The 57,157-nt window shown below is 71.1% G+C and carries 47 protein-coding genes (2 of these 47 running past the window's edge); 29 read left to right on the top strand and 18 right to left on the bottom strand.

Annotated elements, in window-relative coordinates; genetic code table 11:
• The 3 genes in view from ACFC1K_RS11845 to ACFC1K_RS11835 are tightly spaced (each overlapping or abutting the next) and all read left to right on the top strand, a layout consistent with a single transcriptional unit that may run on beyond the window.
• Positions 1–293, top strand: the 3' portion of a protein-coding gene (locus ACFC1K_RS11845; RefSeq protein WP_375871768.1) for a hypothetical protein. 115 nt of this gene lie to the left of the window's left edge; 293 of the gene's 408 nt are visible here — the last part of the coding sequence; its start codon lies off the left edge, out of view; its stop codon occupies positions 291–293.
• The gene (locus ACFC1K_RS11840; protein ID WP_375871767.1) at positions 294–1,721 is read left to right on the top strand and encodes a sensor histidine kinase; all 1,428 of its coding nucleotides are present in this window, start codon (positions 294–296) and stop codon (positions 1,719–1,721) included.
• Entirely contained in the window at positions 1,718–2,326 is a 609-nt protein-coding gene (locus ACFC1K_RS11835) for a response regulator (protein ID WP_375871766.1), read from the top strand. The genes ACFC1K_RS11840 and ACFC1K_RS11835 overlap by 4 nt, the downstream gene beginning before the upstream one ends.
• Positions 2,327–2,357: 31 nt before the next feature.
• On the opposite strand, the gene ACFC1K_RS11830 is transcribed toward ACFC1K_RS11835, so the two are convergent.
• On the bottom strand, positions 2,358–3,767 hold the full coding sequence (locus tag ACFC1K_RS11830) for an aldehyde dehydrogenase family protein (protein ID WP_375871765.1): 1,410 nt from the start codon (positions 3,765–3,767) through the stop codon (positions 2,358–2,360).
• Positions 3,768–3,856: 89 nt separating this feature from the next.
• Positions 3,857–4,774, bottom strand: coding sequence for a helix-turn-helix domain-containing protein (locus ACFC1K_RS11825; protein WP_375871764.1), 918 nt, complete (start codon positions 4,772–4,774; stop codon positions 3,857–3,859).
• Positions 4,775–4,936: 162 nt separating this feature from the next.
• On the opposite strand from ACFC1K_RS11825, the gene ACFC1K_RS11820 reads away from it, so the two are divergent.
• Entirely contained in the window at positions 4,937–6,460 is a 1,524-nt protein-coding gene (locus tag ACFC1K_RS11820) for an APC family permease (RefSeq protein WP_375871763.1), read from the top strand.
• A gap of 96 nt (positions 6,461–6,556) precedes the next feature.
• On the opposite strand, the gene ACFC1K_RS11815 is transcribed toward ACFC1K_RS11820, so the two are convergent.
• From ACFC1K_RS11815 to ACFC1K_RS11800, 4 genes are read right to left on the bottom strand one after another with little or no spacing between them, the layout of a single operon-like run.
• Positions 6,557–7,927, bottom strand: coding sequence for a DUF222 domain-containing protein (locus ACFC1K_RS11815; RefSeq protein WP_375871762.1), 1,371 nt, complete (start codon positions 7,925–7,927; stop codon positions 6,557–6,559).
• 17 nt (positions 7,928–7,944) lie between these two features.
• Positions 7,945–8,514: a dihydrofolate reductase family protein gene (locus ACFC1K_RS11810; protein ID WP_375871761.1), complete on the bottom strand. Its 570-nt coding sequence runs from the start codon at positions 8,512–8,514 to the stop codon at positions 7,945–7,947.
• Positions 8,511–9,086 carry a dihydrofolate reductase family protein gene (locus tag ACFC1K_RS11805; RefSeq protein ID WP_375871760.1) on the bottom strand — a complete coding sequence of 192 codons (576 nt, stop codon included), beginning with the start codon at positions 9,084–9,086 and terminating at the stop codon, positions 8,511–8,513. Before ACFC1K_RS11805 ends, ACFC1K_RS11810 begins: the two co-directional genes overlap by 4 nt.
• A gap of 54 nt (positions 9,087–9,140) precedes the next feature.
• Positions 9,141–11,213, bottom strand: coding sequence for a primary-amine oxidase (locus ACFC1K_RS11800; RefSeq protein ID WP_375871759.1), 2,073 nt, complete (start codon positions 11,211–11,213; stop codon positions 9,141–9,143).
• Between the two features lie 156 nt (positions 11,214–11,369).
• Between ACFC1K_RS11800 and ACFC1K_RS11795 the strand changes: the two genes are divergently transcribed.
• A complete protein-coding gene (locus tag ACFC1K_RS11795; protein WP_375871758.1) occupies positions 11,370–12,251 on the top strand; it encodes a nitroreductase family protein in 882 nt (293 codons plus the stop codon).
• Positions 12,252–12,266: 15 nt separating this feature from the next.
• Here ACFC1K_RS11795 and ACFC1K_RS11790 read toward each other — a convergent pair whose 3' ends face one another.
• The 3 genes from ACFC1K_RS11790 to ACFC1K_RS11780 are packed head-to-tail and all read right to left on the bottom strand — an operon-like array spanning position 12,267 to position 15,560.
• Positions 12,267–12,797: an NADPH-dependent FMN reductase gene (locus ACFC1K_RS11790; protein WP_375871757.1), complete on the bottom strand. Its 531-nt coding sequence runs from the start codon at positions 12,795–12,797 to the stop codon at positions 12,267–12,269.
• 25 nt (positions 12,798–12,822) lie between these two features.
• Positions 12,823–14,175, bottom strand: coding sequence for an LLM class flavin-dependent oxidoreductase (locus ACFC1K_RS11785; RefSeq protein ID WP_375871756.1), 1,353 nt, complete (start codon positions 14,173–14,175; stop codon positions 12,823–12,825).
• Complete coding sequence (locus ACFC1K_RS11780) at positions 14,172–15,560, bottom strand: O-acetylhomoserine aminocarboxypropyltransferase/cysteine synthase family protein (protein ID WP_375871755.1); 1,389 nt, start codon at positions 15,558–15,560, stop codon at positions 14,172–14,174. The genes ACFC1K_RS11785 and ACFC1K_RS11780 overlap by 4 nt, the downstream gene beginning before the upstream one ends.
• A 164-nt stretch (positions 15,561–15,724) precedes the next feature.
• On the opposite strand from ACFC1K_RS11780, the gene ACFC1K_RS11775 reads away from it, so the two are divergent.
• Complete coding sequence (locus ACFC1K_RS11775; RefSeq protein WP_375871754.1) at positions 15,725–17,320, top strand: hypothetical protein; 1,596 nt, start codon at positions 15,725–15,727, stop codon at positions 17,318–17,320.
• Positions 17,321–17,327: 7 nt separating this feature from the next.
• Here ACFC1K_RS11775 and corA read toward each other — a convergent pair whose 3' ends face one another.
• Both corA and ACFC1K_RS11765 read right to left on the bottom strand, forming a co-directional pair.
• Positions 17,328–18,326, bottom strand: coding sequence for a magnesium/cobalt transporter CorA (gene corA / locus ACFC1K_RS11770; protein WP_375871753.1), 999 nt, complete (start codon positions 18,324–18,326; stop codon positions 17,328–17,330).
• Positions 18,327–18,426: 100 nt separating this feature from the next.
• Positions 18,427–21,036 carry a transglycosylase domain-containing protein gene (locus ACFC1K_RS11765; protein ID WP_375871752.1) on the bottom strand — a complete coding sequence of 870 codons (2,610 nt, stop codon included), beginning with the start codon at positions 21,034–21,036 and terminating at the stop codon, positions 18,427–18,429.
• A 99-nt stretch (positions 21,037–21,135) separates the two neighbouring features.
• Between ACFC1K_RS11765 and ACFC1K_RS11760 the strand changes: the two genes are divergently transcribed.
• The 3 genes from ACFC1K_RS11760 to ACFC1K_RS11750 all read left to right on the top strand — a co-directional run bounded on the left by ACFC1K_RS11760 (position 21,136) and on the right by ACFC1K_RS11750 (position 23,604).
• Positions 21,136–22,104 (top strand): squalene cyclase, encoded by a 969-nt coding sequence (locus tag ACFC1K_RS11760; protein ID WP_375871751.1) that lies wholly within the window; start codon positions 21,136–21,138, stop codon positions 22,102–22,104.
• A gap of 61 nt (positions 22,105–22,165) precedes the next feature.
• On the top strand, positions 22,166–23,089 hold the full coding sequence (locus tag ACFC1K_RS11755) for a S1C family serine protease (protein ID WP_375871750.1): 924 nt from the start codon (positions 22,166–22,168) through the stop codon (positions 23,087–23,089).
• Positions 23,090–23,136: 47 nt separating this feature from the next.
• Positions 23,137–23,604, top strand: a complete 468-nt coding sequence (locus ACFC1K_RS11750) for a hypothetical protein (RefSeq protein ID WP_375871749.1) — start codon at positions 23,137–23,139, stop codon at positions 23,602–23,604.
• 54 nt (positions 23,605–23,658) lie between these two features.
• On the opposite strand, the gene ACFC1K_RS11745 is transcribed toward ACFC1K_RS11750, so the two are convergent.
• On the bottom strand, positions 23,659–24,522 hold the full coding sequence (locus ACFC1K_RS11745; RefSeq protein ID WP_375871748.1) for a serine hydrolase domain-containing protein: 864 nt from the start codon (positions 24,520–24,522) through the stop codon (positions 23,659–23,661).
• Between the two features lie 64 nt (positions 24,523–24,586).
• Positions 24,587–25,585 (bottom strand): Lrp/AsnC family transcriptional regulator, encoded by a 999-nt coding sequence (locus ACFC1K_RS11740; RefSeq protein WP_375871747.1) that lies wholly within the window; start codon positions 25,583–25,585, stop codon positions 24,587–24,589.
• A 143-nt stretch (positions 25,586–25,728) separates the two neighbouring features.
• On the opposite strand from ACFC1K_RS11740, the gene ACFC1K_RS11735 reads away from it, so the two are divergent.
• From ACFC1K_RS11735 to ACFC1K_RS11725, 3 genes are read left to right on the top strand one after another with little or no spacing between them, the layout of a single operon-like run.
• Entirely contained in the window at positions 25,729–26,958 is a 1,230-nt protein-coding gene (locus ACFC1K_RS11735) for an amidohydrolase (protein WP_375871746.1), read from the top strand.
• Between the two features lie 50 nt (positions 26,959–27,008).
• Entirely contained in the window at positions 27,009–28,406 is a 1,398-nt protein-coding gene (locus ACFC1K_RS11730; protein WP_375871745.1) for a DUF3100 domain-containing protein, read from the top strand.
• Positions 28,406–29,791: an L-serine ammonia-lyase gene (locus ACFC1K_RS11725; RefSeq protein WP_375871744.1), complete on the top strand. Its 1,386-nt coding sequence runs from the start codon at positions 28,406–28,408 to the stop codon at positions 29,789–29,791. The genes ACFC1K_RS11730 and ACFC1K_RS11725 overlap by 1 nt, the downstream gene beginning before the upstream one ends.
• A 10-nt stretch (positions 29,792–29,801) precedes the next feature.
• On the opposite strand, the gene ACFC1K_RS11720 is transcribed toward ACFC1K_RS11725, so the two are convergent.
• From ACFC1K_RS11720 to helR, 3 genes are all read right to left on the bottom strand, one after another.
• Positions 29,802–31,247, bottom strand: coding sequence for a hypothetical protein (locus ACFC1K_RS11720; protein WP_375871743.1), 1,446 nt, complete (start codon positions 31,245–31,247; stop codon positions 29,802–29,804).
• A gap of 60 nt (positions 31,248–31,307) precedes the next feature.
• Entirely contained in the window at positions 31,308–32,279 is a 972-nt protein-coding gene (locus tag ACFC1K_RS11715; protein ID WP_375871742.1) for a hypothetical protein, read from the bottom strand.
• Between the two features lie 63 nt (positions 32,280–32,342).
• Positions 32,343–34,520 (bottom strand): RNA polymerase recycling motor ATPase HelR, encoded by a 2,178-nt coding sequence (helR, locus tag ACFC1K_RS11710; RefSeq protein WP_375871741.1) that lies wholly within the window; start codon positions 34,518–34,520, stop codon positions 32,343–32,345.
• Between the two features lie 337 nt (positions 34,521–34,857).
• Here helR and ACFC1K_RS11705 point away from each other — a divergent pair, with 337 nt between their 5' ends.
• The 4 genes from ACFC1K_RS11705 to panB all read left to right on the top strand — a co-directional run bounded on the left by ACFC1K_RS11705 (position 34,858) and on the right by panB (position 39,977).
• Positions 34,858–37,212, top strand: a complete 2,355-nt coding sequence (locus ACFC1K_RS11705; protein ID WP_375871740.1) for an arylsulfatase — start codon at positions 34,858–34,860, stop codon at positions 37,210–37,212.
• 320 nt (positions 37,213–37,532) lie between these two features.
• The gene (locus tag ACFC1K_RS11700) at positions 37,533–38,270 is read left to right on the top strand and encodes a DUF2520 domain-containing protein (RefSeq protein WP_375871739.1); all 738 of its coding nucleotides are present in this window, start codon (positions 37,533–37,535) and stop codon (positions 38,268–38,270) included.
• Positions 38,267–39,115 (top strand): pantoate--beta-alanine ligase, encoded by an 849-nt coding sequence (panC, locus tag ACFC1K_RS11695; RefSeq protein WP_375871738.1) that lies wholly within the window; start codon positions 38,267–38,269, stop codon positions 39,113–39,115. The genes ACFC1K_RS11700 and panC overlap by 4 nt, the downstream gene beginning before the upstream one ends.
• A gap of 1 nt (position 39,116) precedes the next feature.
• Positions 39,117–39,977 carry a 3-methyl-2-oxobutanoate hydroxymethyltransferase gene (gene panB / locus ACFC1K_RS11690; RefSeq protein WP_375871737.1) on the top strand — a complete coding sequence of 287 codons (861 nt, stop codon included), beginning with the start codon at positions 39,117–39,119 and terminating at the stop codon, positions 39,975–39,977.
• Between the two features lie 34 nt (positions 39,978–40,011).
• Here panB and ACFC1K_RS11685 read toward each other — a convergent pair whose 3' ends face one another.
• Positions 40,012–41,019, bottom strand: coding sequence for a LacI family DNA-binding transcriptional regulator (locus tag ACFC1K_RS11685; RefSeq protein ID WP_375871736.1), 1,008 nt, complete (start codon positions 41,017–41,019; stop codon positions 40,012–40,014).
• Positions 41,020–41,155: 136 nt separating this feature from the next.
• On the opposite strand from ACFC1K_RS11685, the gene ACFC1K_RS11680 reads away from it, so the two are divergent.
• From ACFC1K_RS11680 to ACFC1K_RS11650, 7 genes are all read left to right on the top strand, one after another.
• Positions 41,156–42,469: an ABC transporter substrate-binding protein gene (locus ACFC1K_RS11680; RefSeq protein WP_375871735.1), complete on the top strand. Its 1,314-nt coding sequence runs from the start codon at positions 41,156–41,158 to the stop codon at positions 42,467–42,469.
• Positions 42,470–42,561: 92 nt separating this feature from the next.
• Entirely contained in the window at positions 42,562–43,677 is a 1,116-nt protein-coding gene (locus ACFC1K_RS11675) for a Gfo/Idh/MocA family oxidoreductase (RefSeq protein WP_310288034.1), read from the top strand.
• Entirely contained in the window at positions 43,674–44,588 is a 915-nt protein-coding gene (locus ACFC1K_RS11670; RefSeq protein WP_375871734.1) for a PmoA family protein, read from the top strand. The genes ACFC1K_RS11675 and ACFC1K_RS11670 overlap by 4 nt, the downstream gene beginning before the upstream one ends.
• Positions 44,589–44,611: 23 nt before the next feature.
• Positions 44,612–45,352: a cupin domain-containing protein gene (locus ACFC1K_RS11665; protein ID WP_375871733.1), complete on the top strand. Its 741-nt coding sequence runs from the start codon at positions 44,612–44,614 to the stop codon at positions 45,350–45,352.
• Between the two features lie 97 nt (positions 45,353–45,449).
• Positions 45,450–46,991, top strand: a complete 1,542-nt coding sequence (locus ACFC1K_RS11660) for a M20/M25/M40 family metallo-hydrolase (protein ID WP_375871732.1) — start codon at positions 45,450–45,452, stop codon at positions 46,989–46,991.
• A gap of 124 nt (positions 46,992–47,115) precedes the next feature.
• Positions 47,116–48,393, top strand: a complete 1,278-nt coding sequence (locus tag ACFC1K_RS11655) for an ATP-binding protein (RefSeq protein WP_375871731.1) — start codon at positions 47,116–47,118, stop codon at positions 48,391–48,393.
• A gap of 220 nt (positions 48,394–48,613) precedes the next feature.
• On the top strand, positions 48,614–49,480 hold the full coding sequence (locus tag ACFC1K_RS11650) for a cation-transporting ATPase (RefSeq protein WP_375871730.1): 867 nt from the start codon (positions 48,614–48,616) through the stop codon (positions 49,478–49,480).
• A 100-nt stretch (positions 49,481–49,580) separates the two neighbouring features.
• On the opposite strand, the gene ACFC1K_RS11645 is transcribed toward ACFC1K_RS11650, so the two are convergent.
• Positions 49,581–50,711: a Gfo/Idh/MocA family protein gene (locus ACFC1K_RS11645; protein ID WP_375871729.1), complete on the bottom strand. Its 1,131-nt coding sequence runs from the start codon at positions 50,709–50,711 to the stop codon at positions 49,581–49,583.
• A 59-nt stretch (positions 50,712–50,770) separates the two neighbouring features.
• Here ACFC1K_RS11645 and ACFC1K_RS11640 point away from each other — a divergent pair, with 59 nt between their 5' ends.
• From ACFC1K_RS11640 to ACFC1K_RS11615, 6 genes are all read left to right on the top strand, one after another.
• Complete coding sequence (locus ACFC1K_RS11640) at positions 50,771–51,397, top strand: TetR/AcrR family transcriptional regulator (RefSeq protein ID WP_375871728.1); 627 nt, start codon at positions 50,771–50,773, stop codon at positions 51,395–51,397.
• A gap of 13 nt (positions 51,398–51,410) precedes the next feature.
• Positions 51,411–52,460 (top strand): FUSC family protein, encoded by a 1,050-nt coding sequence (locus tag ACFC1K_RS11635; RefSeq protein ID WP_375871727.1) that lies wholly within the window; start codon positions 51,411–51,413, stop codon positions 52,458–52,460.
• 81 nt (positions 52,461–52,541) lie between these two features.
• Positions 52,542–54,665, top strand: a complete 2,124-nt coding sequence (locus ACFC1K_RS11630; RefSeq protein ID WP_375871726.1) for an MMPL family transporter — start codon at positions 52,542–52,544, stop codon at positions 54,663–54,665.
• Positions 54,634–55,896: a sensor histidine kinase gene (locus ACFC1K_RS11625; protein WP_310288060.1), complete on the top strand. Its 1,263-nt coding sequence runs from the start codon at positions 54,634–54,636 to the stop codon at positions 55,894–55,896. Before ACFC1K_RS11630 ends, ACFC1K_RS11625 begins: the two co-directional genes overlap by 32 nt.
• Positions 55,893–56,516 carry a response regulator gene (locus tag ACFC1K_RS11620; protein WP_375871725.1) on the top strand — a complete coding sequence of 208 codons (624 nt, stop codon included), beginning with the start codon at positions 55,893–55,895 and terminating at the stop codon, positions 56,514–56,516. Before ACFC1K_RS11625 ends, ACFC1K_RS11620 begins: the two co-directional genes overlap by 4 nt.
• Positions 56,513–57,157 carry the start of a DHA2 family efflux MFS transporter permease subunit gene (locus tag ACFC1K_RS11615; RefSeq protein WP_375871724.1) on the top strand. 984 nt of this gene lie beyond the right edge of the window, so the window shows 645 of its 1,629 coding nt (coding positions 1–645); the start codon lies at positions 56,513–56,515; its stop codon lies beyond the right edge, outside the window. The genes ACFC1K_RS11620 and ACFC1K_RS11615 overlap by 4 nt, the downstream gene beginning before the upstream one ends.

Below are 57,157 nucleotides of genomic sequence, written 5' to 3'. Positions count from 1 at the left end.
CGTCGGGGCAGGTCGTCACGCCGGCGCCCGTCGCACCGACGCCCTCGCCGTCGGCGACCGTCGACGACCACGGCGGCGACGTTCCGCGCGATCAGCGCACCGAGCCCGGCGACGACCGCGACGTGAACGGCAGCGGGTCGACGGGGGCGACGCCCGGCACCACTGTTCCGCCGGTCGACGACCACGGTGGTGACGTCCCGCGCGACCAGCGCACCGAGCCGGGCGACGACCGGCGCGGCGGCGGAAGCGACGACAGCGGCAGCGGCCACGGCGGCCACGGCGGAGACGACTGAGTGGCACCCATCGACGCCTCGTCCGCCCCGACCGCTCCGATCCCGGTCGGGGCGGCACCCGTGCCGTGGGTCACGGTGGTCGCGGCATCCGTCGATCCGGAGCCGGCACGAAGGCCGCTGCGCACGCGAACGGTCGTGCTGCGACTGGCCGCCGGGCTCGCCGCGATCCTCGTCGTGGTCGGACTGCTCGCCACGTTCGCGGCCCAGTGGCTGGCCGAGCGGGAGGCGGTGAACGACGCGGCGAACGTCGCCGACGTGCTGGCGGGTGCCGTCATCCAGCCGTCCTTGACGTCCGCGCTGGCCGACGGCGAGCCCGCCGCGGTCGACGCGTTCGACCGGATCATCCGCGGTCAGGTGCTCGGCGACGACATCGTGCGGGTCAAGATCTGGAGTCCCGACGGAGTGGTGCTCTACGCCGACGAGCCGCAGCTGATCGGCCGGTCGTTCGAACTCGACGACGCCCAGCGTGAAGCGCTGTCGAACCCGTCGACCCGCGCCGCGATCTCGGACCTGTCGGAGGAGGAGAACGAGTTCGAACCGGGGTCGCGGCTCCTCGAGGTGTACCGCCCGGTGTGGGCGCCGGACGGCCGCGAGCTGCTGTTCGAGGTCTACCTCCCGTACGAGCCGGTCGCGGCCCGGGCTGCCGACCTCTGGCGGGGCTTCGCGGGCGTGACGACGAGCAGCCTGCTGCTGCTGCTCGTGCTGACGGCGCCGATCGTGTGGGGGCTGCTGCGGCGCCTCCGCAGCGAGGAGCGGCGCCGCGCCGATCTCTTGCAGCGGGCGATGGATGCCTCGGACGCCGAGCGGCGACGCGTCGCGGGGACGCTCCACGACGGACCCGTCCAAGAACTGGTCGCCACCAGCTACGCCGCGGAGGGCGCCGCTGATGCGGCCGCGCGTCGCGGCGACACCGAGGCGGGCGAACAGCTGCGCGAGATCGCCGGCGCCGTCCGCGGCAACATCCGCGTGCTGCGGTCGCTGCTCATGGACATCTACCCGCCCGGACTCCGCGCGGCGGGATTGGCGCACGCCCTCCACGATCTCGCGGCCACGGCGCGCAGCCGCGCCGTCACCGTCGAGCTCGACATCCCGGCGCCGCCGCCCGAACTCGCCGAGTCGGACGAGCAGCTCGTCTACCGCGTCGCCCAGGAGACGCTCCGCAATGCGGTGGCCCACGCGGCCCCGTGTCGCGTGATGATGCGCCTGGCCGTCGAAGGACCCGACCTCGTGTTCGAGGTCGCCGACGACGGGCCCGGCTTCGACCCCAGGATCCTGGACGAGCCGGCGGAGGGGCACCTCGGCACGCGTGTGCTGCAGGACGTCGCCCAGCAGGGCGGTGCGGAGCTGCGGCTCGCCACTCGGACCGGCGCCGGCACCCGCTGGCGGCTGCGCATCCCGGCGATCGCCGCGCGACGGGAGAGCGGATGATCCGGGTGATCGTGGTGGACGACCATGCGATGGTGCGCGAGGGACTCGCATCGGTGCTCGCTGCCGACGGAGACATCGAGGTCGTCGCGGGCGCGGCGAACGGCGCCGAGGCCCTGGAACTCGTGGCAGGGCAGCAGCCCGACGTGGTCGTGATGGACCTGTCGATGCCCGTCATGGACGGCGTCGCGGCGACGCGGGCGGTGCGTGAGGCGACCCCCGAGACCCGCGTGCTGGTGCTCACCTCGTTCACCGACCGCGAGCGCGTGCGGCGGGCGCTCGAGGCCGGTGCGACCGGGTATCAGCTGAAGGATGCCGAACCGGCCGACCTTCGCGCGGCCGTGCGGGCGGTGGCCGCCGGTCATGCCCCGCTCGACCCGCGCATCGCGACGGCGCTGCTGCCCGCAGCATCCGTCCCCCGTCAGCTGAGCGATCGCGAACGCGAGGTGCTCTCGCTCGTGGCCGAGGGCCTCGCCAACAAGCAGATCGCGACGCGGCTCGGCATCGCCGAGCGCACCGTCAAGGCGCACCTCGGGAGCATCTTCCGTGAGATCGGCGTGGCGGATCGCACGAGCGCCGCGCTGTGGGCGCGCGAGCACCTGGAGTGACGGATGCTGCGGCCCGTGCGATCCGCGCAGCTCAGCGGCTGATGACCTTCGGCGCGGCGACGCCCTTCAGTCCCGCGACGCCGAACTCCTGGCCGTAGCCTGACGCCTTCGTGCCGCCGAACGGCACCACCGGATTCAGCGCGCCGTGCTGGTTGATCCACACGGTGCCCGCTTGCAGGCGCTGGGCGACCTCGACGGCGGCGTCGACGTCGGCCGACCACACCGAGGCGCCGAGCCCCTGCGTCGAGGCGTTCGCGCGGCGGATCGCATCGTCGACGTCGGAGTAGCGGATCACCGGGATGGCGGGACCGAACTGCTCCTCGTCGACCAGGCGCGCGCCGTCCTCGATGTCGGCGACGACGGTGGTGCGGTAGAACAGCGGGCCGAGCTCGGGCGCGGCCTCGCCGCCCACGACGACCCGCGCGCCGCGCGCTCGCGCGTCGTCGACGAGGCTGCGGACGATGTCGAACTGCTTCTCGTTCTGGAGCGGGCCGAGCACGTTGCCTTCGTCGAGGCCGCGGCCCATCGGCATCGCCCGCGCCATGCGGGCGAGCGTGTCGACGACCTCGTCGTACACCGAGTCGTGCACGTAGAGGCGCTTGAGCGCGGCGCAGGTCTGGCCGGTGTTGATGAAGCAGCCCCAGAACAGGTTCTCGGCGATCGCGGCGGGGTCGGTGCCCGGAAGCACGATGCCGGCGTCGTTGCCGCCGAGCTCGAGCGTGAGGCGGGCGAGATTGCCCGCCGAAGACTCGACGATGCGACGGCCGGTCGCGGTCGAGCCCGTGAACATGATCTTGTCGATGCCGGGGTGGCCGGCGATCGCCGCGCCCACCTCCCTGTCGCCCGAGACGACGGTCAGCACGCCTTCGGGCAGGTGTCGGTTGTACACCTCGGCGAGGGCCAGCACCGACAGCGGCGTGAACTCGCTGGGCTTGACGACGACGGTGTTTCCCATGCGCAGCGACGGCGCGATCTGCCACACCGAGATCATCATCGGCCAGTTCCAGGGGCCGATCGCGCCCACGACGCCGAGCGCGTCGTAGTGCACTTCGGCACGCGAGTCGCCGGCCTCGAAGACCACCTCGGGCTCGAGCGGGGTGTCGGCTGCGGTGCGGGTCCACACCGCGCAGGCGCCCACCTCGAACCGCGCGTTGGGGCCGTCGAGCGGCTTGCCCTGCTCGCGCGACAGCAGCTGCGCGAGCTCCTCGGCGTTCGCCTCGAGGTCGTCGGCGATGGCGTTCAGGATGCGGGAGCGCTCCGCGTGGCCGAGCGCGTTCCACGCGGGCTGGGCCTGGCGCGCGGCGGCGATCGCGGCGTCGAGGTCGGCCACGGTGTGGACGGGCGCGTAGCCGATCGTCTCGCGGGTGGCAGCATCCGGAATCGCCCGCCCCTGGGTCTCGGAAACGGTGATGGCGTCCAGAATCGACGTCGCGACGGTCATGGGATCCTCCTCGATCGGGTCTGACTCGATTGTCGGAGGATGCTGCGCGCCGCAGTTGACCGCGCGCGCAGGCTGCTTGACCGCCCGCGCTACGCCAGGCGCACGCCGCTCGGCGGCACGCCGAAGTGCGCGCGGAACGTGCGGCTGAAGTGCGCCGCGTCGACGAAGCCGTTCGCCAGCGCGACGTCGGTGATGGAGCGGTGCGCCTGCTGCGGATCGACGAGCACGTCGTAGCAGCGCTCGAGGCGGCGGGTGCGGATGACCGTGGAGACGGTCGTGCCCTGCTCGTTGAACAGGGCGTGCAGGTGGCGCACCGAGATGAAGTGCGCCGCCGCGATCTGGCCGGGGGAGAGCTCGCTGTCGGAGAGGTGCTCGTCGATGTGGTCGAGCACGCGGCGCATCAGCGTGCCGTGCGCGTCGGTGCTCGTCGCCTCGCGGCCGAGGTTGGCCTCGAGCAGCGTGCCCACCATGTCGACGGCGGTGCGGAACATGCGGCGCGCCAGATGCGCGTCGAGCTCGCCGGCGCCCCGGGCGAGCGAGGCGACGTAGGGCGCGATCATGGCGCCCACGCCGCCGGCGCCGTCGAGGCGCGTCGCGGTGAGGCGGCCGATCGTCTCGGCGGGGATGTCGAGCATGATCTTCGGGAACATCACGACCGACATCCGCATCTTCTCGTCGAAGAGCAGCGAGTACGGGCGGTCGGTGTCGTAGATCGCCATGTCGCCGGCGCGCAGCGAGATCTCGCGGCCGTCCTGCACGATGAGCCCGCTGCCCCGCTCGATGAGCGAGAACTTGAAGTACTGCTGCGGTGCGCGCGCGATCAGGCCGGGGGTGCGGTGGACGCTGTGCCCGTCGGCGGCGATGTCGAAGACGTGGATGTCGCCGGCCACGGCGGCGTCGAGCGCGCCGCGGAAGCTCTCGTCGTGCTCGGCGTGGACGTCGAGCGCGACGACCGCGTGCGAGACGGCGTGGCGGTACGCCGTGAACGACAGGGGTTCTTCTGACATGGGCTCACCTCACTGTGGCCGAATCGTATACGATGCGCGAGTTTAGCACGCGGGCATCCGTTGTGCCCCCACAGGCAAGGACTCTGCCCGCGGCGTCAATCCCGGGTGCGGCCGCCTCGGGACGATGATCCCGACCCGACCTGAGCATCGAAGGAGCTGCACATGGCCACCTCCGGCCCCACGACCTCGACGACCCGCACGGCAGCGCATCGCCGTCTCGGGGTCCTCGCGGTCGCATTCATGATCATCGCCGCCTCGGCGCCGTTGACCGTCGTCGCCGGCGGCGTGACCAGCGCCTACTCGGTCACGCACGTGGACGGCATCCCGTTCGGCTACATCGTCCTGGCCGCGGCGCTGGCGATCTTCGCGATCGGCTACGCCGCGATGAGCCGCTTCATCACGAACGCCGGCGCGTTCTACTCCTACGTCTCGCAGGGGATCGGCCGACCCACCGGCGTCGGCGCCTCGGTGCTCGCACTCATCGCCTACAACGCGATGCAGATCGGCATCTGGGGCATGTTCGGCTTCCAGATCTCGTCGTTCATCGAGTCCAAGACCGGGTGGGCGAGCCCGTGGTGGGTCTGGGTGATCCTGGGGATCGTCGTCGTCGGCATCCTCGGCGTGAACCGCGTCGACCTCTCGGCGAAGGTGCTCGGTGTGCTCGTCGCGCTGGAGTTCCTCGCGGTCATCGTCTTCGATGTCGTGGCCTTCGCGAACCCCGCCGAGGGCTTCACCGTCGCACCGATGACGCCGTCCGCGCTCTTCGTACCGGGCGTCGGGGCCGTGCTCGCGTTCGGCATCGCCGCGTTCATGGGCTTCGAGTCGGCCGCGATCTACGGCGAGGAGTCGAAGGACCCCCAGCGCACCATCCCGCGGGCGACGTTCCTCGCGGTCGCCGTCATCGGCGTGTTCTACGCGATCTCTTCGTGGGCGCTCGCGCTCGCCGTCGGCCCGGCGAAGATCACCGACCCGACCGGCATCACGCCCGAGGAGGCCGGGCCGCCGCTCTTCTTCAACTTCGTCGCCGAGCACCTCGGCGTGCTGTGGGTCGACCTGATGTCGATCCTCTTCATCACGAGCCTGTTCGCCGCCCTGGTGAGCTTCCACAACGCCGTCTCGCGATACGCCTTCTCGCTGGGCCGCGAGGGTGTGCTGCCCCGCCAGCTGGGGACCGTGCGCACCTCCAGCGGTGCGCCGTGGGCGGGCTCGCTGGCGCAGTCGGTGCTGGCGCTGGTCGTGATCATCGGCTTCGCGATCGCCGAGAGCGGCTGGAACCGCGAGAACGGCCCCTACCCGGTGCTGACCCTCTTCACCTGGCTCACGAACCTCGGCGCCTTCGGCCTCGTGCTGCTCATGGTGCTGGTCTCGGCAGCCGTGATCGGCTTCTTCCGCCGTGATGGACGCGATGTCGGCGCGGGCAGCCGGTTGGTGGCGCCGATCGTCGCCCTCGTCGCGCTCGGGATCGTGTGGATCCTCATCCTCGTGAACTGGGACGTGCTCCTCGGCCAGCCCCAGTCGACGCCGACGACGTTCATCCTTCCCGCGATCCTCCTCGTGCCCTCGATCGCTGCGGTGCTGTGGGCGTACTGGCTCCGCAAGGCCAAGCCCGCCGTCTACCGCCAGATCGGCCACGGCGCCGAGGAGGCGGAGGCGCCCCACCTCGGCAGCGAGCCCGTCGGCGTGTGACCCGCTGACGCCGAGAAGAAGGGCGACGGATGCTGCAGCATCCGTCGCCCTTCGTGTTCTGGCGTGCGGCATCCCGGTGAGGCCGTCTGCCGTCGTTCAGAAGGGTGCTTCTGTGCCCAGCCCGTCGTCGATGTGGGGCCGGGGAGAGGGGCGCACCGTGAAGGTGGGGACTTTGCGCTCGGGTTGCACGACGTATCGACGCCCAGTCGGAGAGGTCCACGCCACAGCTCCGCCTGACCCCTCGATCTGCCGGACCTGCCAGTCGGTGTTGTCTTTCACCAGGTGGTGCCCCTTGCAGAACGGAAGGGTGTTGTCGAGGCACGTCTCGCCGTCGTCGGCCCAGCGGATCTGGTGATCGATCTCGCACCGGGAAGCGGGCATCGAACAGCCGGGGCCCATGCATCGGTCGGCTCGCCATCTCACGAGTCTCTTCAACGGGGCTGGTGTCGGGTAGCTGTCGCGCCCGACCGAGAGGACCATCCCGGTCTCGGGGTGTGTGAGCACCCGCATCCACCGGCTACCACCTCCGCACAGTTCGCGGGCCTTGGACAGCGGGATCGGGCCGATGCCCTCCACGACGGGCGGGTCACCGGCCTCGGCGAACTCGTCGTCGAGAAGGGCGAGGACCGGAACGGTGACGACCACCTGCGCCCGGATGCCGGACGCGGCCGCGGGGAGGTGATCGGTAGACCCGTCGAGGAGGAGGTCGGTCGCAACGTCGGCGCGGAGCTGGTCGAGTGTGCGGGTCTCGCCTTCGGCCTTGCGGATCGATTTCGCCATCTGTGTGAGCCGGCCGTGGATCGCGTGGATCTCCACGTCGGGCGCGAAGATCCACAGCCCGGACATTCCGTCCTCTCCACGTTCGACGGCGATGCGGCGTTGCGTGACCGCACGCTGGTGACGGTCTTCCAGGGTGGCGGCCTGGGCGCTGTCGATCAGGGCGCGCAGCGCCCGACGGAAGGTGCCCACCGGCTCCGACTCTGCCGACGGCATCGCTCGCTCCAGCAGTCTGTCGCGAAGCTCCGGCGGCGCCTCGTCGAGCAGGTCGGCGATGATCTCGGCGTGCTTCTCGGTGATCCGTCCCGAACTCAGGGCGTCGAGCGCCGCGGGATACCGGCGCACCAGCGCCTCGGCCAGAGTGATCAGCCGGCCGGCAGCGTACTCCGTGACCCGCATAGCTGCTGCCAGTTCGAGCCGGATCGACCGCTCGACGATGTCCCGGACTCCGTCGCCGCGGCCACTCGCCTCGCGAAGCAGTTCGCGCCGCATCGAGTCGATCCGCGTCACCCGCTGCGCCGCGAACACCGACATCATCGTCGCCGTCTCGACGACCAGGTCTACCGCGTCCGGCACGTGCGGAAAGCACACTTCGCCGATGTCATCCGCCCACACATCATCCCTGCTCTCGGCGGGAAGAGACGTTTCGGGCATGCTTCGAGTATAGAACAAATATTCGAATCTCGCCATACCCGGGACCGGTCGCGTCAAGCCGCTGCTCGCTTCGGCCGGTACCGCAGGGCGACCGCTCCCGATCGGAAGTCATGGCGATCCACGAGCTCGAGCGGGATGCGCTCGCGAAGACCGGCGAGCAGCGTCGGCCCGTGTCCGGCGACGATCGGCTGCACCACGAACACGTACTCGTCGATGAGTCCCAGATCCGCCAGCGCGAGGGGGAGCGTCACGCCACCTACGAAGAGACCCTTGCCTGGCTCCTGTTTCAGCCGGTGAACCCCTCGCCCCAGGTCGCCTCGCAGCAATTCGGCGTTCCAGTCGACGTCGCCGAGTGTGCTCGACACGACGTACTTCTTCGCTCGGTCGATGGTCTCGGCGAACGGGATCTCCCACGCTCTCATCCAGTCCGGCCACGTGCCCGTCGTCGGCTGCCGCCACGCCGACTCCATCATCTCGTAGGTCACCCTGCCGAAGATCAGGGCGTCGGCTCGTGCCATCTCCGCGGTCCAGTAGCGCATCGACTCCTCGTCGGGGGCGAGCCCCGCCTCGTGATGGCAGCAGCCGTCGAGTGTCACGTTGATCCCATATCGAAGTGGCCTCATCTCGTTCCCCTCCTGTCGGGGTCGTGCTGCACGTCGTACCTCACGTGCGTGATTCCCTTGGACGGGATCACGCGCGTCGGCTGCAGCCGGATGGGCGTGCTCGCAAGATGATCGAACAGCTTGACGCCCGAGCCGAGAAGGACTCCCGTGATCGCGAGCTCCACCGCGTCGACCGCGTCGGCTGCAAGGAGCTGCTGTGCCACGTCAGGGCTGCCCATGATGTAGACATCGCGGTCGCCTGCCGCCTGCATGGCCCGGGCGAGCGCATCTTCCGTGGAGTCCACGAAGGTGAAAAGGGAGCCATTCCTGAAAACCGGCTCGCGCGCCTCGTGCGTGGGCACGAAGACCGGCATCGGGAAGACGTCCTCGTCGCCCCAGGCCGCATCCCCCGCTCGGAGAGTGCGGGCGCCGAAGATGACCGCGCCGGCGCCCAGGAACTCGCGGCCCACCCGCGGATGCATCTCCATCGTCGGGTCTCCGAAGGCCCATCCGTGCAGCACGGACAGATCGTCGTCGGGACCCGTGGCGAATCCGTCGAGAGACATCGACGCGTAGAGCACAACTTGCGACATGACGGCAATGTATACGCTGTCCACATTTGTGTCCAGAGCCGCGTCCGGTTTCTGTCAGTGACCGCAGGTGCACCCCTCACCCATGCCGCAGCCGCCGTCGACCGCGGCTCTGGCGGCCCGGGGACCCGCCGCACCCGCAGCCCGATGACGGACCCCGTGCGCCTGGCTGGACTCCGGCACGTTCATCGCGGGGTTCACGTCGAGGAAGCCGTAGGGCTTGAACCAGAAGCCGGCATAGTCCACCGGCATGATGGGCCAGTCCTCGGGGCGCGGGATGTGGGTGAGGCCGAACGTGTGCCACAGCACGAGGTCCTCGCCGTCGATCGAACGGTCGTCGGACGTGTACGCCGGAAGCCCCGCGCCGCCCTGGTGGGCGTTCGGGTAGCGGCCGGCGGGCCAGCGCTCGTCGTGGTCGTAGGAGGTGCCCCACAGGTGCTTGGTCGCGAAGGCTGCGCGCGCCGCCACCGACGAGGCCGGGTCGGCCATGAGCAGCGCCGTCGGCTGGGGGAGCAGGTGGTACGCCGTGGGCTTGCCGAGGTAGTTCGTCTTCGACGCGCTGCGCACCTCCCACACCCGTGCGACCGACGTGTCGGCGACGCGCTGGGCCTCGGCCTCGGTGCGCAGCGGGGTCTCGGTCCACGTGAACGCGTTGCCGAACGGATTGGCCTCGCCCATCGGGATGCGGGCGGCGTCGATCTCGACGAGCCGGTTGTCCTCGCCGTCGATCGCGACGTCGAGGCGCGCCGAGAACAGGTGCTGGTGCACCGGCGCGAACACGCCGGGCGCGATCTCGGGGGCGTGCGGATTGGTCGAGCCCGGGTGCCCGCCGCCCACGAACACGATGCCGGTCGCCTTCGCCTCGAGCTGGATCGAGCCGTCGAGGTAGAAGTACCAGTAGAAGCCGTAGTCGTAGTTGCCGATCGTCGAGAAGTACGACACGACCAGGCGCCGCGACCGGCGCACGTGCGATCCGACGGGACCCTGCTCGGTGTGCTTCCAGAGGATGCCGTAGTCCTCCTCGTGCATGCACACCACGTTCGGGATCCGCACGGCATGTCCGTGGTCGTCGGCGACGTGGCCGTCGAAGTAGCGGATGACGCCGAGGCAATCGCAGCCGAGCTCGAGGTGGTTCGCGTTCTTGCCGAGCAGGTACTCGCCGGCATCGAAGTAGCTGATCCAGAATCGCGTGTTCGACGTGTCGCCGTAGGGCACGACCATCTCGGGCACGCTCGCGCGGGTCAGCACCGGGCGGTCGTCGAACCGCACGTCGTGCAGCACGAGTCCCTCGCGGGCGTTGAAGTCGACGCGCATCGACCAGTTCTCCCACTCCACGCGGGATCCGGTCACGGCGAAGCTCGGGCCCTCGGGCTGGGTGATCTCGATGGGCTTGAGGCTGGTGCGGGCAGGGCCCACGGCATCCGGGGTGTACTTCCCGCTTCCCGAGGGAACCGGAACGTCGCCTTCGTCCTCGATGCCGATCACTGTGTTCGAGACGAGGTCGACGTGCACGATGAGGCCCTCGACCGGATGCGCCCAGGGGATGTCGTCCTCGCTGTCGCGCAGGAAGGTGAGCGAGCGGATGACGCGGCGCCCGACCTCGTTCTCACGCCCGACGAATCCGGGCGCCAGCGGCGAGCAGAACGCGAGGTCGATGCGGTCCTCGAGGCCGCGGCGCGTCATCGCGGCGCGCCACTCCGGCGAGGCCTTCACGATCTCGGCCGCGCGGTCGTACTCCTCGAACAGATACTGCGGCTGGCCGTACGGCGCCTGCGACGGGTCGAGCTCGCGCGTCGCGACCACCGCCTCGCGCGAGACGGACACGATCGCCTCGACGAGCGCGCCTGTCGCAGCATCCATCAGCGTCACGTCCACCCGCCGGTCGAAGGGCTCGCCCGGCGACCAGGCGGCGAGCTCGTCCTTGGTCGGCTCGTCGGGCAGCAGCATCGGCACACGCACGGTGTCGCCGAGGAGCCCCGCCGCCACGAGGATCCTGCGCGCCGTCTCGATCTCGTCCGCGGTGAGCGGATCGAGCGGATGCCGCGGCTCGGCCCTCCTCACGGCAGTCACGGGGATGAGGTCCGGGTTGTCGTGGGGCTGAGTGGGCGCGTCGTGCGTGTGCGCAGGCATAGGGCCTCCTTCATAGCTGTCCCCACTCTCCCGCTCGGAGGCTCCGGCGTCTTGACCGGGTGCGCAGGAAGCGTGACTGCGGGCGCGACGGAGTCACGTTGCGGCGTGTTTCGCTGCGAGATGAGGCGTCGACCGCCGATGGGCGACACTCGGCGCATGGCCGTCATCCCCCTCACCACAGATCCGGCGCTCGTGGATGCCGCGCTCGCCGATGCCGTGCGCGCCGACTCCGACACCTTCGCGCACCGGCGCTACGGCGACGAGCTCGCGGGTCCGGCGGTGCGCGCCGACCCGGCGGGCGTGATCCCGCTGCTGCTGTCGCACCGCTCGGTGCGTTCGTTCGACGGTGCGCCGCTGGACGACATCGTCGTCGACACGCTGGTCGCCGCGGCGCAGTCGGCGTCGACCTCGTCGAACCTCCAGTCCTGGAGCGTTGTGGTCGTCCGCGATCCCGCGCACAAAGACGCCGTCGCGACGCTCGCCGGCGATCAGCAGTTCATCCGTGACGCCCCGCTGTTCCTGGTGTTCGTCGCCGACTGGGCGCGCGGCGTCGCGCTCGCACGCGGCCGGGGCGAGGCATCCGAGGGAATCGGCTTTCTCGACAGCACCCTCGTGGCCACCGTCGATGCGGCCATCGCCGCACAGAACGCCGTCGTGGCGGCCGAGGCGCTCGGCTTCGGCGCCGTGTTCGTGGGCGCCGTGCGCAATCACCCCGGCGAGCTCTCCGAAGTGCTCGGCCTGCCTGCGGCCGCGTTCCCGGTCGTGGGCGTCGCCATCGGCGAGCCTGCGGCCGACGACCGCTCCGAGGTGAAGCCGCGCCTTCCGCAGGCTGTCGCGCGACACGACGAGCAGTACCGCGCGGCCGATCGCGACGCCCTCGAGGTCTACGACAGCACGCTCCGCGGATTCAACGCGTCGCAGGGCCGCACGGGCGGGTGGATCGAGTCCGTCGTCGCCCGCGTGCGCAGCCGAAGCGCCCTGCACGGCCGTGATCGGCTGCGAGGCGTGCTCACCGAGCGCGGCCTGCCGTCGGACTGACCGGCCTCGACCGGGTCAGCCGGCGCGCACCGGCTCGACGGGTGTGCCGAGCGCCGGCGCGAGCCGGGGCCATTCGTCCTCGAGCCAGCCCGCGACGACCTCCGCGCGGCGGTCGGTGTCGCCGGCCGGGAACGCGATGCCGCGGGTGGGCGTCGACGCACCGAGCTCGACGAGCAGCGGCCGCAGGCCGTGCTCGACGGCCAGTGCGTGACCGGGGCCGCCGATCGTGAGGATCGGCACGGCGGTCACGCCGGCCAGGCCGTTCGACCCATAGCGGTCGAGGAACGCCTTGAGCAGCCCGGTGTACGTCGCCTTGTAGGTGGGGCTCGCGACGATGAGCACGTCGGCGCTCGCGACCCGTTCGAGCAGCGCGTCGATCTCGGCGTCGGGGAAGCGGAAGAGCGAGCCGGCCACGTCGGCCAAGTCGATCGTCGGCTCGACCACGGCGCCGCCGCGGTCGGCGAGCTGGCGGGCGACCTCCTCCGCCACCAGCCGGGTGCGCGAGGCGGATTGCGGGTTTCCGACGAGGACGACGATCGATGACATGGGCGTTCCCTTTCAGAGGTGGGGCTCAGAAGGCGGACAGGTTGGCGCGAAGACCGCCGTCGACGTACTCGGAGCGAAGGATTCCGCGCCGGCGCAGGATCGGCACGAGCTCGTCGAGCGTGCGATGGATGGTGACGGGATGCAGGTCTCCCGAGAAGATCAGGCCGTCGTTGTCGGCATCGTCGCCGAGCGCCTCGATGACGTCGGCGATCTCGTCGGCGGTGCCGACCGTCCCGCCGATGCCGTCGGTGATGTCGGTGACCCGGCCGAGGCGCGCCTTGCCCGTGAGGATGTCGCGCAGCGGCACGCCGTCGAACGAGTCGAATGTGCCCTGCAGACCGCGGATCGTCCCCTTCGACACGTGCTCGCCGAAGATCGCCGGTTCGAGGGGGCGATCGAGGTCGAGCACCGTCAGGTCGGTCTCGAGGTCACTCGACCACGCCTCGGCGACCTCGCGCAGCGTCGCGTCATCGGGCGATGCGGATGCTGCGACGATGCGATCGGCCTCCTCCCGGCTGGCCGCGACGATGGGCTTGAAGACGAACAGCACCTTGATATCGGACGGGTCGCGGCCGTTCCCGACAGCGGCGGCGTGCACGCGAGCGCGGTACGCACGGATGCTGGCAGCATCCAGGTTCGACAGTGCCAGCTGGATCTGCGAGTTCGCACCCGCGAAGCCCAGGCCGCGCGGCGATCCGCCGGGGGAGGCGACGATCGGGTCGCCGCTCTCGCCGTTCGGGCCCGACGGCAGGGGCTCGGCGTTGAGCGGCCCGTCGAACGAGAAGTACTCGCCGCGGTGCTGCACCGCGGTGATCTTGCTGCCGTCGGCGTAGATCTGCGTCGCGGGGTCGGCGATGAGCGCGTCGTCGCCCCAGCTGTGCCACAGCAGCCGCAGGGCGCCGAGCCACTCCTCAGCGCGGTCGTACGCGGCGTCGTGCGAGAGGCGCTCGAGCCCGAAGTGGTGGGCGCTGCCCACGTCGGTGACGACGTTGAGTCCGAGCCGGCTCGAGCTGAGGTGCTGCAGCGACGCGAACTGACGGGCCGCGAGGTACGGCGGATAGGCGCCGGCGTTCACGGTGGGGATGACGCCGAGGTGCCGCGTCGCGGCGAACAGGTACGGCGCGAGCGTCCACGGGTCGTGCTTCGGTCCGCCGTAGGCCTTGCGCACCCGCAGGTTCAGCGTCTCGGGCGTGATGCCCACCGACAGGGCGTCCTCGATGAGCAGGAAGTCGAAGCCCGCCTGCTCGAGGTCGCGCGCGGACTGCTGGTAGAGGTCGGGCTTCTGCCAGGCGTAGTTCCACTCGTAGTACGGCCGTGCCCACCCGTGCGGGCCGAAGCCGCGCGAGAGGAACCAGCCGAAGTGCTGCTGACGGGTCATGACGCTCCCACGGTGTTCAGAAGGTCGATGGCCGAGACGGCGGCCAGGGCGTGGTCGAGATCGGCGATGAGGTCGTCGGCGTCTTCAAGGCCGATCGACAGGCGCAGCAGGCCCTGGCCGATGCCGCGCGCGGCGAGCTGCTCGCCGTCGCGCAGCACGTGCGTGGTCGTGGCCGGGTGCAGCACGAGCGAGCGCACGTCGCCGAGGTGCGTCATCCGCGTGAACAGCCGCAGCGCGTCGCTGAACTGCCGCGCCGCGTCGAGCCCGCCGCGGAGCGTCACGGCGAACACCGAGCCCTGGCCGCGCGGGAGGTAGCGCCGCGCGAGCTCGTGGTGGGGGCTCGAGGCGAGGCCGCTGTAGTCGACCGACTCGACGCCGGGGTGCTGCTCCAGCCATCCGGCGATGGCCAGCGCGGTCGCGGACTGCCGCTGCACGCGCAGCGACAGCGTCTCGACGCCCTGCAGGATCAGGAACGCGTTGAGCGGCGACGGCGCGGGCCCGAACCGCATCGCGACGCGGCGCGCGAACTCGAGGAACGCCGTGCGAGGAGCCCGTTCGACGTACGTGAGCCCGTCGAGTCCCCGTTCGCGGGCGAGTTGCGGGTAGGCGTCCGCGTGCTCGTGCCACGGGAAGGTCCCGCCGTCGACGACGACGCCCCCGAGCACGGTGCCGTGCCCGGCGAGGAACTTGCTGGCCGAGTGCACCACGATGTCGGCGCCGTGCTCGAGCGGGCGCAGCAGGTACGGCGTCGCGAGCGTGTTGTCGACGACCAGCGGCACGCCATGCCGGTGCGCCACCTCGGCGAGCCCGGCCAGGTCGATCAGGTCGTTCTTCGGATTCGGGATCGACTCCGCGAACACGAGCTTGGTGGCGGGACGGATGCCGGCATCCCACGCCGCGAGATCGTCCGGGGCGTCGACGAAGTCGACCGTGATGCCCAGACGTGAGAGGTCGTCGCGCAGCAGCTCGCGGGTGCCCTCGTAGATGCTCGTCGAGGCCAGCACGTGGTCGCCCGCCGAGACGAGCGACAGTATTGCGGTGGCCACGGCTGCCTGACCGCTGGCGACGAGGAGGGCCGCCACGCCGGACTCGAGATCGGCGATGCGGTCTTCCACGGCGACGTTCGTCGGGTTGCCGACACGGGTGTAGCTGAACCCGTCGTCGGTGCCCGCGAACCGGCCGTGCGCCTGATCGAAGTCCTCGAACTCGAACCCTGCCGTCAGGTAGATCGGCGTCGCGCGCGGCCGATGCGGACCGGCGGGCCGGTCGCCCGCGTGCAGCTGGCGGGTCGCGAAGCCGAGACGCGCGGGCGGCAGTCCTGCCGATCCCCGCTCGCTGGAACGCAGCGTCGGTTGCTCGGGCGCGGGCGGGTCGTTCTCGGGCATAGGGTCACGCTAGGCGCCCCGCGGTCGCGGCACCGTCGCGGTCGTCATCCGGCGTCGACCGACGACACGCGGCGTCATCACGGGATCGCGCGCAGCGCCGTGTGCCAGCGCGGCGCAACCCCGACTCACACCCCGCTCACAGACCTTCGGCGGAACCTGGGGACGTGGGCGTCTCGGGGCAGGGATCCGAATCGGCCCTGATCGCGAGTGCGCACGCGACAGGCGCGGACCGGATGCTGCCGGCATCCGCCCGGCGCGTAACGGCCGCCGATCCGCGGCGCCTGGGAGTCGCCGCCGCACTCGTCGGGGTGTTCGCGGGCACGGTGAGCGCGATGGGGTCATGGATCCCATCGCTGTGGGGTGACGAGGCGGCGAGTGTGCTCTCGGCGCTGCGCCCCGGTGAGAGCCTGCTCACGATGCTCACGCACGTCGACGCCGTGCATGGCGCCTACTATCTCGGCCTGCACGCGTGGGTGCACCTGTTCGGAGCGAGCCCCTTCGTCATACGGCTGCCGTCGGCGTTCGCGATCGCGGTCTGCGCGGCGGCCGTCACCTGGCTGTGCGGACGGTTCGGGTCGCTCGGGTTCGCCGTGCTCGCGGGAACCCTGACGGCGATCCTCCCGCGCCTGACGTACGCGGGGGAGGAAGCCCGCGGGTACGCGTTCGCGGCCGCGCTCGCCGCCATGCTCTGGATCGTCGTCGTGGAGCTGCTCCGGCGCCCGGCACCGTCGCGGCGCTGGTGGGTGCTCTACGCCGTCGTGCTGGCCCTCGGGATCTACGTGTTCCTCTACCTGGCGCTGCTGACACTCGCGGTGGGCCTCGCGCTGGCCCTCGATGAACAAGGACGGCGCCAGCTGAAACGCTGGCTGATCGCGTCCGCCGGCGCAGCGCTCGCCGCGAGCCCCGTCGTCGTGCTCGCCGTCAGCCAGCGGCGGCAGATCGCGTTCCTGGCGCATCGCGACGTGGTCACCCCGAACTCGATCCTGGTCAAGATGTGGTTCAGCGCCTGGCCGTTTGCGGCCGTCGCGTGGTCACTCATCGCCCTCGCGATCGTCATGTGGGTGCGGCGCCGGCTGCGGCAGCGGCGGCAGGGCGAGCGCTCGGGGCTCGACCTCGAGACCGTCGCGCTGACGTGGCTCGTGGTTCCCACGGGGATCCTGCTGGCAGCGAGCCCCTTCGTCGCCGGATTCACCCCGCGCTACGGCACCTTCGCTGCGCCGGCGGCCGCGATCCTCATCACGCTCGGCGTATGGCGTCTGGGTGATCTTCGCTTCGGCGCCGGCGTGCCACGGAGCGCGCTCGCCGCGCTCGCCGTCGCCGCGGTGGTGGTCTCGGCGACGCCGGTGTGGGCCGCGCAGCGCACGCCGTGGGCGAAGAACAAGTCCGACTGGAACGACATCGCGGCGACCATCCAGCACGACGCCCGGCAGGGCGACGCGATCGTGTTCGACGACTCGGTGCGCCCATCGCGGCGGCCCCGCCTCGCACTCGACACCGATCCGGCGGCGTTCGCGGGCATCGCCGACGTCACCCTCGAGACCTCCTACGCCGACAGCACGAGCTGGCACTCGAGCGTGTACTCCGTGGCCGAGGCTGCGCGTCTCGGACGGTTCGCCGAGGTGGGCCGCGTGTGGGTCGTCGAGTACGCGAGGAACGGCGAGACCGATTCGACGGCGATTGCCGACCTCGAGGCGCTCGGCTATGAGCAGGCCGAGCGGATCACCCTGCACAGCAGCGTCGTGCTGCTCTACACCCGCTGAGCGTGATTCAGAGCCAGTGCCGCTTGCGGAACACCCAGTAGAGGGTGAGGCTCGTCGCCGCCATCAGGGCAAGCGCCATGGGATAGCCGAGCGGCCATGCCAATTCCGGCATGTACTCGAAGTTCATGCCGTAGATGGTGCCGACGAGGGTCGGGCCGAACAGGATCGCCGCCCAGCCGGAGATCTTCTTGACCTGCTCGTTCTGGACGAGCGCGGTGTCGGTCTGGCGCTGCGTCACGATCGTCGCGTTGACCGTCAGGGCGTTGTCGAGGATCGAGCGGAACGCCGCCGTCTTGTCGATCACCCGCAGCGCGTGGTCGTGCACGTCGCGGAGCGACCGCTGCAGCTCGAGATCCACCTCGTACTTGGGCGCGCCGCGCTGCAGCGATTCCAGCATGTCGGCGAGCGGCGCGACGGCGCGCTGCAGGGTGATGACCTCGCGGGACAGGTCGTAGATGCGCTTGGAGAGCGAGACGCCGCCGTTCTCGAACAGGGCGTCCTCGATCTCGTCGATGTCGTTCTCGACACCCTCGACGACGGGCGTGTACTCGTCGACGACCTCGTCGAGGATCGCGTACAGCACCGCCTCCGGGCCCCGGGCGAGCAGTTCGGGCTCGTGCTCCATGCGATGACGCACACGGCTCAGGTCGGGCGACTCGGCGTGGCGGATCGTCACGATGAAGTCGGGGCCGACGAACACGTGGAGCTCGCCGAACTCGACCGTCTCGCTCGCGTCGACATAGCGTGCGGGCCGCAGCACGACGAAGAGGATGTCGCCGTAGCGCTCCAGCTTCGCGCGCTGATGGCCGGTGAGCGCGTCCTCGACCGCGAGGGGGTGGAGGGCGAACTCGTCGGCCACCTGCGCGATCTCCTCCGGGGTCGGGCGGAACAGCCCGATCCACGCCATCCCGTGCTGGGCGCGGGTGTACTCGAAGGTCTCCGCGAGGCTCGACGGATTCTCGATCCGCTTACCGGCGACGTACACGCCGTTGTCGACGATGGGCATCAGACGATTCTCCTCGGCAGGTGGCTAGGTGGGCAACGATCCTCACGATTCCGTGACGAGCGTGGATGCCGCGCCGCAGCGTCCGTCGTCAGGCGTGGGATCAGCCGCCGTCGCCGTTGCCGTCTCCGCTGTTCCCGCCGCCGTTGCCGTTGCCGTTGCCGGTCCCGCTGTTGCCGGTCCCGCCGTTGCCGTTGCCCTCGCCGTTGCCCGGGGCGGAGTCAGCGGGGCCTGCGCTGGGATGGATCGTGACGGTGGCGCCGGCGGTGGCCCGACCCGCGCCGGGATCCTGGCTCGCGACGAGCCCGGCCGTGACCTCCGACTCGACGGTGTCGCCGACCTGGACGACGAACCCCGCCGCCTCGAGCCGGCTCTGCGCATCCGCGACGCTCATCCCCGTCACGTCGGGCACGGTGGCCTGCGAGGTCTTGGTCAGCTGCGGGTCGGGGCTCGGGAAGGCGTCCCCGCCGTACGCGTCGTTCGCTGCGGCCTGCACCGCCCGGCCTATGCGGTAGCGGATGTCCGACAGCCGCGTGCCGTCGTGCCAGGTGTTGAAGACGTCTCCGCCGCCCTCCACGTTGCCCGCCCACGTCGCCGTCGTCACCGTGGTGCTCGACTCGATCATCCAGGTCTGCCATGCCTCGTGGGTTCCGGTCTTGCCGAGGAGCGGGGTGCCGTCGCCGGGATTGCCGGCGGCTCCGGTTCCTCCGGAAGCCATCACGCCCTGCAGCGCGTAGGCGGCGGTCGCCGCGATGCTCGGTTCCAGGGCCTGGGCGCACGAGCGTGCGGGCTTCGCGATCTCGTTGCCCGCAGCATCCGTCACCCGATCGATGGCCTGCGGCTGGCAGTAGGTGCCGCCGTTGGCGACGGTGGCGTAAGCGGCGGCCATAGCGATCGGCGAGACCTGGGCCGTGCCGATGACCGAGTTGAGGCTGTCCATCGAGATCGGCGTGCCGTCGCTCTGCGTGACGCCGAGCTTCGCCGCCACGTTCTGGATGTCGCAGAGGTCGAGCTTCTCGGCCATCGCGAAGTAGCCGGTGTTCAGCGAGGCCGCGGTGAACTGCATCGGCGTGCCGATGCGGCCGGCCGCCTTGCCGAAGTTGTTGACCAGGGTGTTCGAGGTGTTGTCCCAATCGCCGTCGCACGAGTTGGTCAGGTGTGTGAAGACCCGCAGCCGCCCGTCGAGGGTCTCATTGACCGAGTGCCCCTGCTCGAGCCAGTCGAGGAGGGTGAACAGCTTGAAGGTCGAGCCGGCGCTGAACCCCGTGGATCCGCCCACCGCGGGATCCCCGGCGAAGACGAGCGAGGAGTAGTCCGGATTGTCATCGGCCGCGGCGTCCTCACCGTACTTCGTGTTCTGCGCGATCGCGAGGATGCGACCCGTGGATGCTTCGATGCTCACGGTCGTGGAGCCGAAGCGGCCTGTCGCGGCGCCGGAGGAGGTCGGCATCGTGGCCGAGGAGGGCGCGTACTGCGTCATCGCCGTCTCGGCGGCGGACTGCACCCGCGCGTCGAGGGTCGTGTAGACGTTCAGGCCGCCGCGCTGGAGGGTCTGCAGCCGGTCGGTCGCGGTCTCGCCGAAGGCGGGGTCGCTCAGGATCACGTCCTTCACGTACTCGCAGAAGTAGGCCGCCCCACCCGCCGCGGCGCATCCCGTGACCGTCGGCGTGATGGCCGGGGTGATCGGCTCGATCGCCGCGGCGACGTACTCGTCGTGCGTGATCCTGCCGTCGTCGAGCATGCGGTTCAGCACGTAGAGCTGGCGAACCTTCGTCGAGGTGTACCCGTCGGCGGCGGCGAGCTTCTGCTCTTCGGTGATCTCGCCCGACGTCACCAGCGCGTCGAGCGCGCCGAGCTTCGCGCCGTCCTCGATGGCTCCGTCCGGCGCCTTGTTGAGGGTCGTGCCGTCCGATGTCGTGATCGAGCCGGCGGGGCGGTCGATCCGGTAGCTGTTGGGGTTCTGCACCATGCCGGCCAGGGTCGCCGCCTGTGCGACGGTCAGGTTCGCGGCGGTCGTGCCGAAGTAGTAGCGCGCGGCCGCCTCGACGCCGTACGTGGTGCCGCCGAAGTTGGCGATGTTGAGATAGCCGAGCAGGATCTCGTCCTTGGAGTACTTCTGCTCGAGGGCGATCGCGTAGCGCATCTCCTGCAGCTTGCGTTCGATGCCGGCCGTGCCGGTGGACGTGGTGGCCTCGGACCAGCAGTCGTACTTGGCCTGCTGCGTCTTCGCGGTCGCCTCGCACTGCTGCACGAGGACGTTCTTGACGTACTGCTGGCTGATCGTCGATCCGCCCTGGGTCTCGCCGCCTCCGCCGAGGTTCGACAGCACGGCGCGCGTCGTGCCGATGATGTCGATGCCGCCGTGGTCGTAGTAGCGCGGGTCCTCGCTCGACAGGATCGCGTCGTACATCACCGACCCGACCTGGTCGAAGGTGACGGGGGTGCGGTCCTGTTCGAGGAACTGCGCCATCAGCACCTCCTCGCCCGTATCGGGGTTCGTGGCGTAGAAGTTGCTCGGCACCATCAGCTGGTCGATCTGGAGCGTGCTGGGCAGGTTGTCGAACAACGTGATCGTCTGCGACGCCGCGGCACTGGTGAGGGCGACCGCCGGGGTGACGGTGGCGGCCACGAGGACTCCGGCCAGGGCGCTGAGGCCGAGCAGCCCGGCGAGACCGCCGAGGATTCCGCTCGCCCGTCTTCGGGATTCGGGCATGCCGTCGAGCGTAGGAAGCGGGCCTGGACGGTTGTGGTGACGAAGCTATGCGCCAGGTGGACGCCGCGTACTGTCCGCAGCTGCGACTAACCTGCCCGCATGACCATCGATCAGGATCTGCTCGACTGGCTGCTCGACTCCGACCCGGCGCTGCGCTGGCAGGTCGAGCGCGATCTCGCCGGGGCCCCACCCGAGGTCTGGAAGGCGACGCGTGCGCGTGTGGCCACCGAGGGGTTCGGAGCGCGACTGCTCGCCGAGCAGGACCCCGACGGCCAGTGGGCCGGAGGGGCGTTCTTCCCCGCGGGCTTCTTCGGCAGTGCCGAGCAGGACGAGCCCGGTCAGCCCTGGGTGGCGACGACCTGGGTGCTGAAGGATCTCCGCGAGTGGGGCGTCGACGCGACGGTGCTCGACGGCACCGCCGCGAAGATCGCCGCGAACAGCCGGTGGGAGTACGAGGACCTGCCGTACTGGGGCGGCGAGGTCGACGTCTGCATCAACTCGTACACGCTGGCGAGCGGCGCGTGGCTCGGGGCCGACGTGTCGCGGCTGGTCGCCTGGTTCCCCGAGCATCGCCTGGCCGACGGCGGCTGGAACTGTGAAGCGGAGGAGGGCGACTCGGTGCGCTCGTCCTTCCATTCGACGCTCAACGCGGCGCGCGGCATCCTCGCGTACGAGCGCATCACCGGCGACACGAGCATGCGCGATGCGCGCCACGGCGGCGAGGAGTACCTCCTGTCGCGGCACGTGATGAACCGTGCGACGACCGGTGAGGTCGTGGGCCCGTTCGTCACGCGCTTCGTGTACCCCAACCGGCACCGCTACAGCGCGCTGGTCGCGCTCGACCATTTCCGCGACGTCGCGCTGCTCGAAGGCACGCCGCCCGACCCACGTCTCGCCGACGCGGTGGAGGTCGTGCGTGCCGCCCGACAGCCCGACGGCTCGTGGCTGCAGACCACCCCGCTTCCCGGCCGCACCTGGTTCGACGTCGACGTCGCCGAAGGCGAGCCGTCGAAATGGCTCACGTTGGTCGGCACGAGGGTGCTGGATTGGTGGGATGCCTCGGCCTGACGCGCCTTCCGCCTTCGGCGAACTTCCGCCGCAGCATCCGTGACGGGTCGACACTGGTTTCGTGGACGACCACGAGGCGCTCGATGCCTACTCCTCGACGGTGATGCGCGTCGCGCAGATCGTGCTGCCGTCCGTCGCCGCGGTGAGCGTGCGCACGCGGCAGGGTGCGGGGGCGGGCAGCGCGTCGGTCATCACCTCGGAGGGGCACCTGCTCACGAGTGCGCACGTCGTCGAGGGTGCGATCGGCGTGGAGGTCGCGTTTCCGGACGGCGCGGTGGCGGCAGCATCCGTCATCGGCGCCGATCCGCTGTCGGACCTCGCCGTGCTGCGCGCGGACGTCGACACCCCGCCCCCGCTGACGATGGGAGATGCCTCGAAACTCGGCGTCGGGCAGCTCGTCGTGGCGCTCGGCAACCCGCGGGGGTTCTCGGGCAGTGTGACCGCGGGGATCGTGTCGGCGCTCGGCCGTTCGCTGCCGACGCGGTCGGGGCGGGTGATCGACGAAGTGATCCAGACGGACGCGGCCCTCAACCCGGGCAACAGCGGCGGAGTGCTCGCCGACAGCGCAGGCCGGATGGTCGGGGTGAACACCGCCGTGGCCGGGGTGGGACTGGGGCTCGCCGTGCCGATCAACGCCACGACTCGCGAGATCATCGACGCCCTGCGGGCGTCGGGGCGCGTGCGGCGTGCCTGGCTCGGCATCGCCGGATCGACGGTGCCGCTCGGCCCCGACGTCGCGGCGAAGGCCGGATCGCGGGTCGGGATGCAGGTGGTCTCGGTGGTGCCCGAAAGTCCGGCCGCCGTCGCCGGCGCCCGTGTCGGCGACATCGTGCTGTCGCTCGACGGCGTCACGATCGCCGACCCGACGGCGCTGCAGCGGCGCATGGTCGAGGGCGCGATCGGCCGCCGCATGGAGATGACCCTCTGGCGCAACGGCGCGCTGGTCGACGTGGTCGTGCTGCCGCAGGAACTCCGGGTGCGCTGACCGTGCGTGGTTCTACGCTGTGACTGTCCCCGAAGGAAGGAGTCGCCGTGTCGACGTATGACGAGCACTTCTCTCACGTCCACGTTCCGGGGCCGGGTGAGTCGAGCATCCCCGAGCTCGAGATCGACGAGACGGTCCCGCCGCGCCCGGAGGAAGAGGTGGCCGACGTCGCCCGGGCGGAGCCCGACGTCGCCGACCACAGCCATCATCGGAACATCGTCCGGGTGTGGCGTGGAGTGATCCGCACGGAGGACCGCGACGAGTACGTCGACTATGTCGAGCGGACGGGGATCGAGGAGTATCGCGCACTTCCTGGGAACAAGGACGCCTGGACACTGACGCGCGAGCTCGCCGACGGCCTGACGGAGATCCTGACGGTGTCGCGGTGGGACAGCCTGGACAGCATCCGAGGATTCGCGGGCGACGACGTCGACAGGGCGGTGTACTACCCGGAGGACGACCGGTTCCTCGTCGAGAGGGACGACACCGTGCGCCACTACGTGCAGCGCAACTGACCTGTCACGGCACGAGTCCAAGCGGCCGCAGCGGCGGGCGGGGTTCGCGGCGCTTCAGCCGTGAACGGCCTCGACGGCGAAGGCGGCCATGCGGTCGGCGCCGAAGTGGTCGTCGGCGGTGATCGTCACGACCGCGTCGCCCGCGAAGATGAGCAGCTGGCCGTAGGCGCCGTGGAGGCGCCAGGCCTCGCCAGGGCCGCGCCAGCCCGCGAGTGCGTAACCGTCGTAACCAGGGTTATCGCCGGCGACCACCCAGTCGGAGTGCATCGCCTCGATCCACTCCGGTGACACGAGCTGCCGTCCCTCCCACCTGCCGCGATCGCGGATGAGCCGCCCGATCCGGGCCAGTTCGTCGGTGCGCAGGGGGAGGCCGCCGCCCGCGACGATGCGACCGTTCGGGCTGCGCTCCCAGTCGACGTCGTCGATGCCGAGGGGCGCGAACAGGCGCGGACCGAGATAGTCGGCGACGTCGCCCACTCGCTCGGCGAGCACGCGCATCGCGGTGTAGGTGCTGGCGTTGGAGTACTGGAACGCGCTCCCGCGTGACGGGCGCCGGAGGAACTCTGCGGCGAGGTCGGGCCAGTCGGTCATCATCGTCTCGGACGAGGGCAGGTCGATGCCGCTCGTCATCGACAGCAGGTGGCGGAGGGTGACCTCATCGACCCCCTCGCCGAGCTCGACGCCCGGGAGGTACGTCGCCACCGGCACGTCGAGCGAGACCATTCCCTCGTCCGCGGCGATGCCCGCCGCGAGCACGCAGACGCCCTTCGCGGCGGAGTGGATGTCTTCGCGCACATCGGCGGTCCATCGGTGCTCAGCGACGTCGTCGCCGGCGAGGACATGCAGGCCATGGGCCCGGAACCCCGAGGTGTCCGCCTCGAGCACGATGCGGTCGGCGACGGACTGGGCGCGGGTCACGGTTTCCAGTCTGCCTGCCAACTGGTGCCTGAAGTCTCAGGTGCGGAGGGGCGCGAGTGCGGCTCTACGCACTCCCTGCAGGCCCCGCGAACCCCGTCGCGCGCGTGTCAGCGCCCACCGTCTGATTCATGTGCTTCGCGATGCGCAGCACCACGGCGCGGTCCCCGATGCGTGCGCCGCGCAGCGCCGACTCGAGCGCCACCTCGAAGCGGTTCACGTCGGCGAGACGGCGCAGCCACACGGCGAGGATGAGGTTGTACCGGCTGGCCGCGGTGAAGGCGAGCCGCACCTCGGGCACCGAGGTGATGGCAGGGCGCGCGGCCTCGAGCAGCTGGGCCGGAGCCTCGACGAAGTACCAGGCGTAGATGGGCCACCCCGACGCCGCGCGCGCCATGTCGGTGCGGAAGCGAAGGCTGCCACGCGCACGCAGCGTCGCCAGCGCGTCGGCGACCCGCTGGGGCGCGAAGCCGCTGCGCTCGGCGATCGTCGTGACCGGCACGCGTCCGTCGGCCCAGACTTCTCGCTCGATCGCCGCGCGCAGCTCGTCGGGCACCCGCTGCGCGGCACGCGGCCGCGGCGGGCGTGGCGGTCGCACATGCTGCGCTTCAGCGGGATCGAGCGCGCGCAGGCGCCAGCTGCCGCCGTCGATCAGCGTCTCGTTGGCCAAGTGCGTGCGGACGGACCGCACACCGTCCAGTTGTCCCAATCGGTGCAGCGCGTAGTCCGAAAGCCCTGAGATGTCAGGCGCGAACACCAGGGCCATGAGGTCGCGTGAGCCCGAGGTCACATCGAGCACGTACACCGCGGGGTCTCGCTGGAGCTCCTGAACGACGGCATCCAGCTTCGCCCGCTCGCAGTCGATCTCCATCAACGACAGCTGCCCGTCGGTCGAGTGGCCGGTGACCCACGCGATGCCCTCTTCCCGGAGGCGCGCCCAGCGACGAGCGAGGGTGCTGGCATCGACGCCGATGACGGGGGCGAGCTCGTTCCAGCTCGCGCGCGGCTCGATCTGCAGCGCGTGCACGAGCCGGCGGTCGATGGCGTCGAGCGAGATCTCCTGCATCCGGACCCTCCCTGGAACCGATCCCGGAATCAAGTGTCCCGCATCCATTCACCACTTTCCGCAGATATCGCGCATTGTCACGGAGTCGAAACATGCGAACGCGCACCATATCCGCAACGTTCGCAATGACGAGAGGACACCTCGTGAGCCTGACCACCACCGATGCCGTGACCGTCACGGAGTTGAAGGACCGCGCCGCCGCGGGCGTCGACGCTCGTCGCGGCGAGCTCATCGGCCTGAGCCACGCCATCCACGAGAACCCCGAGCTCTCGTGGGAGGAGCACGAAGCCGCTGCACTGGTCGCGCGCACGCTTCGGGACGCCGGTTTCGCGGTCGAGGTCGGCGCGTACGGCGTCGAGACCGCGATCGAAGCGGTCTACGGCACCGGCGATCTCACGGTCGCGATCTGTGCCGAATACGACGCGCTCCCCGGCATCGGACACGGCTGCGGACACAACGTCATCGCGGCATCGGGCGTCGGTGCGGCTCTCGCACTCGCCCCCCTCGCCGACGCAGCCGGTCTGCGCATCAAGCTACTGGGCACGCCGGCCGAAGAGCACGGCGGCGGCAAGGTCGCCATGCTGCTCGAGGGGGCGTGGGAGGACGTCGACTTCTCGCTCATGGTGCACGGCATGACCGGTCACGACATCTCGGCCACGAGCTTCCGCTCCACCGCGGTCGACCGCTTCGAGGTCGTGTTCCACGGGCGCACCGCTCACGCGGCCGGAATGCCTGAGCAGGGTCTCAACGCCGGCTCGGCGGCAGCGATCGCCCAGACCTCGATCGCGTTCCTCCGCCAGCACCTGCCGAAGGAGACGAACCTCAACGCCTTCGTCTCGCTCGGCGGCGAGGCGACGAACATCATCCCCGACCGCGCCGTCGTGCAGGTCGAGCTGCGCGCCTACGACATCGACATGTGGCGCGACATGAAGAAGCGCGTGCTCGCATGCTTCGAGGGCGCCGCGATCGCGACGGGATGCCGCTGGGAATGGGCGCCGACCGAGCACCCGTACGCCCCCATGAAGCACGACTCCGCCCTCGGCGAGCTGTGGGACGCGAATCTCCTGGCCCGCGGACGCACGATCACGCCTGCCCCGCTCGGGGGCGGATCCACCGACATGGGCAACGTGTCGCAGGTCGTGCCGACCATCCACCCGACCATCGCCTTCCTCGGGCAGACGGGCCCCGCCCACAACCCCGAGTTCACTGCTGCTGCGGCCACGCCCGCAGCCGACCAGGCCGTCATCGACGCCGCCACGATCCTCGCGTGGACGGTGCTCGACGTCGCCCTGGACGACGCCCTGCGCGCCGACCTGCTCCACCGCACCGCCGAACGCCCCGCCGGGGCGACTCGGATCACGCTCGAGGCATGACCGATCCCGCTCGCCGGGGCCGCGACGCCTTCCCACCTGGAGAACCCGAAATGACCGCTCACACCCGCACAGGCAGCGCCGCCTCCACCGGTACGTCGTCGAGCCCGATCGCGAAGGCGGCGTCCGTTGTCGCCCTCGGCTTCCGCAGTCCCCGACTGTGGATCCTGATCGGACTCGTCGTCGCCATCTCGGCTGGCGCGCAGGCGATCGGCCCGATCGTCATCCCGCTCGGCATCGCGTCGGTGACGCTGCTGCCGATGATCTGGGGCATCACCGCCGGCGCGATCGTGTCCGGCCAGCGCCTGAAGCCCCTGCCGATCGACCTGCAGCAGGCGGCGACGGTCATCATGGGCGTCGCGGTGCTGTTCCTGTGCGCACGGCTGTCGTTCACCATCGGCCCCAACATCCCGATGCTGCTCCAGGCGGGGCCCGCACTGCTGCTGCAGGAGGTCGGCCACCTGTTCGGCACCATCGCGCTGGCCCTTCCGCTGGCCGTGCTGCTGCGGATGGGGCCGGCCACCGTCGGTGCGACTTTCTCGATCGACCGCGAGGGCTCGTTCGCGATGGTCAGCGAGCGCTACGGCTCGGACTCGCCGCAGTACCGGGGCGTCCTGTCCATGTACGTGTTCGGCACCATCTTCGGCGCCATCATCGTGAGTCTCATCGCCTCGCTCGCCGCCTCGCTGGGCATCTTCGACCCGCTGGCGCTGGCGATGGGCGCCGGCGTCGGCTCGGGCTCGATGATGGCCGCCGCCGCGTCGGTCATCGTCTCGGCGCACCCCGACATGCAGGACCAGGTGCTCGCGCTCGCCGCCACGTCGAACCTCATCACGGGCGTTCTGGGCGTCTACATCGGCGTCTGGGTGTCGCTGCCGCTCGCCGACCGCTTCTACAAGCTGCTCACCCGCAACAAGGACGCGACCCTCCCCGGCCGCCGTCCGAAGGCGACCGGGGCGATGCCGACGTCTGCGGTCAAGACCGTCGAGGAGACGGTGCTCGAGAAGCCGACCGTGAGGGTGCCGCTGTGGGTCTCGATGCTCATCATCGGGTTCGGCGGGCTGGTCGCCGCCGCGATCGCCGCCAAGGGGTTCTCGGGGGAGATGGTCATCGCGTACCTCGTGATGGGCCTCCTGGTCGCGGGCGGCATCGCCCTCGCCAAGGTCACCCGCGGCAAGGTCCCGGCGATCATCGTCGTCATGACGATCGGGGCGTTCCTCACCTCGCCGATCTCGCCCGTGGCCGGATGGTTCACGACCGTCGCCAACACGATCGACTTCCTGTCGCTGATCACGGTGATGCTCACGATCGCCGGCCTGAGCCTCGGCAAGGATCTTCCGATGCTCAAGAGCATCGGCTGGAAGATCATCCCGGTCGGGACCGTCGCGATCGCGGCTTCCTTCCTCCTGTCGGCGGTCGTCGCCGAGTTCGCCCTGGGACTGTGGGGCTGATGACGGGCACCGCCGTCGAGGTCGAGCGCGGGGTGTACACCTCCGCGCTGGACCTCTTCTCGATCGGGATCGGTCCTTCGAGTTCGCATACGGTCGGGCCGATGCGGGCGGCCTCCGACTTCCGGACGCGGCTGGCCGACGCCGGCGTCCTGGCGGACGTCGTGCGGTTCGGCTGCCGCCTGCACGGCTCCCTCGCCGCGACCGGGGTCGGACACGGGACACCGGATGCCGTCATCGCAGGCCTCCGCGGATTCCGGCCCGAGACGGTCGATCCCGAGGTCGTGCACGGAGGGTGGGCGCTGCTGCAGTCGGGCGTCTCGCTCGACATCGGCGGAGTGCCGTTCGTGCGCGACGACATGGTGCTCGCATCGCGCGAGCGTCCGCACGGGCATCCCAACTCACTGCTGCTGACCGCCGAACTCACCGCCGGGGGCGGGATCCTCGAGGAGACGTATCTCTCCATCGGCGGTGGCTTCATCCGCAGGCTGGGTGACGAGCCCGCCGGTGCGGGGACGGCTGCGCTGCCCGAGGTGGCCGCGGATGCACCGCAGTTCCGCACGATGCGCGAGCTCCTCGATCTCACCCGCGGCCGCACCATCGCCGACATCGCGTGGCAGACCGAAACCGCCGTCCACGGCGCCACCGAGGCGGCGTGTGGTCTCGACGCGATCTGGGCCGCGATGCGGGCGTGCATCGAGCGAGGGCTGCACTCCGACGGCGTCCTGCCGGGCGGGCTGCGCGTGCCGCGGAGGGCCGCCGCCGCGTGGCGGCAGCTGGGGGAACGCGGCGGATCGACGGATGCCGCCGAGGCGGTGTCCGTCTATGCGCTCGCGGTCAACGAGGAGAATGCGGCAGGTGGCCGGGTCGTCACGGCACCGACGAACGGCGCCGCCGGGGTGCTTCCGGCGGTGCTGTACCAGGCGGCCGTGCCGACGGGCTTCGATCCCGAACTCATCCGCACCTTCCTTCTCACCGCGACCGCCATCGGATCGCTCATCAAGGCGAACGCGTCGATCTCGGGCGCCGAAGCCGGCTGCCAGGCAGAGGTGGGAAGCGCGTGCGCGATGGCGGCGGCAGGGCTCACCGCCGTCCGCGGGGGCACGCCCGAGCAGATCGAGAACGCCGCCGAGATCGCGATCGAGCACCATCTGGGCCTGACCTGCGACCCGGTCTCGGGCCTCGTGCAGATCCCGTGCATCGAGCGGAACGCCGTCGCCGCGTCGACGGCGATGACGGCGAGCCGGCTCGCGCTGTTGGGTGATGGCAGCCACATCGTCGATCTCGACACCGCGATCGAGACCATGCGCCAGACCGGCGTCGACATGTCGTCGAGGTACAAGGAGACCAGCGCCGCGGGCCTCGCCGTCAACGTCGTGGAGTGCTGATCCGCGACAGCTACGGCGCCGCCGGTGCCGTGAGCTCGCTCTCGGCAGGAGGGGCGGCGGGTGGCTCCGCCGTCACCGGCGGCGTCGCGGGCTCAGCAGGTGCGGAGGCCGGTTCCACGGCGGGGACGGATGCCTCGGGCTCGGGCTCCGACGCGGGCGCAGCGTCGGCCGGTGCGGGCTCGACCGGGGCCTGCTCGACCGCAACGGGCTCGACGCCGACGGGCTCGACCTCGACGGGCTCCGCAGGGGCGGGCTGGTCCGCCTCCGGTTCTGCGGGCGCCGGCTCCGCTGCCGTGGGCTCGACCGCGGCCTCAGTGGCGACCTGCTCAGCTGCTTCCAGAGCGGCGGCCTCGAGAGGGGCGGCCACGCCGGGCGGCGGCTCGGGGAAGTCGAACTCGTCGTCCGGGTCTCCGGCCACCTTCGGACCGATCTGGTCGGACGTTCCGGGGGTACCCGGTGCGCCGGTCCAATGCTCCGGCGGGACAAGGCTCTCGTCGACGGTGAACGTCAGCGGGTTGTCCCACACGATCACCTCTTCCACCACGTTCGTCGCCGGGTCCTCGGACGCGTACGCGACGTAGCGGTGCAACGGCCGTTCGCCGCCGGGGCACTGCAGGGTGTCGGCCACGACGCCGGTGAGCGCGAACGTCAAGGTGCGATAGAGATCGCACTCGGGCTCCCGGTAACCACGACGCCACGGCGCCCTCACCTCGGTGACGCCGTCCTCGGCCACGGGGTGGCTCGGGTGATCGAGACCCTGGACGCCCCACTGGGTCATGGAATAGGTGTAGCTCGCGCGGGCCTCGTCGAACGAGCCGCGGCACATGGCGACACCGGCCGAGAGCAGGACGACGTAGCGCGGCGTCTTCATGTTGAACACCCCGAAGACGGGCTCGTTGGTCAGCCGGTTGGGCGCCAGGTACGCCGCGGCGGTGTCGCAGTCCCCCGACTCCAGGTAGCCGTATGCGGGGCCGTCGTCGAAGTTGTTCGGGCTCGTGTCGCTCTTCGGGAGGTCCCACGCGTAGACGACGGTCGGTGGCTGGCCGCCGCCATTGCCGCCAGAACCGCCACCCCCGCCCTGGCCACCGCTCCCGCCGGAGCCGCCGTTCCCGCCGCCTCCACCAGTCCCGCCGTTTCCTCCCGATCCGCCCGATCCGCCCCCCTGCCGATTCCGCGGGGTGGCGCCCCCGCCGGAACCGGGCTGCTGAGTGTCGGTGCTCGGCGGTGACGCCGGGGGCGCAGCATCCGGAATCGAATCCGGCAGCGCCGGCTCGTCCGAGTCGGTCGGATTCACGTCATCTCGCGAGTCGTCGTCCCGCTGCGTCGCGGGCGGCTGCTCCTTCTCAGGTGCCACGGGCGAGTATTCGCCGCACCCCGAGAGGCCGAGGGCGACCGCGACCGCGACCGCGGATCCGATCGCGAGCGATCGCTTCGGAGTGGTTCTTGTCGGAGACATCGCTTCCCTCCTTCGTCGAGGATCTGCTGTTGTGGAGGGGGAAAGGGCGAGGGAGATACCTCAGCCCTGCCCCGCGACCTCGGGCTCCGGGTCGACGTTCGCGCAGGGGCGGAAGCCTCCGGCATCCGCGATCCCGTAGACGTCCCGTACGAAGGTGAACCGCAGGCCGTCCTCGTCGACGGGGAGCATGACGACCACGCCGTAGTCGAACGTCCACTCATCGGAGATGAGGAAGTACTTCCCGCCCGTCGATTCGAGCAGGCGGAGGCCGCGATACCGGTAGCGGAGATCCTCGCCGGATCCGGCGCACGCGACGTCGACGCCCGGCGACACGATGTCGAGCGGCGCCGCGCTGTCGACCATCACTCCCGGCAGCTTCTCGATCTGGTTCGGGAAGTCGCGGGCGAGCTCCGTGCCCTCGACCGTCGCGTAGTTCATCGCCGACCAGAACAGCCCGATCGCCACGAGGATCGCGATCGCGCCCCGCAGCACCCCCTCGGTCATCGGGGCGAACCGCACCGCGTCGCGGAGTCCACCGCGCAGCATCAGCCCGTAGAGGAGCAGGAGCATTCCGCCCGCGCATACGAGGGGCGCGGCGATGTACGTGATCGCGTACCCGATCAGCCCGAGGACGAGGCCCAGCGCGAACACCCCGACGGCGATGAGCCACATCCACCGCGCCACCCACGTGACGATGCGATCGTCGCTTCCGAACCGGATGCGCCGGCGCCGGAGCCACTGGTCGAGCCCCACCCACGCGAGGCCGGCGATCGCCGCGCAGATCGGGAGCAGCACCACCGGCTGCACGCTCCGGCGGACGTAGTCGTCGACCGTCATCCCGAGGATGGCCTCGTCGATGCCGAGCATCTTCGCCATCTGGTCGCTGCGCACCCAGCCGAAGTACACGAGCAGGGCGGTCAGCACACCGACGTTGGCCACGACGGCGAGGAGCGAGCGCACGAGCGACCCGCGCGTCTCGCGATCCGCGGCCTCGACGGCCTCGGATGCCTCGTCTTCGACGTCTGTGCTCACACAGGGGAGAGCGGCCGCGGGGCGCCGCAGATACGCGGGCGCCGCGGCATCCGTCCCCCGTCGCTAGCCCTCGAGCACCACCAGCCGCTCGGTCGCGCGGGTCATCGCGACGTAGCGGTCGACCGCGCCCTCGATGCCCTCGCCGAACGACGACGGCTCGACGAGCACGACGAGGTCGAACTCGAGGCCCTTCGCGAGCTCGGGAGTGAGCGAACGCACCCGCTCCCGGGGCGCGAACGAGGGGTCGCCGATGACGCACGCCACGCCGCCCTCGCCGTGCTCCGCCAGCCACTCCGACAGGATCCGGTCGCGGTCCGCCACCGCGGCATGACGCACCGGCACACCGCTCGACCGGATCGACGTCGGCACGTTCGCGTCGGGGATCGCCGCACGGATCACCGGCTCCGCCTCGGCCATCACCTCGCTCGGCGTGCGGTAGTTGATGGTGAGCGACGACACGCCCACCTCGGTCAGGTCGGCGTGCTCGAGGCGCTCCTGCCACGACTCGTGGAACCCGTGCCGCGCCTGTGCCCGATCGCCGACCACCGTGAAGCTGCGCGACGGGCAGCGGGCCAGCAGCATCCGCCATTCCGCATCGGTGAGCTCCTGCGCCTCGTCGACGATCACGTGCGCGAACGGCCCCGAGAGCAGATCGGGATCGACGGCGTCCAGCACCGACTCGTCGACGAGGCTGTTGCGCAGATCGTCGCCGTCGAGCCACAGCATCATCTCGTCGCCGGCCTCCTTCAGCCGGTCGACGACCTGCGCCATGTATTCGCGCTCCTGTGCGAGCTTCGCCTCGCGCTCGCGGCGTCGCCGCGACGCCCCGGGATCACCCAGCCGTCGCCGCGCCGCATCGAGGAGCGGCAGGTCGGAGGTGGTCCAGGCCGTGGGGACCGCTCGCTGGAGGGCCTCGACCTCGTCCGGCTCGAGCCACGGCGCGCAGCGACGCAGATACGCGGGCACGCTCCACAGATCCGAGACGAGAACGGATGCCTCGACCAGCGGCCACGCGCGACCGAAGGCGCGCGTCAGCTCTTCGTTGCGGGCCAGCGCCCGTCGCAGCTGGTGCAGCGGCACCTCTTCACCGTCGACCTGGTCGGTGAGGATGTCGAGGATCGTCTCCCACACCTGGTCGCGCGCCTCGTTGTGCGGCAGGCCCGCTTCTGCCGACGCGAACGCCTCGGCCCAGTCCTGGGGATCGAGCCGCAGCTCGGCCCAGGGCGTCTCGATGACCAGGCCGGTCGTGGGCGGCTCCTCGTAGAGCCGCACGGCGGGCTCGATCGCGTCGATCATGCGGGCGTCGGCCTTCAGGCGGGCGACCCGGGCATCGGGTTCGGCGCCGGCGACTCCGCCCTCGACCACGAGGTCGCGCAGCGTGCAGGTCTGCACGCTCTCCTCGCCGAGGCTCGGGAGCACGTCCTCGACGTAGGAGAGGTACGCGGGACTCGGACCGACGAACAGCACGCCGCCGCGCCCCTCGCCGAGGTGCGGGTCGGAGTAGACGAGGTAGGCGGCGCGGTGCAGTGCCACGACCGTCTTGCCCGTACCGGGGCCGCCGTCGACCACGAGCGCGCCGCGCGAGCCGGCGCGGATGATCGCGTCCTGGTCTGCCTGGATCGTGCCGAGCACATCACGCATACGGGGCGAGCGACTGGCGCCGAGGCTCGCGATGAAGGCGGACTGGTCGTCGAGGGCGGCGTTGTGGTCGAGTCCCTCGGCGGTGAACACCTCGTCCCAGTAGTCGGTCACGCGGCCGCCGGTCCAGCGGTAGCGGCGGCGGCTCACGAGCCCCGAAGGATGGGCGTGCGTCGCGGCGAAGAACGGCTCTGCGGCGGGCGTGCGCCAGTCGACGAGCAGGCGGAGGCCGGCAGCATCGGTGAGCCCGAAACGGCCGATGTAGACAGGCGCGGAGCCGTCGGCGGGGACCATACGGCCGAGGCACGCGTCGAGTCCGAAGCGGCGGAGCACCCGCAGGCGGGCGGAGACCCGGTGGATCTCGATGTCGCGCTCGACCCCGGCCTGGCCGTGCCCGCCGGGGCGGCGGCGCAGCTCGTCGAGGCGTTCTTCCAGCCCCGAGATCGAGCGCTCGAGGGTGTCGGCGATCGCGGCGAAATGGTGCTCGTCGTCGCCGATCAGCGCCGGGTCGGACTTGGCGGCGAGGCGCTCGGGAAGGTGGAAGGCGGTGGCGCCGGCTGATCGAGAGGTCGGGGTGGAATCGCTGATCGGGAGGGAGTTCATGGCATCGGCTCCTGGCGGCTTCGCGACGCGGAATCGGACGGAGTGAGTCAGAAGGGAAGGGCGGGGGAGCGTCGCGACCGACCAGTATGCGCCCTCGAGGGGCCCTTGCCGCAAGGCCCCCACCCCCGGATATCCTGGTAGCGGCAGGAAGGTCGCGCCTCTGCGTGCGCAAGACCCCCGCCTGGATCCAGGGGCCCCCGCCCCGCGTCGCTCAGCGTTCACCTCGCGCAGCAGTTCATGCGATCCGCATGATGCCGCACGCGCATGCCCGTCGATACTGTGACACCGCTGGGGGGTGGCGCTCTCGCCCGCCCGCTTCCGGGGACAGGAGACACGCATGACCGCTGACGACCGCCACTCCGTCGTGGGGACACCGCTCCCGCCCGCGCGAACGCTGCCGTTCCCGCCGAAGCCTTCAGGCAGCTACGCGGGGCGCACGCTCGCCGAGTCGACCTACTCGCCGCTGCCGCCGGAACGACACCTGAGCGACGACGCTCCGAACATCCTCGTGGTCCTGATCGACGACGCCGGACCGGCGCTGCCCGCACCGCTCGGCGGCAAGGTGAACACCCCCACGCTCGAGCGGATCCGCGAGGGCGGCATCGGCTACAACCGCTTCCACACCACCGCCATGTGCTCGCCGACCCGTGCGGCGCTGCTCACGGGGCGGAACCACCACCGCGTCGGAGCCGGTCAGATCGCCGAGCTCGCGGCCGATTGGGACGGCTACTCCGGTCACATCCCCAAGAGCAGCGCGACCATGGCGGAGGTGCTGCGCAACTACGGCTACTCCACGGCGGCGTGGGGCAAGTGGCACAACACCCCCGCCGAGGAGACGACCAAGGCCGGGCCCTTCGAGAACTGGCCCACCGGCAACGGGTTCGAGTACTTCTACGGGTTCCTCGCCGGCGAGGCCTCGCAGTACGAGCCGAACCTCGTCCGCAACACCACGAGCGTGCTGCCGCCCAAGTCGCCGGAAGAGGGGTACCACCTCAGCGAAGACATCGCCGAGGACGCGATCTCGTGGCTCCGTGACCACAAGGCTCTCTCGCCCGACAAGCCGTTCTTCATGTACTGGGCGGCGGGGGCGATCCACGGCCCGCACCACGTGCACAAGGAGTGGGCCGACAAGTACAAGGGCGTCTTCGACGACGGCTGGGACACCTACCGCGAGGACGCCCTCGCGGGCGCGAAGGCGGCCGGCTGGGTGCCCGAGGACGCCGTCCTCACGCCGCGGCCCGAGTCGCTGCAGGGCTGGGACGACATCCCCGACCACCAGAAGCCTTTCCAGGCACGCCTCATGGAGCTGTGTGCCGGCTTCGGTGAGCACGCCGACGTGCAGGCGGGCCGCGTCGTCGACGAGCTCGAGCGCCTCGGGTACATCGAGAACACGATCGTCGTCTACATCTGGGGCGACAACGGCTCGTCGGGGGAGGGGCAGAACGGCACGATCAGCGAGCTGCTCGCGCAGAACATGATCCCGACCACCGTCGACCAGCACATCGCCGCTCTCGAGGAGCTCGGAGGCCTCGACGCGCTCGGAACGCCGGCGACCGACAACCAATACCACGCGGCGTGGGCGTGGGCAGGGTCGTCGCCGTACCAGGGCATGAAGCTCATGGCCTCGCACCTGGGTGGCACTCGCAATCCGATGTTCCTCCAGTGGCCGGCGCGCATCGCACACGACCCGGCTCCGCGCACGCAGTTCCACCACGTGATCGACCTGGCACCCACGATCTACGAGATCCTCGGCATCTCGCACCCCGATTCCGTGAACGGCTTCCCGCAGGACCCGATCGACGGCACGAGCTTCGCCTACTCGATCGACGACGAGACGGCCGACGGTCGCCACCGCGTGCAGTACTTCGAGATCATGGCCAGCCGGTCGATCTACGAGGACGGATGGCTCGCGTCGACGACGGGTCCGCGCCTGCCGTGGGTGCCCGGCGTTCCGCCCGGGATCCAGACGTGGACGCCCGACCAGGACAGGTGGGAGCTGTACCACCTCGACGAGGACTGGAGCCAGGCCCACGACGTCGCCGACCAGCACCCGGAGAAGCTCGCCGGGCTCAAGGAGCTGTTCGCGATCGAGGCGGCGAAGAACAAGGTTCTCCCCATCGGCGGCGGCCTGTGGATCGCGCCGTTCCACCCCGAGCTGCGCATCGCGCCGCCGTACACCGAGTGGGAGTTCTCGGGCGACACGTCCCGCATCCCCGAGTTCTGCGCGCCCGCCCTCGGCAACAAGCCGAATCTCGTCACCATCGAGGTGGCCGTCGGCGACCAGGCCAACGGCGTGCTCTACAAGCTCGGCGGCGCGGGCGGCGGCCTCACGGCCTTCGTCGTCGACGGCATCCTCACGTACGAGTACAACCTGTTCCTCGTGCAGCGGACGACGATCGCGGCAACCCAGCCGCTCGCCGCCGGTGATCACACGATCGAGATCGAGACCTCGTACGTCGAGCCGCGGCCGGGCGGGCCGCTCAGCGTCGTGCTGCGGGTCGACGGCGCAGAGGTCGCGTCGGGCACAGTGCCCGTCAGCGCGCCGCTGCTGTTCTCGGCGAACGACTGCCTCGACGTGGGCCGCGCGTACGGCGGCGCCGTGTCGCGGGCCTATGCCGACAGGATGCCCTTCGCCTTCGACGGCGAGATCCGGCGCGTCCAAGTCGCCTACAAGGTGCCTGCACAGGCCTAGCGCAGATCGACAGCGGGCCCCGGAACCATCACGGTTCCGGGGCCGCTCTGTCGTAGGGCGACGGATGCCTCGGGGCCCGTGCGGTGGGGTGGCTCGCGCTGTTCGAATCGGCGTTCGCCGCCGTCTCGCCGTGGCGGGCTGGTTCGCGCTGTCCCAATCGGCGTTCGCACCCGCCGGGAGCAGCAGCGTTTGCCGGATTCGACCGCGCGAGCGCGGCGTGACGGGGCGCGCGGTCGCCGCCCCGCGTTGCGCCGGGTATTTTTGAACCTGGTTCAGCCGTCCTGGACCGGATCCATGCGCCGTGACGGGAGACGACGACGATGCCGGACTCGCAGCCCGCGCACGCGCTTGCCCGCGTCGCGATCGTCGGCGACGGCCGCGTCGGCCGTGCGATCGCGTCGGCCCTCGGGGACGTGGGCGTCGATGTGCAGGGCCCGCTCGGCCGCGGTGCGGCCGCTGACGACGCCGACCTCGTGCTGCTGGCCGTGCCTGATGCCGAGATCGCCGCCGCGGCGGCACTCGTCGCACCGGGGCGCCTGGTCGGGCACTTCTCGGGCGCGACCACACTCGAGCCGCTCGCACCGCACGAGGCGCTCAGCATCCATCCCCTCACCACCGTGACCGGCGACACCTCGTTCGCGGGCGTCCCCGCGGCCCTTGCCGGCTCGACCGCGCGAGCGCTCGCCACCGCTCATGCGCTCGCCGAGGCGCTCGGCATGGCGCCGTTCGACGTCGCCGATGACGACCGCCCCGCGTACCACGCGGCGGCGTCGATCGCGTCGAACTTCCTCGTGACGCTCGAGGCCTTCGCGGAGGACCTCGCCGCCACCGCAGGGGTTCCGCGAGACGCGCTCGCCCCGCTCGTGCGCGCGACCGTCGCGAACTGGGAGGCGCACGGCGCCGCCGCCCTCACCGGTCCGATCGCCCGCGGCGACGAAGGGACCATCGCCCGTCAGCGCGCCGCGGTGGCCGACCGGCTCCCGGAGCGCGTCGAACTCTTCGACGCCCTGGTCGCCGCGACGCGCGACCTCCGCGCACGACAGGAGGTGGGATCGTGATCGTCGTCCGCACCGTCGCCGACCTCCGCGCCGCGCTGCGCGAGCGCCGCGGCGGCAGCATCGGCCTCGTGCCCACCATGGGCGCCCTGCACGAGGGCCACGCGACTCTCCTGCGGGCTGCGCGCAGCGCCGACGACACCGTCGTCATGACGATCTTCGTCAACCCCGCGCAGTTCAACGAGCAGTCCGACCTCTCGGCCTATCCCCGCACCGAGGACGCCGACCTCGCCCTCGCCGAAGCCGAGGGGGTGGACGTCGTGTTCGCCCCCGACGCGTCCGAGGTCTACCCGGACGGCTTCGCGACAACCGTGAGCGTGTCGGGGCCGATCGCCGAGACCCTCGAGGGCGCCGAGCGCGGCCGCGCGCACTTCGACGGCGTGGCCACCGTCGTGACGAAGCTGCTGCTCGCCGCGCTCCCCGATCACGCGTACTTCGGCGCGAAGGACGCCCAGCAGGTCGCCGTCATCCGCCGCTTCGTCGCCGATCTCGGCATCCCGGTGACCCTCGTCGTCTGCCCCACGTCGCGCGACGCCGACGGCCTCGCCCGCTCCAGCCGCAACACCCGCCTCTCGCCCGATGAGCGCGCGCAGGCCCTCGCGATCCCGCGCGCCCTGCAGGAGGTGACGGATGCCTCCGCCGCCGGCATCGCCGGCACCGAGGCGCTGCGCGCGCGAGCCCTCGCGACGCTCGAGGCATCCGGCATCCGTCCCGAGTACGTGGCGTTCGTGGACCCGATCACGTTCGCTCCCGCCGCCGCCGTCGTGGACGGACCGGTGCTGGTGGCGATCGCGGCCCGCGTCGGAAGCACGCGGCTCATCGACAACACCGTCCTAGGAGGTGCGTGACATGCGCGCACAGGTCACCCTGCAGCGACTCGCTGAGATGAAGGCCCGCCGCGAGCCGATCGTGATGGTCACGGCCTACGATTACCCGACCGCCCGGGTCGCGGAGCAGGCCGAGGTCGACATGGTGCTCGTCGGCGACTCCGGCGCGCAGGTCGTGCTCGGGCACGACTCCACGGTCGCGGTCACCGTCGAGGAGATGCTCGTGCTCGCCGGCGCCGTGCGCCGCGGGGTGCGGTCGGCGTTCGTCGTGGCCGACCTGCCCTTCGGATCCACCGAGGTGTCGGACGAGCAGGCCGTCCAGACCGCGATCCGCTTCGTCAAGGAGACCGGCGCCGACGCCGTCAAGCTCGAGGGCGGGGGAGAGGCTCGGCTCAGCCGCATCAGGGCGATCGCCGAGGCCGGCATCCCGGTCGTCGCGCACGTGGGCCTCACGCCGCAGACAGCCGTCGCGCTCGGCGGCCTCCGCGCGCAGGGGCGCACCGCCGAGTCGGCCGCCCGGATCGTGCGCGAGTCGCTCGCCGTCCAGGACGCCGGTGCGAGCGTGCTCGTCATCGAGGCCGTGCCCGCGGATGTCGCCGCCGTCGTGCTGCCCGCACTCGAGATCCCCGTGATCGGCATCGGCGCCGGTCCCGCCGACGGCCAGGTGCTCGTGATCCACGACCTGCTCGGCATCACCGAGGGCAAGACGGCCGCGTTCGTCAAGCGCTACGGCGCCATCGGCCCCGACATGGTGGCGGGCGTCGCGGCGTACGCCCGCGAAGTCCGGGGCGGGGTCTTCCCCGGGCCCGAGCACGGCTACTCCGCGACCGACGTCGCGATCGACGCCGCCCGTGCCGAGCTCGACGCGCGAACCCGCGACTGACGACGGATGCTGCGGCCCCCGGTCGGGGCGCGGTTCAGCGTGGCGCGGGGCCGGTGGACTCGCGCCAGATGACGCGGTGGAGCTGCTGCGGCTCGGTGGGCGCAGGCTCGTTGCGCAATGCCGCGATGAGACGGGTCATCGCGCGTGAGCCCAGGCCCTCGAGGTCGATCTCGACCGTCGTGAGTGCGGGGCTGAGCAGCCGGCCGAGGGGCTGGTCGTCCCATCCGCTCACGCTGAGATCGCCGGGCACCCGCAGTCCACGGTCGAGCGCGGCGCGGATCACTCCGGCGGCGACGAGATCGTTGGCCGCTACGACGGCGGTGGGTCCGTTTAGGTAGGGGAGAGCCTCCACGGCCGCCATGCCGGCCTCGGCCGACCAGTCGCCCTCGACCACGCCGAGCGACTCCAGTCCGAGTCGCTCGAGCGTCTCGAGATACGTGTCGCGCCGCGCGCGGGCGGACGCGAACTGGAGATCTCCGGTGACGTGGAGGAACCTGCGGTGGCCGAGCTCCGCCAGTCCCTCGATGACCTCGGCGAGGGCCGAGGCATCCGCGAGCTCGCCGATGCCGCGCATCTCGTCGTCGAAGTCCGCGGACGCGACGATGAGCGTGCCGCTCGACGCTTGCAGGTCGAGCGAGGCGAGCATGGGCGCGAACGAGACGATGCCGTCGACCTGACCCGAGTCGGCGAGTTCCGCGACGCGCTCGGTGCGTTCCGCCGCCCCGCCTTCGAGAGCCAGCACCTCGACGGCGTACCCCGCCCAGTGGGCGGCGGCGCTCGCGCCGGCGAGCATACGCGCCGGGCTGTACGCGAGGGTCGGCACGACAACCGCGAGCCGGCCGGTCTGCCGGGTGCGCATGGAGCGGGCGACGAGGTTCGGGCGGTAGTTCAGCTGCTCGACCGCGGCCTGCACGCGCGCCTTGGTGGCGGGCTTGAGTCCGTCGGGAGCCCGGAAGTAGCGCGACACGGTCTGATGCGAGACCTCGGCCAGGCGGGCGACCTCCATGATCGTCGGCCGGCGATGCGATGCGGTGTCGGTCACGGCGCCTCCTTCCGAGGTCCATGTTGACACAGATTGTGAACCTTCACTATTCTCACTTCTCGGTCGAGTGATCGATCACTAAGTGAAGGTTCACCCGACGCCTCCCTCGCGCGACCAGCGTTCCGAAAGGACAAAGATGTTCACACGCAGAAAGACAGGCGCCGTCGGCGCCGTGGCGATCGTCGGCCTCGCCGCAGCACTGGCCGGCTGTGCCGGCTCCGGCCCCGCCGGCTCCCCGGCGGCCACCTATGATCCGGACGAGAAGGTGAGCCTCGACTTCGCGTTCTGGGGGAACGACGTTCGCGCCGAGATGTACAACGAGGCCATCGCCGCGTTCAACGAGGACTACCCGAACATCACGGTGAACTCCACGTTTCTCTCCTGGGACGAGTACTGGGAGAAGCGCCAGACCGAGGCCGCCGGCAAGAACCTCCCTGACGTGTTCCAGATGGACATGACCTACGTGCGCCAGTACTCCGACAACGGCCTGCTCCTGGATCTCACGCCCTACGTCGGCGACATGATCGCCACCGACGGCTTCGACGAGAGCGTGCTCGACATCGCCACGATCAACGACACGATCGCGGGCATGCCGGTCTCGACGAACGCGATCGGGATGTTCGAGAACGTGGTTCTGACCGAAGAAGTCGGCGTCGAGCCGTTCGAGGGCGGCGACTGGGAGGCGTACGACGAGTGGTTGCACGAGGCCCGGGATGCCGCCGAGACCGCCGGCCTCGAGGTCTGGGGCGGCGCGGACCCGACCAGCTTCATCCAGCCGTTCGAGCTCGTCCTCCGGTCCGAGGGCAAGTCGGTCTTCACTGAGGAGGGCGAGGTCGGCTTCACCAAGGAGGACCTCGCCGACTTCTGGAGCCGTGGCGCCGATTTGCGGGAAGACGCCGTGGTCACCCCGCAGCAGCGGATCCAGGAGGTCACTCCCAAGGGCGCCTTCGACTCCGCCCAGGCGCTCACCGAGATCGTGTGGGACAACTTCGGCGCTCCCTATAAGGCGAACCTCGGCGACGCGTATCCCGACCTGAACCTCGTCGCGCCTCCGGTCACCGAGGAAGGCGCCAAGGACCTGTACAAGAAGGCCGGCATGCTGATCTCCGTTGCGGGGAGCACGGAGCACCCTGAGGCCGCCGCCCTGTTCACCGACTTCCTGGTGAACAGCCCCGAGGTCGGCGCCATCTTCGGGACGAACCGTGGGATGCCGGCATCCCAGACCCAGCTCGACGGCGTGGAACTCGACGAGACCGCCCAGCAGATCATCGACTACGAGGAGTCGATCGCCGACCGCATCGGTGACCCGCCGCCGGTTCCGATCGTGGGCTACGGCTCGGTCGAAGCGAAGTTCAAGGCCCTCGGCCAGGAGCTCGGGTTCGGCACGATCACGGTGGACGAGGCGGTCGATCAGCTCTTCGCCGAGATCGACGTCATCGTCAATCAGTAGCGCCCATGTCGACGGGCGCGGTGCGAGATGGTCCCGCGCCGCGCCCGCCGACACGCATCACCCCGCCTACCCCCGAGAAGGATCCACAGGCCATGTCCACACCCCGCCCACCCTTCCGCGTCGGCATCATCGGCACCGGCGGCATCGCCCACGCCCACGCCGACGCCCTGACCGCACTCTCGCCCCGCGTCGAGATCTCCGGTGTGGTCGACCTCGACCATGCGCGTGCCGCCGCCTTCGCCGAGAGCTTCGGCATCGACCGGGTCTACGCCGACGCGGCGGAACTCTTCGCGAGCGAGGAGCTCGACCTCGTGCACGTGTGCACGCCGCCGCAGACGCACACGCCGCTCGCGATCCAGGCGATGCGCGCGGGCGTTCCGTCGCTCGTCGAGAAGCCCACCGCGCTCACTCTCGGCGAGGTCGACGAGCTCGAGGCGGTGCAGGCCGAGACCGGCGTGCCGGTGCTCACGGTGTTTCAGCACCGGTTCGGCGCCGCCGCCCGCCACCTCGGCGCCCTCGTCGCCGGGGGCGAGCTCGGCCGGCCCCTCGTCGCCACCTGCGAGACCCTGTGGTACCGCCCGGACGAGTACTTCGACGTGCCGTGGCGCGGGCGATGGGATGTCGAGGGCGGTGGTCCGACCATGGGTCACGGCATCCATCAGTTCGATCTGCTGTTCGCGATCTTCGGCCGCTGGTCGCAGGTGAGCGCCTTCGCGGCGCGGCAGCTGCGACCGACCGACACCGAGGACGTCTCGATGGCGCTGGTGCGTTTCGAGAACGACGCCCTCGCGACCGTCGTCAACTCGCTCGTCTCGCCGCACGAGACATCGCGGCTGCGGTTCGACTTCGAGTTCGCGTCCGTCGAGGTGCGCCACCTGTACGGATACACCAGCGAGGACTGGACCTTCACCCCGGCGCCGGGCCACGAGCATCTCGCGACCCGCTGGGCCGAGGGCTTGGACAGCGGGGCGACCAGCGGCCACCGCGACCAGATCCGCGCGATCCTCGACGCCTTCGAAGCAGGCGAGGCTCCCGGCGTCGACCTCGCCGACGCGCGGCACACGCTCGAGTTCGCCGCGGCCACCTACGCCTCCGCGTTCCGTGGGGCCGCCGTGGAGGCGGGTGAGCTGCACGGCGACGATCCCTTCGTCCGCTCCATGAGCGGCGGGATCGTGCCGTGGGCTCCCGTGAAGGAGGTGCTCGCATGAGCGCGCTGCGCATCACGCACGACATCGGCTCCTCAGTCACCGTCCGCGACGGCGACGTCGACCTTTTCACCTACGTGTATCAGCCCACGACGGTTCCGCTGGAGTCGCCGAAGCCCTATCTGCACCCCATCCGCACGCGCCGCGGCGACGTCGTCAGCCTCTTCCGTCCGCACGACCACGTGTGGCACAAGGGCATCGCCTGGGCGCTGCCGGTCGTGAACGACGAGAACTTCTGGGGCGGCCCCACGTACGTCCACGGCCAGTTCTACGTGCAGCTGCCGAACAACGGCGTGCAGCAGCACGACGGAGCCCTCGAGCTCGAAGCGGGCGAGCGCGCCACGGTCGCGCACGGGCTGCGATGGATCACGGAGGCAGGAGACGTGCTGTTCGCCGAGGAGCGCGCGCTGGCCGCCGAGATCGTGTCGGACGACGCGTGGGCCCTCACCTTCGACACGCAGCTGACCAACGTGTCGGGCGCACCGATCGCCATCGGCTCCCCGACGACGAAGGGGCGCGAGAACGCCGGCTACGGCGGGCTGTTCTGGCGCGGGCCCCGCTCGTTCACCGACGGCACGCTCGTCGCGCCTGGAGCCTCGGGCGCGGGCGACGACGTGCGGGGCGCGCGCTTCGAGTGGATGGGCTTCGTCGGCCGCCACGACGACGTCGACGCCACGTCGCTCGTGCTCATGCTCGACGACGCGGCCAACCCCCACCACCCGCCGCAATGGTTCGCGCGCTCCGAGGAGTTCGCCGCGCTGAACCCGGCGCCGTTCTTCAGCGAAGAGGTCGTCGTCGCTCCCGGCGAGACGGTACGGTTCCGGTACGCCGTCGGCATCGCCGATGGGAGAGCGGATGCTGCGGAGCCGCTCGCAGACGTGCTCCGAGGCATCCTCCAGCCGGTCCTCGTCTGAATCGAGAGGGAGAGGAGCTTCCCGTGATCGACACCGCGCCCACGTTCCCCGGTGCCACCTCCGTGACCCTGCTCGACGTCTACGACGACCTCGCTCCCGACGGCCTCCGCGGCGGCAGCCCGCACATGCATCTCGCCTCGACGGAGTGCTACGTGGTGATCGGCGGGCACGGCGAGATGCACACGCTCGATCCCGGCGGACTGCGCCAGACCGAACTGCGCAAGGGCTCGGTGGTGTGGTTCACTCCCGGCACGATCCACCGCGCGGTGAACCACGGGGAGCTCGAGGTGCTCGTGGTCATGGGCAACGCGGGGCTGCCGGAGGCGGGCGACGCCGTCATGACCTTCCCGGCCGACGTCGTCGCCGACGCCGCGCGGTACGCCGCAGCCGCGGCGCTCCCGGCTGAGCCGCTGGAGGCGCGTTCCGAAGCGGCGGCGCGACGGCGCGATCTCGCGGTCGAGGGATTCCTCGTCCTCCGTGACGCCGCGCGGGCCGGCGACCTCGGCCCCCTGCGCGAGTTCCATGCTGCCGCCGCTCGGCTGGTGCGGGGACGGGCCGCGGACTGGACCGGCATCGTCGAGCGGGGTCCCGCCGCACAGGCCGCGCACAGCCTCGACGTCACCCGCGCGCTCGCCGGCGGCGACGCGGGGCATCTCTCTTCGGCTGCGGTCTCGCAGGCGCCGTCGCTCGGAGGTGAACGGGGATTCGGCATGTGCGGCCGGCTGCGCGCGTACGACGTGAGCGGCGGCCTCGTGACCCGCTGACGCTGCCTCTTCCGTCCGCGCGATCGGCGCGGTAGGTTCCCGCGTGACGCCACACTCGGCGCCTCCTCCCCCAACTCGGATACGAGGAGCACCAGTGATGCATCGAAACCGACGCCGCGCCACCGTGGCGGCGTCCGCCCTCATCATCGGCGGCCTGACCGTCGCAGCCGTCGGCGCCCCGGCGCTGGCCGCGCCCACCCCCGACACCTCCGCTCTCACCCAGGCGGTGACGATCGGCGGCCTGAAGGCACAGCTGGCCGCACTGCAGGGCATCGCGGACGCCAACGGCGGCACGCGCGCCGCCGGCACCCCCGGCTACGCGGCCTCGCTCGACTACGTGCAGGACACGCTGGAGACCGCCGGGTACACCGTCACCCGCCAGCCATTCTCGTACTCCTTCATCGAGTACGACGGGTCGACGCTCGACCAGACGGCGCCCGGAACGAAGTCCTACCCGTTCATCGACGCCTTCTACCCCATGGAGTTCACCGGCACGGGTGCGGTGACCGCTCCGGTGCGCGCGGTGGATGTCAACCTCTCGGGCGACCGTGCGTCGACCAGCGGCTGCGAGTCGGCGGACTTCGCCGGGTTCCCGATCGGGTCGATCGCCCTCATCCAGCGCGGCTCCTGCGACTTCAGCGTGAAGGCGGCCAACGCGGTCGCGGCGGGTGCCACAGGCGTCATCATCTTCAACCAGGGCAACACCGACCCGAACGACGACCGCTTCGGCGTCTTCGGCGGCACCCTCAGCTCGGCGACCTGGACGCAGACCCCTGTGCCGGTCGTCAGCAGCTCGTTCGAGGTGGGTGCGGAACTCGTCGGCACGGCCGGCCTCGTGATGCGCATCAACGTCGTGACCACGGCCACGACGATCAACACCGCGAACCTGATCGCGGACACCCCCGGCGGTCGCGCCGACCGCACGGTCGTCGTGGGCGCGCACCTCGACTCGGTCCCCGAGGGACCGGGCATCAACGACAACGGCTCGGGCACGGCGACGCTGATCGAGACGGCGCTGCAGCTGTCGAACCTCGGCATCCAGCCCGAGAACCGCATCCGGTTCGCATTCTGGGGCGGCGAGGAGGACGGCCTCATCGGCTCGACGTACTACGTGTCGCAGCTCAGCAAGACGCAGGTCAAGCAGCACCTCGTCAACCTGAACTTCGACATGCTCGGCTCGCCCAACGGCGGCCGGTTCGTCTACGACGGTGACGGCAGCGGCTTCGGCACGGTCGGCCCCAACGGGTCCGACGTGATCGAGGGCGTCTTCGACTCCTACTTCGCGTCGAAGAACCTGCCGACCGAGCCGACCGCGTTCGACGGGCGCAGTGACTACTTCGCGTTCATCGAGGCCGGCATCCCCGCGGGAGGCCTGTTCTCGGGCGCCGAGGACATCAAGTCACCGGATCAGGCGGTGAAGTTCGGGGGCGCCGCCGGCATCGCGTTCGACCCCTGCTACCACCAGGCGTGCGACACCTCCGCGAACATCAGCGACGCGATCTTCGAACAGCTCGCGGACGCCGCCGCGCACGCGACGCTGGTCTTCGGCGACACGCAGTCTGCGGTGAACGGCACCGCCAAGGGCAAGGCGGCCGGGCAGTTCAAGCCCGCCTTCAAGGGCAACAACGCGTTGCGCTGACAGGGAGAGGAGCGGATGCCTCGGCTCGAGGCATCCGCTCCCACACCGCCGTAACCCGGCTCCGTGACCCTTCGCCGGGTCGGTAGCCTGAGGCGACCCACCTCGCACCGAAGGGAGTCCGGGCATGGCAGGCTGGCGCATCCGCGACTATCACGCCGACGACGTCGACGGCATCCTGCGACTCTGGGAGCAGGTCACCGCAGAGGGCGTCGAGCCGGTCTACAGCCTGTCCGAGGTGCTCGCGTCGTGCGCGAAGGACCACGCGGTCGTCGCCGTCGTCGGCGAGCAGATCGTCGGTGCCGCGATCGGCCGCGCCGCGCACGCGCAGGGCTGGGTCGTCTTCCTCGCCACCTCGTCGCATGTACGCGGCATGGGCATCGGCTCGTCGCTCCTTGCCGCGCTCGAGGCGCGCATGGCGCCGCAGGGCATCTCCAAGCTCTCCGCGCTCATGCCGGCAGCGGAGACGAAGATGGGCGCATTCCTGCACCAGGGGTTCGCCCTCAAGCAGGACCTCCACTACTTCGAGCGGCACATCCCCGTGCAGCGCGAGGAGCTCAAGCGCCTCGCGGAGCTCGGCGGACGCGTGCTGCCCCGCGGCCTCTGGGACGCGGTCGGCGGAATGAACACCGAGAAGGAGCTCCTCGAGCGACGGGTCGTGCTGCCGCTCGCGCAGTCCGAGCTCGCCGAGCGCTTCGGCGTGGTGCCCCCGCGCGCGATCGTGCTGTTCGGGCCGCCCGGCACCGGCAAGACGACGTTCGCCAAGGCGATCGCCTCCCGCCTGGAGTGGTCGTTCGTCGAGGTCTTCCCCTCCCGGCTCGCGTCGCACCCGGGTGGCCTCGCCGGCGCGCTGCGCGAGACGTTCGCGACGATCGCCGAGCTCGAGCACGCCGTCGTCTTCATCGACGAGGTCGAGGAGATCGCCTCGCACCGCCAGGGCGAGCCGCCGTCGCCCACGCAGGGCGTTACGAACGAGCTGCTCAAGATCATCCCCGCCTTCCGTGAACAGCCCGGACGCCTCCTGATCTGCGCGACGAACTTCATCAGATCATTGGATGCCGCGTTCCTCCGGCACGGCCGCTTCGACTACGTCATCCCGATCGGCCTTCCCGACGAGCAGGCTCGTGACGCCATCTGGCGCCGGTACGTGCCGGGGGCCGCGGTCGGCATCGACGTGCCCGAGCTCGTCGCGATGACCGACGGGTTCTCGCCCGCCGACATCGAGTTCGCCGCGCGCAAGGCGTCGCAGTCCGCGCTCGAGAACGCCGTGGACTCGGGCGCATCCGAGCCCGAGGGCCCGTTCATGACCGACTACACCGCGGCGATCGCGGGCACGCGGGCAACGGTCTCGGCCCAGGTCGCCGCCGACTTCCTCGAAGACATCGAGACTGTCGGCCGCCTGTAGCGCAACCGATCAATCTGCTGAGAGTGCTGGGGTCCGGACCCGGAGCGGCCGTCAGCGCGGCGGCCTCACCCTAGGCTGGATCGCACAAGGGGAGTACTCCCGCCAGCGGCACGCTCGTCACTACGGATCCAGCGTCGGATCCCGGGCTGCCGGCCCTTCGGGGCGGAGGAGACCTTGGCGTTCTTCGTCACGCCACGTCTCCCATCCGGAAGGAAACCCCATGAGCTCGCTCAACCGTCTCTTCGGCCTCGCCACGAAGGCCCTCGACTCGTCCGGTTCGTCGAACGCCAAACCCGGCGGCGGCACGGACTGGCGCTCGGTGGTGCGCGAGGTCGCCGGAGCCGTCACCGGCGATCGGCGGCCCGCAGCCTCGTCGCCCGCGAACGCCTCGTCGCCACCGCCGGCCGCCTCCGCGCCTGCGGCGCCGATCGGGCTCACCCCGCCTCCCGCGTCACCCGCGCCCGCCGCCGGGGCACCGCATTCACCCGCGACCCAGGCCGACCGGGCTGCGATCGCCCGCTACGAGTACCTGCTGCAGACGTCCGACCCGCACCAGGTCGAGGCCATCCACCGGGAGGCCTTCGCCCGGCTCACGCCCGAGCAGCGGGCGCAGGTGCAGGCCGGGATGCGCGCCGAGCTGCATCCGGCCGAGCAGCCGCGCTCCGCCGAGGCCCCCGACCTCGCGCGCGCCGCTGCGCGCACCGAGGCGGTGCGGCCCGGGGCGATGGCGGGCCTGCTCGCGCGGGTCGGCCGCGGCGGGCGCGGTGCGTCCGCCGCCGGCGGCATGGCCCGCGGCGCCGCACTCGTGGGCGCCGGGGGAGTGCTCGGCGCCGTCGCCGGGGCCGCGGTTGTCAGCGCCGTCGCGGTCCCGCTGCTGGCCGAGGCGGCAACGCTGGGCGTGGACTTCGATGCGATCGCCGGCGGTGTCGACCTCGACGCGATCGCGGGCGGTGTCGATCTCGGCGGCGCGGGCGACCTCGTCGCCGGAGCGTCCGACCAGCTCGCGGGCGCCGGCGAGGCGGTGACCGGCATCGGCGAGCAGATCTCGAACTTCGAGCTGCCGGGCCTGCGCGACCTGTTCGGCTGACACCCCGGAGGATCGCGGATGCCGCGGGCCGCTGCATCCGTCACCCCATGCACGAGACCCCCCGCCGAGCGGCAGGGGGTCTCGTGTGAAGCGGGGTGCGTCAGAGCGTGGCGGCCAGGGGGTCGAAGTCCGCGGGGAGCGAGCCGACCTCGCCGAGGGTGCTCTCGACGTCGACGTATGTGCGCGACGCCGCAGCCTCCTCGATCGACAGCAGGGTGTCGAGCACGTGGTACCCGAACTCGCCGGTGGCGATGTGCGGGCGGCCGTCGCGGATCGAGCGGGCCATGTCGAGCAGGCCCAGACCGCGGCCGGTGAGCACGCCCTCCTGGGGCACCTGGATGATCTCCTGCTCCCTCACCGATACGTCGGTGAGCGGGCGCGTGATCGTGATGTCCCCGCCGAAGTAGTTCGGGTCGGGGATCACGATCGTGCCCTCGGTCCCGTTGATCTCGACGATGCCATGGCGCTTGAGCGGCGAGTCGGTGCTGTACAGGCTCTGTGCCTGGCCGCCCCGCTCGAAGTCCATCAGCACCGACAGGGTCGACGGGATCTCGACCGGGAACTCCTGACCGGCGAGCTCGCCGACCTGCACCTTGCGGGTCGGAGAGCCTTTCAGGCCGAGGGCCGCCACCGACGCGACGGGGCCGAACACGTGCACGAGCGCCGACACGTAGTACGGACCCATGTCGAGGAGCGGTCCGCCGCCCTTGGCGTACAGGAACGCGGGGTTCGGGTGGAAGAGCTCGGGACCCTGCCACTGGAACGAGGTCGTCGCGAACAGCGGGCGGCCGATGTCGCCGCGCGCGATCGCGCGCTTGGCCGTCTGCACACCCGGGCCGAGCACGGTGTCGGGCGCGACGCCGACGCGCAGGCCCGCAGCATCCGCCGCCGTGAGAAGCCGCTGCGACTCCTCGCGGTCGATGCCGATCGGCTTCTCAGTCCAGACGTGCTTGCCGGCCGCGATGATCGCCAGCGAGACTTCGACGTGCACCGCCGGGATGGTGAGGTTCACGACGATGTCGACATCGGGGTCGTTCAGCACGAGGTCGATGCCGCCCGCGTGGGGCACGCCGTACCTCTCGGCCTGCGCCTTCGCGCGGTCCTCGAGGAGGTCGCCGATCGCGATCACGCGCACGTCGGGGAAGCTCGACAGGTGCGTCAGGTACTGGTCGCTGATGTTGCCGGCGCCGATGATGCCGACGCCGACGGCTCCGGAGGAAGACGTGGTCATCGGGAAACGGTACCACGAAAACCTCCATGTGGAGGTTTTTCTTCGATAGCATGGTGCGCATGGCCGAAGCGGAGCAACAGCCGACCCCGCGAGGGTCGTACGCGAAGGGCGTCGCCCGTCGCCAGGAGATCCTCGACCGTGCCATCGAGGTGTTCGCCAAGCGCGGTTCCGATCGCACCAGCCTGCGCGCGATCGCCGAGGAGGTCGGCGTCACGCACGCCGCGCTCAAGCACTACTTCGGGTCCCTCGAGGAGCTGCTGATCGCGGTGTACCGCCAGTCGGAGTCCCGCGGCGAGGACTGGGAGCCCGTTCCTGCCGATGTGACGCCCACCGAGCTCCTTCGCCGCTGGAGCGACGCAAACCACGAGGTCCAGGGGCTCGTGCAGCTGTACTCGTCGCTCGTCGCATCGGCTCTCGAGGAGGGGCACCCCGCCGCGCGCGAGTTCGCCACGGAGCGCTTCGTCCGCGTGCGCACCGAGATCGCCGAGCGGGTGCGCCACAACCAGCGGGCGGGTCGCATCCGGGCCGACGTCGACCCGCTGGCAACCGCCGCACTCGTGATCGCGGCATCCGACGGTCTGCAGACCCAGTGGCTGCTCGACCCCGACGCTCCGCAGGACGCCGCCCTCGCGCTCCTCGACCAGCTGCTCTCGGAGCCGGCCCCGGCCGAGCGCCCGACGGTCTGAGACGGGAGGACGGATGCCGCAGCACAGCGCCGGCCGGCGGTTCGCGGCCGACCTGGGCCACGCGGTGTCGAGTCTGTTCCGCCTCGCGCCGGCGCCGGCGCCACGCTGGGCGATCGGCCTGCGCGCGGCGATCGCCATGGCTGTGCCGATCGCGGTGATGACGCTGCTCGGGCGTGCCGATCTCGGTTTCCAGGCGGCGACCGGCGCATTCGTCGCGCTGTACGGCACGCACCTCCCGGTCCGCGAGCGGGCCCGTGTGGTGCCCTTCGTCGCGGGCGGCCTGGTCTTGGCCGCCGTGCTCGGCGCCCTCGCGGGACCGTCGCCGATCTGGACGCTGATCGGGCTCGCGATCGTCGCGCTCGCCGCGGCCGTCGCGATGTTCGGCTTCGCCGTCGGTCCGCCCGGCCCGCTGTTCGTCGTGCTCGTCTACGGGCTGTCGGCGCACATCGTGGCGTCGGGAGCGGATGCCGCCACCTACGTCGCCGCGGTGGCCTGCGGCATCCTGTTCTCCTCCGTGGTGTCGCTGGCTCCGCTCGTGCTGGCCAGCCGCCGCCGCGTCGCCGCGCGGCCGCTGCGCGAGGTGCTTCCCGGCCCGGCATGGCCGCCGGGCGAGCGGATGCTCGTGATCCGCGTCGCCCTCGTGACGGTGGTCGGGATCGCGGTGGGACTGTTGGTCGACCCCGATCGCGCCTACTGGATCGTGGGCGCCGCCATCGCGGTCGTCGGTGTCGCCGCCGACCGGCGGGCCGCCTTCAGTCGCGGGCTGCACCGCATGATCGGCACGATCCTCGGCGCCGGCGTCTACCTGCTGCTGGCGCAGCTGCCGATCCCGGCGCTGTGGCTCGCGCTGCTCCTGGGCGTGCTGCAGTTCACGATCGAGCTGTTCGTGGTGCGCAACTATGCCCTGGCCCTCGTCTTCATCACGCCGCTGGTCCTCCTGCTCACGGGCGCGGCGACGGGCGCCGTCGACACTGTGGCGGTCGCGACCGAGCGCGTGATCGACACGCTCGCGGGCGCCGCGCTGGGCGCCGCGAGCGGCGTGCTGCACGCGCGCGACGACTGACGCGGCATCCATCGATCGGTTGATCCTCGAGTCGGCAGTCCGCTCGATGCGTCGCGGGACACGCGGGAATGGACTGATGGGGTGCATGGCTTCATCGACTCGCTCGCTCATCGGCTGACCACTCGGCGTGGCGCCTGGATCTCGCTCGCACTGGGGATCGTCGCCTTCGCCGCACTCCTCGGAGTGCTCGGACGCGCGGATCTCGACGCGGGCGGCGATGCGGTCATCCCGCAGTCCGAGGCCGGGCAGGTCGCAGCGCTCGCCGATGAGTTCCCAGGGGCCGCGGATCAGTCGCTCCTGGTGGTGGCCAGTCGAGCGGACGGCGGCGCGCTGACGACCGCACAGTTCGACGCGCTCGCATCGCTCATACCTGAGATCGAGCGCGCGACGGGCGGAACGGCGACCGGCCCGCAGCTGAGCGAGGACAGCCGGGCGGCGGTCATCGCCGCGACACTCCCGGTCACGGGCGGCGCGGATGCCGCGGAGCAGGCGGTCCATGACGTGCGCACCGTGACCTCGGAGAATCCGATCTCCGGGGTCGACGTGAAGGTCACGGGCGGCGCCGCCTTCGGGGCGGACATCGCGGCCGCCTTCGACGGTGCGGACTTCACCCTCCTCCTGGTCACGATCGGGATCGTGGCCGTGCTGCTGATCGCGACGTACCGATCGCCGGTCCTCTGGCTCGTGCCGCTCATCGTCGTCGCGCTCGCCGATCAGCTCGCGACCAAGGCCACCGCCGCGCTCGGGACGGCTCTGGAGCTGCACTTCGACACCGGCATCGTGAGCGTGCTCGTCTTCGGCGCTGGAGCCAACTATGCGCTCCTCCTCGTCTCGAGGTACCGCGAGGAGCTCCCGCAGGTCGAAGACCATCGTGCGGCGCTCGCGCGCGCGTGGCGTGCGAGCGTGCCCGCGATCGCGGCATCCAACGCCACCGTCGTGCTGTCGCTGCTCACTCTGCTGCTGGCCGTCGTGCCGGGCACGCGAGGGCTCGGCATCGCCTCTGCGGTCGGACTGCTGATCGCCCTCGCCGCGGTGCTCCTGGTGCTGCCGCCCGCGCTCGCCGTGTGCGGGCGAGGCATCTTCTGGCCCTTGATCCCTCGGCCGGGGCAGGAGCCGAGGCGCATGGGGGCCTGGCGGGGGGTCGGCGCGCGCGTCGTGGCACGCCCGCTTCTGCCGGTCGGCGCGGGCCTCGTGCTGCTCGGGGTGCTCGCCACGGGAATCGTCGGCGTGCAGCTGGGGCTCACGCAGTCGGAGCGGTTCCGGGTGCCCTCCGAGTCCGCGGTCGGTCTCGACGTCCTGGTCGAGCACTTCACGCCGGGCGAAGCGGAGCCGATGATCGTGATCGTCGATGCGGACGACGCGGATGCCGTCGCCGACGCGATCGCGGGCGTCGCGGGGGTCGAACGGGTCACGGCGGTGGAGGAGAGCTCGGACTCCTCCCTCCACAAGCTCCTGGTGGTCGGCGACGCGGAGCCCGGATCGCCGGAGAGCCTGCAGCTGGTCCGCGACGTGCGCGACGCCGCGCACGAGGCATCCGCGTCCGCTCTCGTGGGCGGGCCCGCGGGGGCCGCGCTCGATGTCCGCGAGGCGAGCGTGCGCGACTTCCTGCTCATCGCGCCGCTGGTCCTCGCGACGACCCTGATCGTGCTGATGGCGCTGCTGCGCGCACTCGTGGCACCCCTGGTGCTGCTGGCGGTCAACACGCTGAGCGCGGTCGCCGCGATCGGTGCGGGGGCGTGGCTCGGCCGCACGCTCTTCGGATGGACGGCGCTGGACCTGCAGGTTCCGCTGCTGGCCTTCCTCTTCCTCGTGGCGCTCGGCGTCGACTACACGATCTTCCTCGTGCATCGCGCGCGCGTCGAAGCGGGCGCCGCCGGAACCCGCCCCGGGATGGTGAACGCCATCGCGGCGACAGGTGGAGTGATCACCAGTGCTGGTCTGGTGCTCGCCGGCGTCTTCGCCGCGCTGGGCCTGCTCCCGCTGGTCACGCTGGGGCAGCTCGGGCTCATCGTGGGGGTCGGCGTGCTGGTCGATACCCTGGTCGTGCGGACCCTCGTCGTGCCCGCGCTGTTCTCGCTCATCGGCGACCGGATGTGGTGGCCCGGCCGGATCCGCCGGCAGGCGGCCACGGGCGATCGAGAGGATCGCGACCCAGAGGAAGGGGTGGCGCCGGATGTCTCAGCTCTCCGCGAGCCCGTCGGCTGACGCCGATGGCGACCCGGCGCTGCGACCCACGCGATCCTGGCGCGCGCTGGTCGGGTCGATCCGAGTCGGCCAATCCGTCATCACCGCCGCACTGCTGATCATCGGAGCCGTTCGCGCGGCGGGAGACGGCACACCGGTTCCCTGGGTCGTCGCCGTCTCGGTCGTGTTCGCGGGGTGGTACTTCGGCGGACTGCTGTTGAGCGAGCGCACACGCGATCGCGGCGTCGCCGCCGGCTGGCTCGTGGGCCTCGCCCTCATCTGGATCGGCGCCGTCGCGATCTCGCCCGAGTTCGTGTGGCTGGCGTTCCCGCTGTGGCTGCTCGCCGGCTTCGTGCTCCGGATGCGCTGGGCGATCCCCTTCAGCATCGGCGTCCTGGCCGTCGTCATCGCCGCACCCCTCATGCACAGCGGAGCCACGACCTATGCGAATGTCATCGGCCCTCTCGTGGGCGGCGTCTTCGCCCTCGGCATCTCGCGCGGCTACCTCGAGCTCGTTCGCGACGGCCGCGAGCGGAGCCGGCTCATCTCGTCGCTCGTGAGCGCGCACGACGAGATGGCGCAGCTGCAGGACGAGCTCGCCCGCGCCCAGCGGGATGCGGGCGCCGTCGCGGAGCGCACGCGCCTCTCCCGCGACATCCATGACACCATCGCCCAGAGCCTCACGTCGATCGGGATGCTGGCGGCCGGTGCAGCTCCGACCGCGCCGGAGCCGTCGGCGCGGACCTTCACGCAGATCGGCGATCTCGCCCGCGAGGGACTGGCCGATACCCGGCGCATCGTCGACGCCCTCATGCCGGCCGAACTCGAGGGCTCCGCCCTCGCCGACGCGCTGCGCCGGATGCTGGAACGGCTCACCGAGGAGACGGGGACCCGCACCGAGCTGCGCGTCGACGACACGGTCCCCGCCCTTCCCGTCGTCGTCGAAGTCGCGCTGCTGCGCACCGCGCAGTCCGCGCTGGCCAATACCCGCGTCCACGCGAAGGCGGATCGCGTGGTCGTCAGCCTCGTCGACGGCGGCGACAGCGTGAGGCTGGACATCGTCGACGACGGCGTCGGGTTCGATGCCGCGGGCTGGGAACGTCTTCCCGCCGGACCGGGCGGCGGGTACGGGCTGCGGGCGATGCGCGAACGTCTGCGCGAGCTCGGGGGCGGACTCGACGTCGAGAGCACGCCCGGTGCGGGTGCCGCACTGTCGGCGTCCGTCCCGATCGTGGCGGGGGCGGCACGGTGACCGGCCTTCGCGTGCTGATCGCCGACGATCACCCGATCGTGCGAGCGGGCGTGCGGGCGCTGTTCGCGGGCTATCCCGACATCGACGTCGTCGGCGAGGCCGCGACCGGCGAGGAAGCGGTCACCCTGGCCCGGCACCTCGCGCCCGATGTGGTGTTGTGCGATCTGCGGATGGGCGACGGCATGGACGGGGTGGCGGCGACCGCCCAGCTGCGCGCCCTCACCCCGGCACCCGCTGTCATCATCCTGACGACGTTCGATCGGGATGCCGAGATCCTCGGTGCGATCGAAGCCGGGGCCTCCGGCTACGTCCTGAAGGATGCCCCGCCCGACGCGATCGCGCGGGCTGTGCGCGAGGCGGCGGCCGGCCGGCTGGCGCTCAGTCCCGAGCTGAGCGAGCGCGTGGTGCAGGTGCTGCGTGCCCCGCGCGTGCGGCTGACCGACCGGGAGCAGGAGGTTCTGCGACTGCTCGACACGGGTGCGTCGAACCCGCAGATCGCGAAAGCCCTCTTCGTCACCGAGGCGACCGTGAAGACCCACCTCGTCCACATCTTCGCCAAGCTCGGTGTCGACAGCCGCTCGCGCGCTGTCGCCGTCGCGCGAGAGAGAGGCCTTCTGTGACCTCGACCGACACGACGCTCGCCCCGACCCGGCGGGAGTGGATCGCCCTGGCCGTGCTCTCGATCGGTCTCGGACTGATCGTGCTGGACGGCACCATCGTCGGCGTCGCGCTTCCCGACATCGTCGCGGACCTGCAGATGGACCTCACCGACGCGCAGTGGGTGAGCAGCCTCTACGCGGCGATCCTCGCCGCGCTTCTGCTGTCCACGGGGCGGCTGGCCGATCGGTGGGGCCGCAAACGCCTGTTCCTCGCCGGCCTCGTCGTGTTCGTCGCCGGAAGCGTCATGGCGGCTTCGGCCGAGGCATCCGGTCCCCTCATCGGAGCGCGCGCGATCCAGGCGGTCGGAGCGGCGCTCATCATGCCCTCGACGCTGTCGACCGTCAACGCGGTGTTCCGCGGCCGGTACCGGGCGGCCGCGTTCGGGGTCTGGGGCGCCGTGATCTCGGGGGCGGCGGCGATCGGCCCGCTCGCGGGCGGCGCACTGACGGAGTACGCGTCGTGGCAGTGGATCTTCCTCGTCAACGTTCCGATCGGCGTCGCCGTGTTCGTGGCGGCGATCGTGGTCGTGCCCGAGACCAGGGGAGCGACCGCGCGGCCCGGGATCGACGTCGACGGAGCACTGCTGTCCGCCATCGGCTTC

Origin of the sequence: Microbacterium sp. NPDC056057 (genome assembly GCF_042266945.1) — a bacterium.
Lineage (GTDB): Bacteria > Actinomycetota > Actinomycetes > Actinomycetales > Microbacteriaceae > Microbacterium > Microbacterium trichothecenolyticum_C.
Note: the sequence above shows the minus strand (reverse complement) of the source record. Positions and strands in the feature narration are given on the sequence as shown.

Bases quoted from the DNA above. Each gene is read 5' to 3' on its own strand.
- ACFC1K_RS11640 (WP_375871728.1), top strand. From the start codon at position 50,771: ATGGCCGAAGCGGAGCAACAGCCGACCCCGCGAGGGTCGTACGCGAAG.
- ACFC1K_RS11655 (WP_375871731.1), top strand. From the start codon at position 47,116: ATGGCAGGCTGGCGCATCCGCGACTATCACGCCGACGACGTCGACGGC.
- ACFC1K_RS11725 (WP_375871744.1), top strand. From the start codon at position 28,406: ATGACGGGCACCGCCGTCGAGGTCGAGCGCGGGGTGTACACCTCCGCG.
- ACFC1K_RS11680 (WP_375871735.1), top strand. From the start codon at position 41,156: ATGTTCACACGCAGAAAGACAGGCGCCGTCGGCGCCGTGGCGATCGTC.
- ACFC1K_RS11765 (WP_375871752.1), bottom strand. From the start codon at position 21,036: ATGCCCGAATCCCGAAGACGGGCGAGCGGAATCCTCGGCGGTCTCGCC.
- ACFC1K_RS11820 (WP_375871763.1), top strand. From the start codon at position 4,937: ATGGCCACCTCCGGCCCCACGACCTCGACGACCCGCACGGCAGCGCAT.
- ACFC1K_RS11785 (WP_375871756.1), bottom strand. From the start codon at position 14,175: ATGACCCGTCAGCAGCACTTCGGCTGGTTCCTCTCGCGCGGCTTCGGC.
- ACFC1K_RS11815 (WP_375871762.1), bottom strand. From the start codon at position 7,927: ATGGCGAGATTCGAATATTTGTTCTATACTCGAAGCATGCCCGAAACG.
- ACFC1K_RS11705 (WP_375871740.1), top strand. From the start codon at position 34,858: ATGACCGCTGACGACCGCCACTCCGTCGTGGGGACACCGCTCCCGCCC.
- ACFC1K_RS11810 (WP_375871761.1), bottom strand. From the start codon at position 8,514: ATGAGGCCACTTCGATATGGGATCAACGTGACACTCGACGGCTGCTGC.
- ACFC1K_RS11830 (WP_375871765.1), bottom strand. From the start codon at position 3,767: ATGACCGTCGCGACGTCGATTCTGGACGCCATCACCGTTTCCGAGACC.
- ACFC1K_RS11625 (WP_310288060.1), top strand. From the start codon at position 54,634: ATGTCTCAGCTCTCCGCGAGCCCGTCGGCTGACGCCGATGGCGACCCG.
- panB (WP_375871737.1), top strand. From the start codon at position 39,117: ATGCGCGCACAGGTCACCCTGCAGCGACTCGCTGAGATGAAGGCCCGC.
- ACFC1K_RS11650 (WP_375871730.1), top strand. From the start codon at position 48,614: ATGAGCTCGCTCAACCGTCTCTTCGGCCTCGCCACGAAGGCCCTCGAC.
- ACFC1K_RS11780 (WP_375871755.1), bottom strand. From the start codon at position 15,560: ATGCCCGAGAACGACCCGCCCGCGCCCGAGCAACCGACGCTGCGTTCC.
- ACFC1K_RS11835 (WP_375871766.1), top strand. From the start codon at position 1,718: ATGATCCGGGTGATCGTGGTGGACGACCATGCGATGGTGCGCGAGGGA.
- ACFC1K_RS11660 (WP_375871732.1), top strand. From the start codon at position 45,450: ATGCATCGAAACCGACGCCGCGCCACCGTGGCGGCGTCCGCCCTCATC.
- ACFC1K_RS11645 (WP_375871729.1), bottom strand. From the start codon at position 50,711: ATGACCACGTCTTCCTCCGGAGCCGTCGGCGTCGGCATCATCGGCGCC.
- ACFC1K_RS11720 (WP_375871743.1), bottom strand. From the start codon at position 31,247: ATGTCTCCGACAAGAACCACTCCGAAGCGATCGCTCGCGATCGGATCC.
- helR (WP_375871741.1), bottom strand. From the start codon at position 34,520: ATGAACTCCCTCCCGATCAGCGATTCCACCCCGACCTCTCGATCAGCC.
- ACFC1K_RS11675 (WP_310288034.1), top strand. From the start codon at position 42,562: ATGTCCACACCCCGCCCACCCTTCCGCGTCGGCATCATCGGCACCGGC.
- ACFC1K_RS11795 (WP_375871758.1), top strand. From the start codon at position 11,370: ATGGCCGTCATCCCCCTCACCACAGATCCGGCGCTCGTGGATGCCGCG.
- ACFC1K_RS11635 (WP_375871727.1), top strand. From the start codon at position 51,411: ATGCCGCAGCACAGCGCCGGCCGGCGGTTCGCGGCCGACCTGGGCCAC.
- ACFC1K_RS11670 (WP_375871734.1), top strand. From the start codon at position 43,674: ATGAGCGCGCTGCGCATCACGCACGACATCGGCTCCTCAGTCACCGTC.
- ACFC1K_RS11805 (WP_375871760.1), bottom strand. From the start codon at position 9,086: ATGTCGCAAGTTGTGCTCTACGCGTCGATGTCTCTCGACGGATTCGCC.
- ACFC1K_RS11760 (WP_375871751.1), top strand. From the start codon at position 21,136: ATGACCATCGATCAGGATCTGCTCGACTGGCTGCTCGACTCCGACCCG.
- ACFC1K_RS11740 (WP_375871747.1), bottom strand. From the start codon at position 25,585: ATGCAGGAGATCTCGCTCGACGCCATCGACCGCCGGCTCGTGCACGCG.
- ACFC1K_RS11825 (WP_375871764.1), bottom strand. From the start codon at position 4,774: ATGTCAGAAGAACCCCTGTCGTTCACGGCGTACCGCCACGCCGTCTCG.
- ACFC1K_RS11730 (WP_375871745.1), top strand. From the start codon at position 27,009: ATGACCGCTCACACCCGCACAGGCAGCGCCGCCTCCACCGGTACGTCG.
- ACFC1K_RS11800 (WP_375871759.1), bottom strand. From the start codon at position 11,213: ATGCCTGCGCACACGCACGACGCGCCCACTCAGCCCCACGACAACCCG.
- ACFC1K_RS11700 (WP_375871739.1), top strand. From the start codon at position 37,533: ATGCCGGACTCGCAGCCCGCGCACGCGCTTGCCCGCGTCGCGATCGTC.
- ACFC1K_RS11790 (WP_375871757.1), bottom strand. From the start codon at position 12,797: ATGTCATCGATCGTCGTCCTCGTCGGAAACCCGCAATCCGCCTCGCGC.
- corA (WP_375871753.1), bottom strand. From the start codon at position 18,326: ATGCCCATCGTCGACAACGGCGTGTACGTCGCCGGTAAGCGGATCGAG.